Here is a 57,671-nt window from a genome sequence, read left to right as displayed (position 1 = left end):
CCAAAACCCAAATAACTTTGAAGGCGCTGTACCTCCAGCACCTGAAGGTACATTATTCACACCTGCTACAGATAATGGTGTACCCAATCCAACCACCCAAAGTACTGATCCAAATAACAACAACACAGGTACAGGACCTGGTGGAGAAGTCAACATTTTCCCAATTGTTCCAGCAGGTGGCATTCTGAATGGACCAAACAATGTTCCAGGTGCGATCGGACCAAGTACTACTAACCAAGATGACTTTACAAACCGTTCCACTGGACTGACAGCACCCCAGTCAGTCCCTGCACAAGTCTTGCCATATGATCCACCACCGATTATTTTTAACAACACGTTCCAAAATCCGCCCAGCAATACAACTAACCTAGATACAGTCCGTCTGTTGCCATTGCCTCCAAATAATCCCTCTGTGCCAGGTGTTTCACAACAGCCAGCCGCAGATATTCCCGATGGCTCTAGAGTAACGATTACTTTTGGAACCCAGATCGCGGTTTATGACTATACAGCAGCAGGTGGCTATGTCTTCAATGCAGGATTAAGCTCTGGATTGCCTGTTGGCTCGACAAGTATTTTGGTCAATGCTCTAGCGCCAAATGTACTGAATAACTATACTGTCTCCCTTGATTTACCTCCTGGACCTCAGAATACACTTCTATCAGTTGATCGTTTTATCGCAAATGGTGCCGATCGCGCAGGATTTAACGTGCCGATTGTTGCTTTTGTGGATAACGATAATAATGGCGGCTTTTTAGCTGCCAACGATCCGATATTTAATATCACAATTGATCGCGGTTATACGGGTTATGTAAGGTTGCGGAAGCAGTCTCAAGTTTTGCAAGGCACTAACCCACGCCCTGTCACCGCTGCCAATGGCACACTTGACGAAACTGCTAAGACCGCAGAGCCAGGCAATATAGTTCGCTATGTAGTTGAGTATGTTAACTTCTCAACGCCTCTAGCTGCTGCTGGCGCAGGTAGCGTAGTTCTAGATGCTGCGAATTTAGTGATTACAGAAAATGGCACAACTGCACCGAACAACTGGGCAGGGGTATCGTTACATTTCAACAATCCCGCAGTCGCTCCAGCGGTTGGCGGATTTGCTCAAAACACCTTTGCTTCGCAAGGAACTGTTACCTATGATGGTGCAGCCATTCCCGACCCAGCAACAGGAACTGCCATCACGACTTATGTAAATAATGTCGGCACGATTCAACCCGCAACTAATCCAGCTATCTTCCAAGGCGTTTTACGCTTCCATCGCCAGTTGCAATAGCATCTGAGTCTATCGCCATTTTCAAATGAGCAGATGCTCATTTGAAAATGGGAAATTAAGATCATTAAAGTTTTGAGATTTTCAATTTGTCTATGACAAATTGAAAATCCCTATACAGCTCAAGAGAGCAAGAAAAGAGAATCGATTCTTTTTTTAGATATAGACAAACAGACAAGAATTTATCGAAGTTTTGGAGCCTATAATGAAAAAATTTGTTAAACCCTTGTATCTAGCTGTCGGGGCTGTGATACTACCTATGTTGCTATTGTCTACTGCGATCGCAAGTAACAATAGTTCTACTAACGTTTCTGAATCGGATTCGCGGGTAGCTCAACAGCAGCAACCTGTGGAATTATTATTAGCAGCTGAAAAACGCCAAATCAGCCGTGATGAATCAGGCAAAGAAAAAATTTCTTGGAATGCCCTACCTTCTAATTCCCAAGTAATTCCTGGCAGTGTTTTGCGCTACACAGTGACAGCGAAGAATAACACTAGTCGTAATATGCGTAATCTTATGGTGATTCAGCCGATTCCAAACGGAATGGTCTACATCATCCCATCCGCAACTGCATTAAATACCCCAGGCGCTAAATTGGAATTTAGCATTGATGGAAGTAAAACTTTTACAACTCAACCAATTGTTCGCGTGCGTACCCGTGGCGGCATCATCGAGGAGCGTCCTGCTCCAGCCGATGCCTATACCCATGTACGCTGGGATTTTGGAGAAGCATTACCAGCAAATTCTAAGGTAATGGTGGCTTATCAGGTTCGTGTCAAGTAGTTAAGATGATGCACCGTGCCTTTTACGGTGCATCATCACCCATGATTAAAACTAATTTATCCCGATTGAATATCTAGAGTGATAGAACTTTGATGAATATGCGATCGCTCAAAAAAATAATCAAGCGATATGCTTTCTTTTTCTGGTTATGGCTAGGAAGTTTAGCGTTATGTCTTTGCTTAGCGAATGGCGCTGCTTTCGGTCAAGCGCGAACCTTTGGAATTCAAAATCGCGCAAGCGGTAGCTATGGCACTCCAGGTGTAGCGACTCCAGTTCAAGCATCTTCGCCCTTAAACGTTATAAATGGCGATCGCCTCATCGATCCTCTAGGACAGATACTCGATTGTGGTGGCAAGGAGTTTGCTGACTATACTGGTTTTACTGTGGGCTTATATCAAGCAATTGGGAGTGGTGGCGAAATCGGCGCACCTATTGCTTTAACCCCAACTAATCCGCCAAACACAGTCCTGCCAGAAGGACTTGCCCCTAACATCTTAAACGTCAATCCATATTCGATTACAAATACAGCCGTAAATGGTAGGCGCGGGATATATAACTTCTTGTTAAATGGAGTGCAAAGAGCTCCAGGCAGCACCTATATCCTAGTTGTGAATCCCCCTCCTAGCCTTAGACTCGGACAACGGCGAATTAGGATCGTAATTGGCACACAAAATGGATTGCTCTTGCCATATACAGCTACAGCAGTGGATGGCAGACCCATTGGAATTGACGGAGTTTTCTCGGTTACTGAAAACGTAGTTGTCAACAATGCTGCCCTGAATGCTTTGTCACTGATCGCATTGCAGCTTAACTCAGCTCTATCTGTGTGCGAGGCTCGCGAGATCCAAATCATCAAAACAGGTGATCGCGCTGCTGCTGAGCCAGGAGATATTGCATCCTATCGTCTGACGATCAAAAACCTCACAACTACGACTTTAATTAACCCAGTTATTACAGATTCTTTGCCTGTCGGCTTGCGATATGTACAAAATTCTGCAAGGGCAGCTCTTAATGGAAATCCTGTCCCAGTTGTAGTTCAGGAAAACGGCAATAATTTATCCTTTGCGCTCCAAGCACAGATACCTGCTGGGAACATAAGTGCTTTGGTTGCCTATGCCGTAACTGTTACTCCCGACGCTGTGAGGGGAACAGGCCGAAATTCCGCTGCGGTTTCGGCAATTAGAGCGGACAACAATTATACCGTTCGCGATGGGCCCGCCCTTTTTACGATGCGAATCCGTCCTGGCATCGTTACTGATTGTGCCACCTTAATTGGAAGAGTATTTGTGGATAAAAACTTTGATGGAGAACAACAGAATGGCGAACCAGGCATTCCTGATGCTGTCGTATTCATGGATGATGGCAACCGTATTGTTACCGATGCAAATGGACTATATTCAGTTGCTAATGTCATTCCAGGTGCGCGAACTTTGGTATTAGATATAAGTTCTTTGTCAGGGTATACCCTAGCTCCCAACTTATACTTTATTGAACGCAACAGTCAGTCTCGACTTGTGAGACTATCCCCAGGTGGTTTGGCTAGAGCTAATTTTGCTGTAACTCCAGCATTTAAAGGTGTGGGAGGGCAAAAATAATGAAGTCTGCATCTAAAGCTAAATTAAAAGCTCAATTGTGTTTGCAGGTGCTTGGTCTGTTCGGCTTGTGGCTAGGAATGACTGCATCTAATGCGATCGCTTCAAACGATTCCGTCGTCAACGACGCAAGATCGTTAGAAGCATCTCCTCCTGCGGATCAACTAGCGCTAGTAACTGACTCAAACACTAAACCAAACCCTAAACCAAATCTTACAAGTACCCAACCAGCTCTACAAATTGCAGTCCAAACTAATACTCAACCAGAGAACAGTTCGGCAGCTCCTGAACCATCCAAGACTCCTCCTACTGCGGTAAAGAAAGATCAAGTTGCACCACAAGTGACTATTCTCTCTCCTGCAAACCAATCCCTGATTGATGTCCCTGCGACTACGGTTATTTTACGGATTCCCACTGGGACAGAAGTGGAGCTATCAGTTAATGGGAAAAAGGTCGATGCGAATGCGATTGGTCGCTCTGAAGTTGATGCGAGTGCTGGAATCACAACTCAGACTTGGTATGGTGTGGCTCTGAATGAAGGTGAAAACAGGATTACCGCTAAGTTAGTTGGTAGTGAAGTTAGTCAAAGTGTTGTGGTGCGCTTGCGTGGCGCGGCAACAAAAATTCAGGTAAGCACACTAGAGTCGCGTATTCCTGCCGACGGCCGAACCACCGCTACAGTGCAGGGTCTGTTGTTAGACGAAAAAGGCGATCGCTCTAATCGTAGTGCCATTGTTACCCTCACCACCAGTGAAGGTGAATTTATAGGAAATGATGCTCGACCTAATCAACCAGGCTTTCAAGTAGAGGCAAGAGAAGGTCAATTTACTGCACTTCTGCGTTCTGGACTTACTTCTGGCAATTCTATCATTCGAGCTAGCTCCGTAATTAATAATCTCGAAGTTGAAGCCTTTACCCAACTGCAACTAGAAACTAACCTGCGCCCTTCTATCCTCACTGGGGTAGTTGATTTTCGTATAGGAGCAAGAGGCACTGATTTCTATCGAAGCTTTCGAGATTTCTTGCCTACTGACGGTAATAATTCCACCAATGTTGATTTTTATGCAGCAGCCTTTGGGACTGGTAAAGTTGGAGAATGGCTGATCACGGGAGCATTTAATACCCGTCGGACGCTTAACGAAGATTGTGAAGGTAGAAGCCGACTATTTCGAGATATTCAGTTTTGCAAACAAAATTATCCTGTCTATGGAGATAGCTCAACTTTAACCACTGAGACACCCTCTTTAACTAGTATCTTTTTGAGAGCGGAGCGAACTTCTCCTGTGCCTAATGCAGGTACTGATTTCTTAATGTGGGGAGACTTCCGTACCGAAGAATTTGCCAGTCGTTCTCAAGAATTTACAGCCTTTACTAGACAATTCAATGGACTAAAGTTCAACTATAACTTTGGCGATTTACAAGCTACAGGGCTTTATAGCAGCACTACACGAGGGTTTGAGCGTGATATTATTCCGCCTGATGGTACAAGTGGGTTCTTCTTTCTCTCTCGGCGGTTAGTCACCCCTGGCAGTGAAAATGTATTTATCGAATCAGAAGAACTACTGCGTCCCGGAAATATTGTGCGCCGAGTCAAGCTTAACCGCAGTCAAGACTATGAGATTGATTATGATCGCGGCTCTCTGCAATTTCGGCAGCCAATTCTCAAAACTGATATTGGTGCAAACGGTGAAACCCTAGTTAGACGAATTATTGTCTCCTACGAATATGACAATGAAGGTGGCACTAGCAACGGTAGTAATAACAATAGTGTCTATGCAGGTCAGTTGCGCTATCACTTCAATCGCGAGCTTGGCGCAGAGAGTTGGTTAGGCGTTAATTACTTTAAAGAGAATCAAGGAGCGCGAGACTTTCAGCTTTATGGAGCTAATGCTCTAGTTTCCTTTGGCAAAAATTCTTATGTGATTGCGGAATATGCGCGATCGCAAAATAACGCCAGTGACTTGCCTGCACCTGTCTCTGGGTCTGCTTTACGCTTTGAAGCAGTTAGCGAATTTGTGGAAGGAATTATAGCTAAAGCTTTTTATCGTCAGACCGATACTGGTTTTGTCAATAATGCCACGATTAGTTTTGTCCCAGGGCAGACAAGGTTAGGGCTAAGTATTGATGCGAAGGTTTCCGATGCTACGACGATTAGGGCTTCCTATGAGCGGGAAGAGAATCGGGGTGTCGCTCCTCAGCCATTTACACTTGATAGCTTCCTCAGCCTCACCCCTCAATCTACGCCAGGCACTCCCGTTGACAACCAGCTCAGCACGCTTAGTCTGGGAGTTCTACAAAAGCTAGGTTCGGCAACTGCTGAACTCGACTTTCTGTTGCGAGACCGTCAAGATAGATTAAACACGACCTTTTCTGGCGCTTCTAGCCAATTGCGATCGCGGTTAACTGTGCCAATTCTCGAAAATTTAAAATTTATTGCTCAGAATGAAATTAGTCTATCTAACTCGCCTGACACGATTCTGCCTGACCGTACAGCCCTAGTTCTGGATTGGCAGGTAATTGAAGGTATTAGTTTACGCGTAGGACAGCAGTGGTTTAGTAGTGGCGTACTTGCTGGAAGCAGTTTTACTACTGGCGAAGTTGCTGGCAACTATAAGGTATTCCCTGACACCACTCTTTCGGGTCGATACACTTTGGTGGGTGGCGCAAATACCACCACCACCCAAGGAGCGATCGGCTTAAATCAGCGTTTAGTAATTGCCCCAGGGTTAAGAGTCGAGTTCGGTTACGAACGGATTTTTGGAAATGACCAAGTTCGGAATTCGGCGGGAGTGACGCAGGTGTTACAGCCTCTAACCACTGGCTCTAATACTTCTTCCCTTGCTCTTCAAAGTGGTGATAACTACAGCATTGGCTTTGAATATACCGATAACCCTGATTTTAAGGCAAGTGCGCGTTACGAATATCGGATATCTTCAGCGGGCGCAAACTCAGTGATTAATGCTTCTGCCCTCGGTAAGATCAGCCCTTCGATCTCTGGGCTACTGCGTTATCAGCGATCGGGAATTGCTAACCAAACGATTAACAATTTTGGAGATACCTCTAGTTTACGTTTGGGGCTAGCCTATCGAGATCCTGCTAATGATGCCCTTAATGCTCTATTACGCTATGAATATCGCCAAAACCCTAGCAGTATTCCTGAAAGCTTTATTGGTGGTATTGGCTCAGGCTCAGAAGAGCATGTTCTCGCGCTCGAAGCAATCTATTCTCCAAACTGGCAATGGGAATTTTACGGCAAATATGCTTTGCGCAATAATACTTCCTACTTGGCTCAGGATTTAATTGGAACTTCGGCGATTAATTTAGCGCAGTTACGTGCTACCTATCGACTAGGCTATAACTTCGATGTGTCGGCTGAGGGCAGATTGATCAACCAACCGACCGCAGGATTTAATGAAGTTGGCTTTGTTACCGAACTCGGTTACTATGCTACACCCAACTTGCGATTTGCTCTGGGCTACAGTTCTGGTGCAGTCAATAATGACCGAGACTTCAGTGGTACACGTTCAGCAGGTGGAATTTATGCGGCGGTAACCTTCAAGCTCAATGAACTATTTGATGGATTTGGGCTACAGAAGATTGCGCCACCGCAGCAGAAAGAACCGCTTGATCCTAGCGTCGCCATTGAATTACCCGTTAATCCGAAGAAAGCTGGTACTACGACAGCATCGGTTCCTAGTAATCTATCTGAAGTAGTCAGAGTGTCGCTTGCTCAGCCCGTAGAATTTCCAAAATCTCAAGTTAATTTGTCCCCAATTAACCAATTGGTTTTGGATAACTTAGTAACAGTGTTACGCGAATATCCTGCCCTTAATATTGATGTACAGGGTCGTTTAGCTTCCCTCACTGAGGTAAGTGCGAATAGTCCTGATGCTCAGCGACTGAGTAAAGTGCGTTCCTATTTAATGCGCCAAGGCATTGATGGCAGCCGGATTACAATGCGATCGCTGGGTGCTCCAGAAATTGACGACAAGCCTCAAGTGCTTCTTGCTCTTGGTGGCACAAGAGAGACCTTTACGCAAATATCTGATCGTATTAAGCAAGGCAATGGCAGTAGTGTTCTTCAGAATGTCCTACCTAGTGACTTGTCAAGTGTATCTTCTAATTCACCAGTTGCTTCTAGCCCTCTGCGAGTTCAAGCTATCTCACAACGGATTGAGTTTGCCCCAGTTGGCAAAATGACCGATCCTAGCAATGCCAATCTTGATTTGTTGATTAGTCGAATTGTCAATGTGCCAGAGGTAGCGGTAGAGCTGCAAGGTAATCTTGATGGCTCAGAGCTTGAAGTCAATCGCTTGATGGGACTACGCAGCTATCTAATTCAAAAGGGCATCGCGAGCGATCGCATTTTGATTAGTCCTGCAAATAACGATACTGCAAATAGCAATACCGCAAATAGTATTACGCTCACTCTTGCAAATTTGGAAGGAGTACCTATCGCCCAATTGCCTAATGGCTCTACACCTGCGAGAACGATCGCGCAACAAAATAATGATAATCGTCTCAGTCTCAATCTGTCAGGGCTAAATCAGTCTGGACTCAATCTGGGTGAACTAACTATTTCCTCATCCTCCTTGCTCAGTCAACTTCTCGATCCTGAGAACTATCGTCGTCAGCTCATCGGATTATTACCTAATCCACAACTGCTCACTATGCTTTTAGAACCGCAAGCTCAACCAACTTTGCTATCGACTAACTTCTCTACCTTCCTATCTGGTTTCCCCTTACCTGAAACTGCACCGCGTTGGTCATCTATTCCTTCAGCTCAAATTTTATCTCTCTTATTGCCTGATCCAAATGCAGCGCCTGAGAGACAACCTGATTTGATTGCTGAAGACACTAAGCGTGACTCAAATACCCGCCGTTTAGTGTCAGCCTTGAACTTCCTGCTCAGTCGCGATCGCGATGTGTTGACAGCTCTGCTGCGATCGCTAAACGAAAACCAACCTGAACTACGTGGCGAAATTATCCGACCTGAACTATTTGAAGAGGGCAAACCATGAAGAGAAGACTTACCCTCGTTATTTTGATGATGGCAGAGTTTCTAGCACTGTCGTTAAATGAGCAGTTGCTCACGATGGCGCAGACATTGCCACAGGCTTTACCAGACAACCCAGCGCCATCATCACTTCCATCATTTTTAACGATTAACGTTAATAGCAATCGAGATGACAACTTGCGCGATCGCGAATTGACTCTGCGTGAAGCAATTCTGATCGCCAATGGGACTCTCCGCACCGATCAACTCACTCCTGCTGAACTTGCTCAAGTCTTGCCCCGTAAAGGTCGCCACCAGATTCGATTTCAAAATCTTGAGATTCCTAAGATTCAGCTAACAAGTGCTTTGCCCCCGCTACTTGTGCCAATGGAGATTGATGGAACAACTCATCCCGCTTATAAAGAAGAAACAAGCTTTGCTCAAGAGATTCCGATCCCAGTCCCAGTAGTAACGATTACTCCTGCGGCTGGAGCAGAAATTTTTCGGGGTTTGACCATCACCAGCGATGATGTCTTGATTCGTGGTCTGAGTATCTACGGATTTAGCTCACGGCACTTTGAAACCGCTGTTACTCCTCCAGGCGATATCTTCATTTCCCATCGCTTACCACCACCAGACACGACCCAACAGCAGCAGCCTGCCAAAGACTTTTCCTTTTACGATCGCGATCACCCTGCGGCTCGTGTGACGATCGAAAATAATTGGCTAGGAGTTCCTCCTGATGGATCGATGCCATCTCAGCCTTCTGCTTTTGGGGTATATCTATTTCATGGTGTTGAAGCAAATATTCGCCGTAATCGGATTGCCAATCATGAAGGCAGTGGCATTATCACCGCCGTTGACACCCGCAACTCTGTCATTCAAGAGAATGTAATTGAGGGCAATGGTTTTGATGGAATGCCTGATGCAATTCGGCTTGAAGGAAGAATTGCAGGAATGCAGGTGCGCTCAAATATTATTTGTGGTAATGCAGGTTCGGCGGTATTTTTATTTAAGCCTGAAGGTGCAATTGAGGTTCAAGATAACACTGTGAGTTTTAACGCCCGTTTCTTTCGCCGCTCTGCTATTTACTTAATGGGACGCGGACATATCGTTAGCAATAATCGCATTAGTAATCAAGCGGGATCGGGTGTAACCGTGGCAGCTTTTCCTGCTAGCGATCGCAATTTGATTCGTCAAAATCAATTTCAATTCGTTGAAGGTTTAGATATTGATTTAATCTCTCGTCGCAATGTTAGTGAAAAAGATTTCCGCACTGGAGATGGGCGTAACCCTAAACGTGATTCCCATTTTCGGCGGGTAGACACGGCAAATGGAGCGATCGATGCTCCAGAATTTCGGGCTGATCGCTTTCATCTCATTGATGGCAAGGTTGGCATCGATGGGCTCGCTGACCCCAATACAGAAATTGATCTCTATCGATTGCGCGGTGGTGGTTTATATGAGTTGCTCGCCACACTCAAAACTGACGCTAAAGGCAACTTCAGCACTAGCTTAGATAACCTGAAAGCTGGTGATACCCTCAGCGCGATCGCTACCGATCTTGAGTTTGGTACATCAGAGCCTGCTCGCCCCGTTCGCATTAGCGATCTCAATACCACAATTCCAACTGCATCACCCGAAACTCGCTCTCAACCGCAATGTACGACTCCGCCACCCGTCATTGTTGAGACTCCACCAGAGCCACCCGCAGCTTTGCAACTGCCTCGCCAAGTTCACTTTGCCCTCGATGAAGATATCATCAGTCCTGTCTCCGCTAAGATCATCGACAAATTCGTAGTAGTCCTCAAGCAATATCCCACAATCTCTGTTGAGTTAGTCGGACATACTGACCCTAGAGCCGACGATGCCTATAACTTAGATTTAGGGCTCAGACGTAGTCGCTCTGTTAGTAACTATTTACGCCGTCAAGGAATTAGCCCAGAAAGGATCACCATTCGCACCCGTGGAGAGCGCCAAAGGCTAACCAATCAAAATAACATCACTAACTATGCTCGCGATCGGCGGGTAGAATTTTTCCTCCAAAATATGCAAGGGGTGGAAATTCAGCTACTAGATCAACAGGAAGATATTCAAATCGAAGGAAAAGGAAACTAATAGATCATGAGGAGAACATTTACCCCAATCCCTGCTGTCAATCGGCTTCTACGAAACCTTAGTCTATTTCTTCTGAGCTTTGTCTTTGTAATCACACAGCACCTGTGGCTGCTGCCTCCACCATCATTTGCCCAAGCATCCTCCCAGATCGCCATTCTAAATAGTTTTACTCCCAATAACAATGTTATTCCCGGTTCTGACTCAGTCTATCGCGTGACTTTGCGAAACTCCACAGGTGCAGCAATCACGATCACATCGCTGAACCATACCTTAGTTGGTGCTCCTGGTCCAATCACCATAACGAGTGCTACACCTACTGCAAATACCTGTGGTGGTGCTGGGACTGTGAATCTTATCGCTGGTACTGAACCTAACTCTGGCGGTGGGGGTGGTGCATCAGGTTCTTATAGCATCTCTGGATTTACAATCCCTGCGGGTGCACCTGGACAATGTATTATCGAGTTTCCTGTGCGCGGCTTTGTTTCTGGTAACCATACCGACACGATTAATGCTGGTGATTTAGTCACTAGTGTTGGTACGAACGCTGATCCTACAAGTGCCACTCTTCAGGTTCGCACTTTTGCTGCGGCAACTCTCAATAAAGCTTTTGCTCCCAATACTATCCCTGGGGACGGACGATCGCTAGTCACGATTACAGTGGATAACCCCAACGACTTCCCACTGACTGGTACAACCGTTCCACCCACTTTAGTTGATGCCTTACCAGCCTTACCTTCGCAACTGTCTGTTGATACTCGCGTGGGTGCTCCACTACCAACTACGACTTGCGCAGGCGGGACTGCTACCAGCATACTGGGCAACACCTCAATCCAGCTCACGGGCGGCACAATTCCTGCTAATGGCTCTTGTACAATTACCTTCCCTGTCACCTCTGCCGTCGGTGGAAGTTACACAAATACTATTCCCGTTAATACCCTAAACACCCAGAATCGGATCAGCAATAGCAACGCTCCGAGCGCTGATCTTACCGTGCAGACCGCAGTTACGATCGCTAAAGCAGGGCTAGCGAATAATCTGCCTGAAGGGGCTGTTAGGACAATTACGATTACAGTTTCCAATGGTGGTTCCCAACTTACAGGTCTGGTCGTTACCGATCCTTTACCCGCATTACTGGAAATCGCTCCAACACCAAATGCTCGGACTACCTGTATTGCAGGTGGAGTAAATACGCCTTGGGCAACTCAACCCACTGCTGGTTCTACTACCTTTACTCTTAACACTGCTAATTTGGGGGCTGCTGCGATCGTCCCTGCATCTGATCCTGTTACTAACGCTCTCGGAACTTGCACGATCCAAGTAGATGTTCGTACTATAACTGGGGCGATCGGAAATCTTCCTCTCCCTGAAGCAGAGAATACGGGAACTAACATAATTGATCGCATTACCAACTTTAGTAACGATCAAGTACGTGTACCACCTGCTAATGCGACTAATCCCTTTAGTGTCATTGCGGGACTTAATGTTGCTAAATCCTATAGCCCTAACTTAATTGCGCCTGGAAGCACTACTCGCGTTACGATCACAGTACAAAATAGATCTCCTATTCCAGCGACAGGCGTTAACTATACTGACAATCTACCAACGGGCGGTGGGCAGCAACTAGTGGTTGCTACTTCGCCAAATCCCACTTCCACTGGCTGTGGTGCGCCAACACTTACAGCAACCGCAGGTAGTACTTCGGTTATCTTATCAGGTGGAACGATCGCAGCAGGAGCCACTTGTTCATTCTCTTTTGATGTCTTTGCTCCATCAGTTACTCCTGTAGGTACTACCTTTGACAACATTATTGCCAATAACTCTATTGCTAACAATGACGGTTTAGATAGCAATGGTGTCACTAATACTGAAGGTAGATTGACAGCCGCTTCGCGGGTTAACGTTGCCAAGGTCTTTGCTCCCACTCCAGTTGGTCGTGGTAGACCTTCTCAAGTAACCATTACGATCACCAATAACCGCCGCAGTCTGGCGGGTGTCGCAGAACCTCTCACGAATGTAGCAATCACTGATCCTCTACCTGCCAATTTACAGGTTGCCACTCCTCCTAACTCATCCAATACTTGCGGTGGAACGTTTACACCAATTGCGGGTAGTACGAGTGTTTCCCTCACTGGAGGTGGTATTGCTGCTAGTGCTAGCTGCCTACTGCGATTTGATGTAATTGAGATAGTTCAAACCTTTGCCGCCTTCCCCACTCCCCAAACCTATAGCAATACTCCAACCGCGTTTAGCAATAATGAAGGTGAGCCAGCCACTCTGCCCACAGCTAACTTAGTAGTGATTTCGCCTCTCAGTGGTACGAAAACCTTTCAATCTCCTTCTGTAAGTGCCAATGGTACATCCAGAGCCACAATTCAATTCAATAACACAGAAGACATTGCTCTCACTAATCTGACTTTTACGGATAGCTGGGTGCAGACGAATACGATTATTGCTACTGTTCCTAACTTTCAGACTACTTGTGCAGGTGGTGCTTTTAGCGCGATCGGTGCTAGGACTTTTACCTTCTCAGGTGGCACGTTACCCGCAGCAGTGGGTGGTGTTGATGGGATTTGTACAGTATCCTTTGATGTCACGATTGATGGTACAGGTGGTAATACTTTTACAAACACACTGCCAGTAAACTCTGTTACAACTGCACAAAGCTTCTCTAATCCTGCAGTAATTAGTGGAACCCTCAATCGTGTTATCAATGACTTGACGATCAATAAATCATTTGCCCCAAATGCATTAAACTCTGTCGGAGATCCCTCGGTCTTAACAATCACGATCGCTAATCCTGGAGTGGGTGGTATTACCGCGACAAATTTGGCGTTTGTAGACACGATGGCTACGGAAATTTTAGTATTTCCTACTCCTACTGCCACAACTACTTGTGGTGGGACGGTATTATTGCCAGGAGGGGCTAGACCAGCAGGTTTTGTAGGTGCTGCAACCTTGGGAGTCAACGAATTTGGCTTAGTCGGCGGTACTCTCAATGCTGGCGCAACCTGTACGATCACTATCCGTACTACTCGGAATACGGCAGGTAACCGTACCAATACATTGCCAGCCAATAGCATTGTTACTCGTGAGGGTACTACTAACTCAGCCGCTGCATCAGCGACCCTTAACGCATTGCCTGCTCTTAACGTTTCCAAGGATTTTCTCCCAAACTCGGTTGCAGGTGGTCAGATTAGCCGTCTGACTGTAACCATCCAAAACCGTCAAACTACAGGCGAGCTGGGTGGTCCTTTGAACAATATTCGGTTTACAGATGACTTACCAGCAAACGTGCGGGTAGCAGGTACGCCAAATGCCACTACCACTTGTACCAATGGCGTGTTTAACCCAGCATTGGGCGGAGGAGAAACAACCTTTACCTTGCAAGGCTTTGAGCTGCCTTTCAATACGACCTGCACTGCGGCGATAGATGTGGTTTCCAATATTGCAAATACCTATACCAACACTATCCCTACTGCAAATGTGCAAGCAACCATACAAACCACTATTGGCGGTGGTACGACAACTTCCAATGGTCCCGCAACTGCGGACTTAGTCATTACATCTACCGTCCTACCTCCCGAAGTAATTTTGGTCAAGCGGATTACGCGAATTAACAACATTGACATTACTGGTTTTGACGATGGTCCTGGTACAGATGACAATGATGCTAGATGGCCAAGTCCAACTTCCGATTCTTTGCGTGGAGTGATCAGTCAACCTAATGTACGACCTCAGGATGATGTGGAGTACACAATCTATTACCTAAATCGCGGTCAAAGCAATGCAGGCAATTTAAGGATTTGCGATCCAGTTCCTGCTAATACTAGCTTTATAGCCAATGCTTTTAATGGTTCTACTCCCACTGACGGCGGATCATCTGTGGATCTAGGTATTGTCTTACAGACAGGTACGACATTAGGCGATCGCCGATTTCTAACAGGTGCTAACGATTTACCCGATCGCGGTCGATACTACGATCCTGCTTTAGGCGAAGTACCTGCGGCAGCAGGACTAGAGAGATGCCCTGATCCTAATAATCCTGCCGCTTCAATTACCAGCAATGCCAACGGTATTGTGGCTGTTAATGTCACCCGCACCACAGGAGCGCCCACATTCCCTGTTGTCCCCAATGCTACAGCCGCTGGAACACCTCCAACCTCCTATGGATTTGTGAGATTTAGAGTAAGAGTTCGTTAGACAACAAAAAGCGGCGCGATCGCGCCGCTTTTTGTTTTTGATAAATAACATAAAATCGTTGATTATCTTTAATTGAAGATTATCAAATCACGACTACTGGTACAGGTGTGCTAGGGCTTAATCTAGTGAAAAGGATTATAGCGATTAACAACATTCAGATCAATGGATTTGTGGATGGAGCAGATACAGCTATATCTAATGATAATGTTCCAAATTGGCTCATAGCTAATACCCAATATTTAAGAAGTGCGATCGCCTGTACTATAGTATCCCCTTAGCATGAGGCACTCCAACTAAGTTCCTAAGAGTTCATCCGTTTTCAGGTAAGAGTGAGATAAGAAGCCTACCCAAAAGATAGTGCTGCGGGCTTTGCCCGCAGCACTATCTTTTGGGCTTTATGCCTGTCCTAAGCAAAATTTGCACTACTATTGTTCGTATAATTTGTGGTAAAGGACAAGCAAATAGATAAAGTACCATTCAAGATTTTAAAGAATTAGTGGGGTGGCTTCGCCACCCCACTAATTATGGTTTTATATTTGGATCTTTATTAAATCGCACAGCCCTAACAATAAATTATTTAGTCTATCAATGCAGGTAACTCATAAGATGAGCCGTACTAATTTTTCTGATTTAGTAGATTGTCTCCAATTGCGATCCCAAAATCAGTCCAGTCAAAATGCGTTTACATTTTTAGTGGACGGAGAGTTAGATGTATTTCCTATGAGTTATCAAGATCTGGATTTACAAGCAAGAGCAGTTGCTGCGCAACTGCAAGATCTAGTACCAGCAGGTTCACGAGTATTATTGTGCTATCCATCAGGACTTGAATTTATTAGTGCTTTTTTTGGTTGCCTTTATGCAGGCGCGATCGCGGTTCCTGTTCCACCTCCTAAACGGGCTCAAATGCAGTCGCGCCTAAGGGCAATTGTTAACGATGCTCAACCTGCTGTGGTACTGACGACATCAGCACTATTAGATAGTTTGCAGCAGTCATGGTTGAGTTTTCCAGATTTGCCAGTTGTGCAATGGATGGCTAGCGATCGCCTGTCACCCGATTTGGCAATGCAGTGGCAACGCCCAGAGCTAAAGCCAGACAGTCTTGCCTTTTTGCAATATACCTCTGGCTCGACGGGGCATCCTAAGGGCGTGATGGTCAGTCATCAAAATCTCATACATAATTCTGCTTATATTCAGACAGCTTTTGAGCTAGACCAAAGTAGTGTTTCGGTGAGTTGGTTGCCAAACTTTCATGACATGGGGCTAATAGATAGCATTATTCAGCCCATATATACGGGCTTTGGGGGGGTATTAATGTCGCCAGGGGCTTTTTTGCAAAAGCCAATGCGCTGGCTAGAGGCAATTTCGCACTATCGAGCAACTCATTGTGGGGGACCAAATCAAGGCTATGAGTTGTGTGTCCGCAAAATTAGTCCAGAACAAATTAATCAAACGCAAATCGATCTAAGTTGTTGGCAAAGTGCTTATACAGGGGCAGAACCAATTAGGCGATCAACATTAGAGCAATTTGCTAGCAAATTTCAGCCATTAGGATTCCAGTCAAAATTTTTCTATCCCTGCTACGGCATGGCAGAATCAACGCTGATGATTTCGGGAGGTGTAGTTAATGCTGAGCCAGTTTATTGCGCGATCGCATCCCCAGCGCTTGAACAAAAACAAGTTGTAACCGTGGCTGATACTGATCCAAATGCAAAACATTTTGTCGGGGTCGGCAAAGCTTGGCTGAATACTAAAATTGCGATCGCTAATCCAGAAACACATATAAAATGCCCACCCGATCAAGTTGGTGAAATTTGGTTGTCAGGCAGTAGTGTGGCTCTAGGATATTGGCAGCAACCAGAAGTGACTAGAGCCACATTTCAAGCTCAACTTGTAGATAGTCAATCCAACGACCAAGTGAATTGGCTTCGTACTGGCGATTTAGGCTTCATGCGCGATGGAGAACTTTTTGTGACAGGACGGCTCAAAGATTTGCTGATCCTTTGGGGTCGCAATCACTATCCGCAAGATATTGAATTGACTGTTCAAAACAGTCATCCTGCATTGCGGATTGATGCTGGTGCAGCTTTTGCGATCGATGTTGATTGTCAAGAGTGCTTGGTGATTATGCAAGAAGTAGAAAGAACTGCATTACGGGAACTCGATGTTGAGGGAATCATCACAGCAATCAGACAAGCGGTATCGGAACAACATGAAATTTCGGTATATGCGATCGCGCTGATCAAACCCGCAAGTATTCCCAAAACCTCAAGCGGCAAGATTCAGCGTCAGGCTTGCCGACAACAGTTTTTAGCAAATAGCCTTGATATAGTTGGTCAATGGAAACTACCAAAGGCAGAAAATTTAGAATCTTCTGTCCCGATTACACTTAAAGCTGAATTGACGGAAGAATCCATCGCTGAATGGATCGTGAATCGTCTTAGTCAACTCGCCAATCTTGATCCAGATGAGATTGATATCGATGAAGCGATTTCTCGCTTCGGACTTGATTCATCAGTTTTGCTCAATCTCACCGCCGACTTATCTGATTGGCTTGAGCAAAAACTAATGCCAACTTTATTTTGGGAATATCCCACAATCACGGAGTTAGCAGCATATTTAATTGAGTTGAATTGACAAACCCAAATTTGCAAGATCGCACCCCGCAGGGGCAAAACCTTATAAATTTGGATAATTAATTTTGTACGGGTACTTACATGACAACAAACAAATTCAGGTTCGATCCATTTTCTCCAGATTTTCATGCTAATCCCTATCCCATTTATGAATGGTTACGTGATAACGATCCAATTCATTGGAGTTTTATGCAAGCTTGGGTAGTCACCCGCCATCACGATGTTGATGCATTACTCAAAGCCCCAGAACTGCACGTTGACGATCTACCAATGCGGTTAAGACAAAAAAGCCAATACCTTAAGCAGGGCAATTTTACAGCCTTGGCGCAAACGATCGAAAACTGGCTGTTTTTTCTAGAACCACCGCACCATACCAAACTTAAAAGTTTAGTTGCCAAATCTTTTTCCCCAAGCATGATCGAAACCAGACGACCTGCGATCGCAGAATTAGTAGATCGCATACTCGTGCAAGCAGAGCAGAAAGCTCGTCAAAATAATGGCGAAATCGACATTATGATTGATTTTGCCGAACCTCTCCCTGCAATGAGCGTCACGCAAATTCTTGGTTTGCCATTGGAAGATCATGACAAGCTAATGCGTTGGTCTTACGATTTGTTTTTTGTATTCGATCAACCGATGTCCCTAAGTGGCTATCAGAAACAAAACGAAATTGCGATCGAGGCGCGAGAATATCTGATTAACCTGATGGCTACGAAACCATCAGGACTATTGGGACAACTCCTAGAGGCTAGGGAGCAAGGCACACAACTGAATGAAGATGAAATTTTAGGCTTTTGTATCATGCTGTTGATTGTGGGACAAGAAACCACTAAAAGCCTGATCGGTAATAGCGTTCTCGCCCTTTTACAGCATCCTCAAGCTTTAGCCGAATTACAGCAAAACCCGAATTTGATCCCCGCTGCGATCGAAGAGTTAATGCGATTTGATAGCCCTGTGCAGGTGATTGCCCGCCTTGCTACTGAAGATTTTGAGTATGGAGGTAAAACTATTCATACTGGCGATAAAGTGATTTTGTGTCTCGGTGCGGCAAATCGCGATCGCGAAATTTTCCCCGATCCCGATCAAATTAATTTTCATCGTCGTAATTATAATTTGCCATTTGGCGGTGGGCTACATTACTGCTTAGGCGCAGCTTCAGCAAGGGTTCAGGGTCAGATTGCGATCGGGAGTTTGATCCAGCGCTATCCTCATTTAAGATTAAAAAATGAGAGCAATCCTGAACTTCAGTGGCGGGAAAGCATCACTTTGAGGGGTTTGAAAACTTTACCTGTAAAATTTTTAGCATCATGAGAGAACCGATCGCAATTATTGGTATTGGCTGCCGTTTTCCACAGGCTAGAGGAGTTGCAGCATTCTGGCAATTACTGCGCGATGGCGTAGATGCGATCGCACCCATGCCTAGAGATCGCCGTCAACTGTATCCTTTTAGCAGCTTTGATGACGCTGCGCTTGAAGCCATAAATGGACGATGGTGCGGATTTTTGGATGGAGTCGATCAATTTGATGCAGATTTTTTTGGGTTTTCTGCAAGTGAGGTAGTGGCGATGGACCCGCAGCAGCGACTATTGTTAGAAGTGAGTTGGGAAGCCCTAGAAGATGCCGCCATAAATCCAGAGCAAATTAGAGGTAGTCAAACTGGTGCGTTTATTGGCATTTCAGCAAATAATTATGAAGCACTTTTGCAAACAGGCGGCGACCAAATCGCTTGTATATCTACTGGCACAAGTGATGCGATCGCCATTAACCGCATTTCTCATTACTTCGATTTGCAAGGTGCAAGTATCCCAATTAATACTACTTGTTCATCCGCATTAGTTGCTGTCGATCTAGCTTGCCAAAGTATTTGGTCTGGTCAAAGTTCTCTTGCTTTGGCAGGTGGTATAAATATCTTTGCTAATTTAGGAATATCTCTAGGCTCCTCAGAATTACTGTCAAAAAACCACCGATGTCAATCTTTTGCAGCAAAAGCCGATGGTTATGTGCGTTCTGAAGGTGTGGGAATTGTCGTTCTTAAACCCTTGTCTGAAGCTATCAAGGATAGCGATCGCATTTATGCAATGATTCGTGGCAGTGCAGTTAACCATAATGGTCGAGGCAATGGACTCACTGCTCCCAATCTTCAAGCACAGGAATCACTATTGCGTCGCGCTTATCATCAAGCTGAGATCGATCCTCTTACTATTCACTATCTCGAAGCTCACGCCACTGGCACGCTGATAGGCGACGCATTGGAAATGAAAGCGATCGAACGAGTATTTAACTCTAGTTCCTTAGAAAATTCTGCCAATAAAAAATGTCAAATTGGCACGGTGAAAACAAATATTGGTCATACAGAAACTGCTTCAGGAATTGCAGGGCTGATCAAGATCGCATTAACCCTGCACCATCGCCAAATCCCAGCCCATTTACATTTCGAGATGCCAAATCCATACATTGAATTTGATAAACTATCTCTCCAAGTACCAACCGTTCTTACTCCTTTACCTCCAGAGGGAGCTCTATATGCAGGTATAAGTGCTTTTGGCATGGGTGGAACGAATGCTCACGTTGTTTTAGAATCTGCACCTTCAGTTTCTATTCTCAATCCAAATTCATCGATTAATTGTGCTTACCATGTTTTGCTTCTGAGCGCTAAGACCGAACAGGCTTTACGGCAAATGGCAATTAATTATCATGATTTTTTGCAAGAAAATCCAGAAGTCGCGATCGCCCAAATTTGTGTCACGGCTATGCGGCGATCGCAGCTTAACTATCGCCTTGCGATCATTGCAAATGAGATCGGTGACCTACAGCAAAAACTGAGTGCATTTATTAGCGATAGTCAGTCAAGCCAAGTATTTAGTGGCAAAGCAAACCAGAAAAAATACAAAAAACAGTCTCTCAAGTCAATTCTCTCGGCTCAAGAAATTTCGATCAGCGTCCTTAAACAAAATTATCCTGAATCTACCCTAGAACAAATTACTTTTGGATTCTCTTCATTACCAGAAATAGAACCAAATACACATCAATTTTTACGCGATCAAATTGTTCAACTTTGGGTACATGGTGTCCAAGTCGATTGGAGCAGTTTATATGCTAGCTCTCATTTAGTCCCAATCTCATTACCATCTTATCCATTTGAGCGGCAATCTTTTTGGGTGCAGCCTTCTTCTCAATTAGATAGTTCAGAAGCACCCCCAGTTGCTGAAACACCCATAACGAATCCAACCAAGACAAAATCAGCAAAAGATTTAGAAAGCAATTTTGTTGCCCCCCGAGATCGCATTGAGCAAAAATTAGCAACTATTTGGGAAAAAGTTTTCAACATGAAACCCATCGGCATCTATGACAACTTTTTCGATATCGGTGGAACTTCGAGCATTGCGGTTGACTTATTTGCCAAAGTCGAACAGGCTTTTAAATCTCATCTTAGTCTTGTTGTTTTATTTCAATGTCCAACTATTGCTCAACTTGCCCAGACATTAAGCCAACTAAATCAACAAGAGCAATCGGAGCAAAGTGTAGATTGGTCAACCCTTATACCAATTAGGACAGAAGGTAGACACCCTCCTTTATTTTGTGTTTCTGGTATTCGTGGCAGTGTACTCGTATACGCTGATCTTGCTAAATATTTGGGTGCAGATCAGCCTTTTTATGGGCTGCAACCAAGAGCCCTAGATGGTATACATCCTCCCCTCACTAGCATCGAAGAAATAGCATCTGACTACATTCAAGTTGTGCGAACAGTGCAGCCCAAAGGTCCTTATTTCTTTGGTGGCTATTCTTTTGGGAGTCATATCGTGTGGGAGATGTCTCAACAACTATATCAGCAAGGTGAGAAAGTCGCCTTACTTGCTTTATTTGATGGCAAAATTAGATCCACAAATACAGTTAGGCAACCTTTTCACAAGAGAATTTTTTTGCATTATCAAGAATTCAAAAAAATGGGCTTTATATATTTTTTCCAAAAATTTCCAGCATGGCAAGAATGGCTAATCGGTAAGTATAACTATTGGACAAAGGCAATTACTCGACGTTTTTATCAACGGATGCAATGGCAATTACCGATTTATCTCCGTCAATCTGCGATCGAGGAGTCATTAGAAAAAGCTGGTGTAGAGGCAATGAACAAATATATAATTCAAGCTTATCCAGACAAGGTAACCTTGTTTCGGGCTGACACACAGGATTCACCAGTTCAAGGCGTAGGTTTTGTGCCACTAGAACTAGAATGGGATCTGGGATGGGGTAAGTTAGCGGCAGGTGGATTGGATATCCAAACTATCTCTGGCGATCACATGTCAATGTTTCATGAGCCACAGGTGCAAATATTGGCGCAGAAATTACAGAAATGCTTGCATAGAGCGCGACAAGCTCCAAGATGACAGCACAAAGTACTATCTCTCACCTTTATCAAAAAGGAAAAGCCCGTCATATGACGGGCTTTTCCTTTTTGATAAATAACGCAAAATCGTTGATTATCCTTGACGAGCTTTGAACTTTGGGTTTGACTTACAAATGACATAAATTCTGCCGCGACGACGCACAACTTTGCAGTCCTTATGGCGAGTTTTTGCCGATCTGAGGGAGCTAACAACTTTCATGAACTAATGCCTAACGTTTACTGATGATCAAAATTTTTGACACGGCTTTTAATCCTAGCATGATTTTTGACCAGACATTAAAGCCAATTTAAAGAGGGTGCTAAACACCCTCTTTAAATTGGCTTTAATATAGTTGCGTTTCGCCAATCCAGTGCTATGCTTGCAAGCATAAATTTGCTCAATCCCAACACTTAATTTTATTCTTGTAATGCTGCATCCAACTGCCATCCCTTACTTGGTCGCCTTTGCAGTATCTGCGATCGTGGTGTGGCTAAGTACGCCGATTATTCGTCATTTTGGTCTTAAAGCAGGATTAGTAGACAAACCTAACCATCGTAAAATGCATACAACTCCAGTTGTGCGTGTAGGTGGGGTAGCAATTTTTTTGGGCAGTGTCAGCGCCTTATTGCTAGTTTGGGTAGGAGGATACTTTGGGATATTGCCGCAAACTAGAGAATATGAAGTCTGGGGTGTAACCATCGGTGGCGCAGCCTTTTTCCTAATTGGGTTTGCTGATGACCTGTTTAACTTACCACCATTGCCCAGATTAATTGCGCAGTTAGCAGTATCCGCTGCCGCATGGCGCGTGGGCGTGAGAATAGATTTTATCTCAGTGCCATTTATTGGCATTATCAAATTTGGTTGGTTTAGTTTGCCAATTACGATGGTTTGGCTATCGGGTATGGCAAATGCAATCAATTGGTTGGATGGACTTGATGGACTTGCCGCAGGAGTAACCACGATCGCAGCCGCTGTAATTTTAATAACTAGTTTATTTATGCAGCAACCTGCGGCAGCCTTGATTGCTGCGGCACTAGCTGGGGGATGTCTGGGTTTCTTGCGCTACAACTTCAAGCCTAAAGGTTCTGCGGAAATCTTTATGGGCGATGGTGGTGCTTATTTCTTGGGGTTTACCCTTGCAGGTGTGAGTGTCATTGGTCTAGTCAAGGCAGTGGCGACGGTGGCACTGATTATGCCCTACATGATTCTTGCAGTGCCGATTGTGGATGCGACTGCGGTAATTTTGCAGCGAATTAGGCGAGGTGAGTCGCCAATGTCCGCAGGTAAGAATCATTTGCACCATCGCTTAGTGCAGGCAGGTGTATCAAAAAGGCTCACAGTTTTATTTATCTATGCGCTCACCCTCTGGGTCGGAAGCATCGCGATGGCGGTTTCAGGGATGCCTGCTGGGGGAACCTATGCGGCGATTAGTACTTTATTGATGGCGTATGCTTGCTTTAAGGTCTGGCAAAGGATTAGGGCGCAAGAACTGCGATCACAAAAAGAACAGTCGATTAGCGATCGATAAAACAAAAAAATGAGGTGAAACACCTCATTTTTTTGTTTTAACAGCCTGTTTGAGATTCTTCATTGTCCAATCTACTAAGACTTTTATAAATATTAGTAGATTGATTCTAGGAACTGTATAAGGTTTGTGTCTCCACTTTCTTTTACATAGAAAGAAGTTTTAGCGTAGTCCAAAACTGACATTCCTTTGTTATCCCTTAGATTTACATTTGCACCTTTCTCAATTAGTAGTTTAACAATTTGAATATCTCCACTTCTTGCCGCAAACATCAGAGATGTGCATCCATCTTGGGTTGTTTGATTTAAATTTGCCCCTGAACTAATCAAAAAATCACATAAATCGTAGCCAACTTTAAAAGCTTTAATCCTAAATCCTGTATTGTAATGGCTCGCTATCATAAGTGGACATACACCATCATGATAAGCAGTATTCACGTTAGCACCACTATGTACAAGAGTTTTTGTAACATCCAATACGTAATACTTGTTGTAACTAAAAGCTCTAAATATAGGTTGTCCTAAATTGGGATCTGCTCCAGCTTTGAGTAATACCTGAATAATATCAGCAGAACACCTGTCACATGCTCTCATTAATATAGTGCAGTCTGAATCATCATAAGCATTCACGTTAGCGCCTTTGGAAATTGCTTTCACAATTTTTATTTTTGATACATCGCTCCTACGAAGAAGTTCAAAAAGCTCAAGAGTGTCTTTATTCAAAGGTTCTCTTGAGCTTTTTTCTTTTATAGAATCCATAATTCTTTTTGCTGATTTATGGAAATCTTGATGCGTAAGAGGTAAAAGGAATTCAAATATATCATCCCTTCCAGCTTGAGCCGCACATTCAAGAGCAAATGTACCCTCTCTTACAATATTCGGATCAGAGCCATAATCAATTAAAAGTCTAACTATCTCTATACTTTGACCTCCTGCTGCATCCATTAAAGGAGTAACAACTCTTTCAACCTTTCTAAAATTTACGTCATCTACCAAGCCTAGCATCAGCGAAACTAGCTCTTGATCTCCAGCCTCTGCAACCTTCCCTAGAAGCGTAATCTCATCTACCCATGCATTGGCATCTACTTCCTTCTCGACAATCATTTCTCGCAACTTCTGCAATGGTTCTAGGCTCTCCGTCTCAATTGCTAGAAAAGCTAGGTTAAAGGCTAAATCGAAAGAATTTCTAAATAATTTAGTCATGTTTTTCCATAACATAGAAAAAAAAGAGGCGCTTTGCGCCTCTTTTTTTAGATTTCAAAGCCTGTGGCAGCTTCTTCTATCGCCATTTTATGCATCACCTTCGCCAATTCCGCCGCCACTTCAGGGCGAGAGAATTCAGGCGGCGGACATTCGCCACGACGGAGCATTTCGCGGACTTTTGTACCAGAGAGATGTACGCGCTCTTCGGGAAGACTGGCACTGGTTTTAGTGGTTGCCATGCCCTGAACTCGTTTGCAATAGAAAGCATGTTCAAACATCAAAGGCGTAATTCCGAGTTCGCCATCTTCAAATTCATAGAAAATATGTTGTGCGTCATAGGTTCCGTAGTAGTCACCAACACCCGCATGATCGCGCCCGACAATGAAATGCGTACAACCATAGTTTTTGCGAATCAAGGCATGGAAAATCGCTTCACGGGGCCCCGCATAGCGCATCGCCGCAGGATTAATCGCCAAGGTCACCCGATCTAAGGGGAAATAATGCTCCAGCATGATTTCATAGCAACGCATCCGTACATCGGCGGGCACGTCGTCGCTCTTAGTTGCGCCGACTAGAGGATGCAGGAATAAACCATCGACGATTTCCAATGCACATTTTTGGATATATTCATGGGCGCGGTGAATCGGGTTACGGGTTTGGAAACCGACAATTGTACGCCAGCCTTTTTCGATGAATAGTTCACGAGAGTCAACAGGATCGATCTGATAGGTGGGAAATAGAGGATGAGGACGACGCTCTAACAGCCACACATCGCCAGCCAGATACACATCACCTTGGGCATAGACCACTTTGACTCCAGGATGCCGATCTTCATTGGTGCGATAGACATGGATCGCTTCCTTGAGTTTGTCGTATTTGTATTTTTCGCTTAGTTCTAATACGCCAATAAATATACCGTCAGGATCATTTAGACGCACAAGGCTGCCAACGCCCAGAGTATCTGCAACTTCAGTAGTGACGGGCAAGGTAATCGGAATCGACCAAGGTAAGCCATTGGCGAGACGCATATTTAAAACTACGGACTCATAGTCAGCTTTACCTAAAAAGCCAGTCAATGGGCTAAATCCACCGATCGCAATAAGCTCTAGATCCGACAGCGATCGCTCTGTTAGTTGCACGCTTGGCAAGTGGTCAGCTTTGCTATAAAACACTTCTTTTTGTGCTTCTGTTGCCATGCGGTTGATCAGTTGACCGCCGTGCGGTGCGATATTTTTTAGTTGTCGAGCCATGAGTTAAAACTACTAGGAAATTGTTAAATTAATGTTAACTTTTTTTGTCTCCAAAAACTAAATTTAAGCATTAAATTCAGAGATAAAAAATTGCTTTTCCTTTATGTAGTGCTGATTCCTAAAACAGCAAAATAGAAGACAAAGCTTTATGCTGTCTTCTATCCATTAAACCTTGTAGTGAAGTATAAGCGATCCCCGCAAAGAGAATCTTAAAAGAGATGTGCACAACACCATGAGTAATAAATTCTTCATGTAGAGTTGAGAAGTAAGAAGTCAAAGAACTTATTAGCGACAGGAATTAATCGTAATTTTATGGTATCAACTCCTCTCAAAATGGCTGACACAGACTCCTTAAACACAGCAATTAGTTGCTATGGCAATGCCCGCTCCACAGTGGCAGGAAGCCCTCTCAGCGCCGAAGAATTACAGAAAACCGATGCCTACTGGCGGGCTTGTAATTATCTCGCGATCGGGATGATCTATCTTCGTGAAAATCCTCTTTTGCGTGAACCTCTCAAGCCAGAACATGTCAAAAATCGCCTACTCGGACATTGGGGGTCGAGTCCTGGCATGAGTTTCGTCTATACACATCTGAATCGCTTAATAAAGAAGTATGACCTGAACGCCATCTTTTTGGCAGGGCCCGGACATGGCGCTCCAGGTATTTTAGGCCCTGTATATCTCGAAGGAACCTACTCTGAGGTTTATCACGATATCAGTGAAGATGAAGAGGGAATGAAGCTCTTCTTTAAACAATTTTCTTTCCCTGGTGGGATTGGTAGCCACTGTACTCCCGAAACTCCAGGCTCGATCCATGAGGGCGGTGAACTTGGCTATAGCGTCTCCCATGCCTATGGTACTGTTTTTGACAATCCTGATTTAATCTCTGTCGTGATGGTCGGTGATGGCGAATCGGAAACTGGCCCCCTTGCAACAGCTTGGCATTCCAACAAGTTTATCAATCCGATTCGTGATGGCGCTGTATTACCGATTTTGCATCTGAATGGCTACAAGATTAACAATCCGACGGTACTATCACGCATTAGCCATGAAGAGCTAGAAAGTCTATTTATTGGCTATGGTTACCAACCCTATTTTGTGGAAGGTTCCGATCCTGAGTCAATGCATCAAGCGATCGCAGCGACCCTTGAGCATTGCATTAACGAGATTAGGCGTATTCAACAAGAATCTCGCAGTACAGGTATTCCCAAAAGAGCCAAATTTCCGATGATTGTATTGCGGACTCCTAAGGGCTGGACTGGACCCAAAGAAGTAGATGGACATAAGGTGGAAGGCTTTTGGCGAGCACACCAAGTCCCTCTTTCGGGAATGCACAACAATCCTGAGCATTTAAAAATGCTATCGGATTGGATGAAGAGCTATAAACCTGAAGAATTGTTTGATGCGTCTGGCAAGCTGATTCCTGAGTTAAAAGATCTTGCACCTATCGGCGAGCGCCGTATGAGTGCAAATCCAATTGCCAATGGCGGTTTATTGCGTCGCGGTTTGAGAATGCCAGATTTTCGCGACTATGGCGTGAAAATCGATAAAGCAGGTCAAAGCGAAGCGGAAAACACTAAGCCTTTGGGTGTATTTCTGCGCGATGTGATGCGTCAAAACATGGATAATTTCCGTGTATTTGGTCCAGACGAGAATACCTCCAATAAACTCCAAGCAATTTACGAAGTCAGTAAAAAGTTCTGGATTGCCGAATATCTGCCTGAAGATGCCGATGGTGGTGAACTAGCTACTGATGGGCGGGTGATGGAAATCCTCAGCGAGCATACCTTAGAAGGTTGGTTAGAGGGCTATTTGCTGACGGGAAGGCATGGATTCTTTTCTACATATGAATCCTTTGTGCATGTGATCGACTCGATGATTAACCAGCATTGTAAATGGCTGGAAATCAGTAGAGAGATTCCTTGGCGATCGCCGATCGCTTCTCTGAATCTCTTGATCACCTCCACAGTATGGCGACAAGACCACAATGGCTTTACCCATCAAGATCCAGGATTCTTGGACGTAGTAGTAAACAAGAGTGCAGAAGTAACACGCATTTATTTACCACCTGATGTGAATACGCTGTTATCGGTGTCCGATCACTGTTTGCGGAGTACCGACTATGTGAATGTGATCGTCTGTGACAAGCAATCCCATTTGCAATACTTGAGTATGGATGATGCGGTTAAGCACTGCACCAAAGGACTAGGCATTTGGGATTGGGCAAGTAACGATCAAGGTGCGGAACCAGATGTGGTAATGGTGGGCTGTGGTGATATTCTCACTCAAGAAGCTTTAGCTGCCACAATTCTGCTATGGGAGCATTTCCCAGAGTTGAAGATTCGCTTTATCAATGTTGTGGATCTGTTCAAGCTACAGCCTGATACCGAACATCCTCACGGTTTAAGCGATCGCGATTTTGATTCGCTCTTTACCACTGACAAGCCGATCATTTTCAATTTTCACGGTTATCCTTGGTTGATTCATCGTCTCGCCTATCGCCGCACCAATCACAAAAACCTGCATGTGCGTGGTTACAAGGAAAAGGGTAATATCAATACGCCTTTGGAACTTGCCATCAACAACCAAGTTGATCGCTTTAGTCTGGCGATCGATGTAATTGATCGCGTGCCAAAGCTAAAAAATATTGGCGCTCATGCGAAGGAATCTCTGCTCAATCAGCAAATCGAATGTCGTCAATATGCTTACGAGCATGGCATCGATAAACCTGAAATCGTGAACTGGCGTTATCCACATTAAACTAATATGGCTTACGCCAATAAGCCAAGAACTCAAGTTCTTGGCTCAAAGCTCAAGTCCACTGAAGTGGACTACAGAAGACTTCTAATCAGCCTTTTGATACCAAATCAAGAAATGGCGTAGCCATTTCTTGATTTAAAAAACCTTACTGGGTTTCAATTCACAAAAGTGTTGTCACACTTTTGTGAATTGGTATGAAAGGGTTTGCTAGCAATCTCCGCACAAAAGCTATAGTGAGGATTATGAACTTAAAACTATATCTGCTCCGTCATGGTGAAACTGCCTATAGTCGTACTGGTGGCTATTGTGGCGAACTTGATCCAGATTTAACTGATAATGGTGAAAAAATGGCAGCAGCCTTTGCTGATGCACATAAAGCGATCGCATGGGAGGCGATCATCGTTAGCCCAATGAAACGGACGATCGCCACAGCTACACCTTTATGTGAAGCTGTGAGCATAAAAATGCAATTGCACGATGGATTAAAAGAATTGCGTTATGGCAAATGGGAAGGACAAACCAATGAGTTTGTCAAAGAGAACTACAGCGAGGACTATCTGCGTTGGCTAACGGAACCCGCATGGAATCCTCCTACAGGAGGGGAAACAGCGGTGCAGCTTGCAAGCCGAGCTTCATTAGTAATAGCCGAAATCCAAGAAAAATATACATCGGGTAATGTGTTAGTAGTTTCACATAAGGCAACGATTCGGGTGATTCTCTGTAGTCTATTGGGAATCGATATGGGTCGATATCGCGATCGCATTGATGTTCCTGCTGCCTCGTTGAGTATTGTCCAGTTTGGTTCGCTTGGTCCTAAGCTCACAGTTTTAGGCGATCGCAGTTTTATGGACGATGAATTGCGATCTCTGTCAGGCACTTAGAAAATCGAGATAAAACTATGAAGATACTAGTTCTGAATGCGGGATCGAGTAGCCAAAAAAGTTGTCTGTATGATTTAGAAAATGCATTGCCTGATACGCCACCTGCACCAATTTGGGAAGCAAGCATCGACTGGACACACCATGATGGGTTTGCGGAAATAAAGGTTAAGCCACAACATGGGAAAGTTCTAGAAGAAGAGATATCCTCAACGTCTCGTCCTGAGATCATCACTCATATGCTCGAAACTCTGTGGAGTGGCGAATCTCCAGTTCTCCAAAGTCCATCAGAAATAGATATCATCGGTCATCGTGTCGTACATGGTGGTGCAGAATATCGCCAAAGTACGATCATTAATACCGAAGTAAAAGAGACGATCGCCAAATTAGCCATATTCGCACCAGTGCATAATCCTGCCAATTTGGAAGGAATTGAGGCTGCCGAACAACTATTTGGGAATACCCCCCAAGTTGCTGTATTTGACACCGCTTTTCACGCTCAACTCTCACCAGATGCTTATACCTACGCAATCCCTACAAAATACGCCGAGCAAGGAATTCGTCGCTATGGATTTCATGGCATTAGTCATCAATATTGTCGCGATCGCGCCGCAAGTATTCTTAATCGCAATATCAAAGATTTACGTCTGATTACCTGTCATTTGGGAAATGGATGTTCGCTCGCCGCAATTCGTAACGGTCAAAGTATTGACACGACAATGGGCTTTACTCCACTTGAAGGTTTAGTAATGGGCAGTCGCTCTGGTTCCATTGATGCAGGAATTCTTATTCATTTATTACGTCAACCTGATATGGATGTGGAGAAACTCGATCGCATACTAAATCGCGAATCAGGTTTGTTAGGAGTTTCAGGAATTTCGGCGGATCTGCGTCCAATTCTCAAGGCGATCACTGAAGGTAACACACAAGCGCAATTAGCCTTTGATGTGTATGTGCATAGCTTGCGATCGCATATTGGCGCAATGATAGCGAGTCTCAGCGGATTAGATGCTCTCGTATTCACCGCAGGTGTGGGCGAAAATGCTCCCACAGTTAGAGCGGCGGCTTGTGCAGGATTTGAGTTTTTAGGATTGAAACTGGATTTAGATAAGAACAATCAGAGATTGTTTGATGTAGATATTGCTGCACCTGATTCAGCGGTGCGAGTTTTAGTAATTCATACACAAGAAGACTGGGAAATTGCCCGTGAATGTTGGAATTTAAAGTAAATAAGCCAAGAACTCAAGTTCTTGGCTAAAAGCTAAAGTCTACTGAAGTAGACTGAACAAAACTAACCCGTTTCAACGGGTTTTTGCTCTTAGCCCGCACTTGAGTGCAGGGCTTTCCAGATGTGATAAAGTTTAGATTGTTAGTCTTGAGATAAGTGGCTTATGGTTTTAGCAGCCCTTCATCCAGTCACCTTAGATGAGTTTTCTCAACTTCCCAATATTGAAGAATCTCCAGCATGGGAATTTCTTAACGGTCAAGTATTGCAAAAGCCAATGCCTACTTTTTACCATAGCCTTTTGCAAAAGTATTTAGTTAGAGCGATCGACAATACTAATAGCACCTACGAAGCTTTTCCAGAACTGCGCTGTATTTTGAGCAAAAACTCTGTTGTTCCAGACATAACTATTATTCACAAAAGCCGCATACCTTTGGGTAATTCTGCAATTCAGGGCGCTCCAGATTGGCTAATTGAGATCCTCTCGACTGATCAAAGCACGACAAAACTAATCACAAAAATTCAAGCTTGTCTGGCTGAAGGTTCAAAACTCGGTTGGTTAATTGACAGCCAAGAAGAAGTAATCATGCTTTTTCTCCCAGATCAGCCACTCCAACTTGTTAGCGGTGACGATCCTCTAATCTTTTTAGATGGGATGTCATTACAACTAACTGCAAATCAGATTTTTGGTTGCTTAAAGCGGTAAATAATAAAGAGGACGCTTTGCGTCCTCTTTATTATTTACCGCTTATTTTGGCTTTATAGCCTAAACCTAGCAAGATCTGCAAAATTTTCTGACTGCAATCGCCTTGAATCTCGATCGCTTGCCCCTTACAGGTACCACCCGTTCCGCAATGATTTTTTAACTGCTTAGTCAGCTTTGCCAAATTCTCGGTCGTCGTCTGAAAACCTGTGACTTCAGTTACCGTCTTTCCACCCTTACCTCGGCGCGTTACTTGAATACGCGGATTTTGTTGCTGTGGAGGTAAATCGATCTCTTTTTGCTCAGAATCGTCTTCTTCAGGTGTGCCGAACTCGCGGTAAACTACACGATTTTTGGTCATAGCTGTAAGTAATCGTTAAATAAAATCCAATATTTTTTGTTGAAACTTTTGCTTCGCAAAAGTTTCAACAAAAAATATTATTCTGTCCATGCCGATCGCCATGCTAATTCTGCTTCGGCGATCGTCTTTTGTTGATATTTCTTTTCTAGCTCATTGTGCAAATGCGCTAGCCTTGCCGATAAAACGCGCAACTCGCCGCGATGAGACATGACTTTGCGATCGGTAAACTCAATTTCAGCAAGACGAATACTCATCTGTGGAGATTTATCATCTTTAGTCTTATTTTCTTCAAGATTTAAAACTTTATGCTCGACTAAAAGCTGGTTTAGTTTCTCCATGCTATCGTTAAGCAGCTTACTCAGCAAGTTATCAAGATTTTCTTGGTTAGTGCGACTTTCGCGATCGCATTCTTTGAGAGTTTTTTGCATCTGCTCACAGAGCGATTTGATCCTCTGCCGCAATGCTTCTTGCAAATTTTGACGTGCTGATAAAGATAGCGCTAGAAATGCATCAGGACATTTTTGGGTGCAAAACTTAAATACTGTTAGCAAGATTTGCTGCTGGACTGCCTCAGCAATCGCTTGTGAATACTCAATATGAATAGTATCGATACGAGTGATCGCCTCAGCGATCGCCTGTTGGATATTTTGAATATCTTTATCAATACGCACCAGCATGGGAGTTCACACTATTTTTTCTTTCGTTTTTTGTGGTCTTGCCAAAGAGGTAAGGATAGACGACGCTTTGCGTCGTCTATCCTTACCTCTTTATATTTGCATCGCCTACGGCTCTGCAAATATAGATTTTTGATTATTCGCCAACAACAAACCGCACAAAGCGACGAACTTTAACATTTTCGCTAAGTTTGGTAGCAGTTAGTTTAACCAATTCATCAACGGTGATGCTTTGATCTTTGATATAAGGCTGATCTAGTAAGCACAATTCTTTCAAGCGCTTTTCGATGCGACCAAGCACAATCTTCTCGCGAATAGCAGCAGGCTTGCTAGCTAAATCTTCTTTACCAGATTCAATTTGCTTTTCATTTTCGACAAATTCAGCAGGAATATCGCTAACACTGACATATTCAACGTTAGGGCAAGCAGCTATTTGCTTAGCTACGCTATCAGCTAGTTCTTTGAGTTCTTCACGACGCGCTACGAAATCAGTTTCGCAGTTAACTTCGACTAGTACACCAATACGGCTACCAAAGTGAATATAACTATGGACGATTCCTTCGGATGCTTCGCGGCTTGCTTTTTTAACAGCAGAGGCTAGCCCCTTTTGTCTTAGGTATTCAGTTGCCTTGGTAAAATCACCACTGGAGTCAACGAGCGCTGCTTTACAGTCTTTGATACCTGCGCCAGTTCTCGCACGTAGCTCTTGAATTTGTTGGGTTGTAATGTCTGCCATATTAAGTAAGCTTGTTTTGGATTTCTAGGGCAACATTTCGAGGAGCGAGGAGTTTTTGCTCGTTGCCGAAAATATCTCTCGAAAATATTTCTAAAATGTTTACAGTACTCTAAGTTATCACAATTCTATGTACACAGGGTTTTGAAAATTTTGGGCGATCTCCGAACTTGCCCAATAGATTAGAGGTAGTGATTCGCGATACCTCTAATCTATTGGGCAATGACATTTTGAGAATTCCAAAACCTGAAAACCAAAAGAGAGTTGCGGCGCAAAGCGCCGCAACTCTCTTTTGGTTTTTGATGTAGTTACAGTTTGTCAAATTGGCTTTAACCTAATATTTTTTGATGAATTAAAGCTTGTTGTTTGAGTTGCTGTACCCGATCGCTTAAAAATTGATCTCGATTTTCGAGTTGATCAACCCAAGCGTCCGTAAACGACTGTACGTTGTCTGGTAAATCCTCTAACTCCCAGCCAGAAATCCCTAAGTCTTCCATGAGATAAGAAACTTTAGGATCGTAACTAATTGCTGAACAGTTACTACCTTCAGCCGCCGCCATAATTAATCCATGCAACCGCATTGCGATCGTTAGATCGACACTTTTGAATATCCCCTTAAGGCGACGTGGATCTTTTTGAATGACGATTTGGCTACAACTTGGCATCTTTTCATTAAGCGAATCACAAATTGCTTGGGCGATCGCCTTATCTTGAGCTGGCTGAAATGGGATCAACATAATTTCAGCATTGGTTTGTAATTGCAACTTTTGCAAAGCCTCAGTAATTGTGGCAATGCGACAGGTAGTTAGCGCAGGATGCGATCGCAAAACCACAGCAACAAGAGGTTTTAATGCATCACGATCTATATTGATTGGATTTGCATCCAAAGCCCAAACAGGATCGGGAGCAACCACACTCTCAATTTGCCAGTCTGCTAATAGTTGTGCCGATTGGCGATCGCGCACGGACACCGATGAACATCCCTGAAAAGCACGTCTAGCGATCCATTTACTCAACTTACGCTTGAGTGGTCCCACCCCTTGCGCCCAAGCGATCGTTTGTAATCCCATCCCCTGCGCTAGTCCCATCAGTCCGCCATAGTAGATCGGATTTCTGGCACTAGTTGCATCTTGCATCAAGCTACCACCGCCCCAAATAAATAGATCCGATCGCTTAAGTTCATTGATTAAGGCAAATACTGAATAGCGATCGCTAGCTTCGACTTGATGTAAATTTTCGGTAGCTCTGGGACTGGCCGACAAAACAAGCGGTTGGATATCTTTGGGTAGCATTTGCAGCAATGTGGCAAGTAGCGCCTCATCCCCACCATTTCCCATTCCGTAATATCCACATAAAACCGCACGTCGCATATTTAATGTCCCAAATATTTTTTAGCTTTGCCGCAATTATCACGGGATCTTATTCTCGCGCATTTGCAACAAGTATTAGATTTTTCATCGCCGCAGGCACTGAAAAATCTAATACCAAATCACAAAAGTGCTTTGGTATTACGCTATGCAATTTCGATAAATGTGGCACTGATGACTAGGGTTAAACCAATTAACAACCAGACAATTGGCATGTATTCAGGGCTAATAAAGCTATTACCTAACTGCATGAGGGCGATCGCCATGCCTGTCATGCTAGCAATCATAATTGCCCATAACCAGTGCAAACGAACTCGACTAGAACGCCTCTTTGGTTTTTGTAAAAGTTTTGGGGATGAAGTTGTTATATAGACCTGAGTCTTTGGCGATCGCTTGTTGGCAACTGCCAGATTACCCATTGATCGATTGGTGATAACGTGGGTCGAGCCAAATGACTTGTAAGGCTTTGGCAGTATTTTTTGTGAGGTTTTTGGCGTGCTAGTTTGATGAAATCTCGGCTTTAGCTGTCTTCTTCTCTGGTATATACGTTTTTCAATTTTCTTAAGTCGCAACCAAAATAGCAGTAATAACGTAATGGCAATTGAGCCTAACGCGATCGCTAACTTGACTAAAAGCAATAGCAAGTCTATGTTTTCTTGAAGGGATAAGACAATTGCCATATATGCTGTAATCAAGTCAAATTATGGATTTATTACACAATATTTTTTCACCTCACCCAAAAATCCACGAACTAGAAATCATCAGCAAAAGTGCCAGTAAAAACATGAAAATCAAACCCAAGATAAAAAATGTCGGCACTTCGTGCCGACATTTTTATCTTGGGTTTGATTTTTGTTCAGGCATAAACTATAGCAAAGGCACTGTAAAAATCCAGCCAAAGACATTTGGTGGATTTTTCAAGGTTGACTACTGAGATAGGTTAATTCCACGTTTGGGGCAAGCGTAATCACATCACCGTTACATAGATCATGGGAAGAGGCAATCTTCATATGATGGTTAATTATTACCCCATTGACACTCGGCTTACCAGACAAATCCCCATCAATAATTCGGTACAAATAACGGCCACCCTCGCCAGGCACACGCAGCAATACAGCGTGTTGTCGAGAGACAAATCGCGAATAAAGTTGAATATTATTATTCACATCCCGCCCGATCGTATACTTTAAGCCATCAAGTGCGAGTTTTCTACTACCTCTCGCATCAGTGATTAATAGTGTGTGACTAACGTGTGTTTCGCTCATTAGCTCACCAAAAAAAGAAGTAGATGTGGCTTACCAGCGAAAAGTATATGCTACTGGTAGGCATTTAGTTTAATCTCGCTCTACTTTACTCTACAAATGGGTTGAATTATAGAGTTTTTATCAAGAGTTAGCGAATCTCTGTAGCTTATTTATTCTTTGCACATTTAGAGAACATAGTTAAACTTAAATCTTCAAGTTAATTTTTAAATTAACTTCGGTGCAAGATACAGAATATGTACTTCAGGCGCGAACGTGACAATATCACCATCTTGCAGATCATGGGAAGAAACTTTTTGGGTCGCATTTAAAACAATCCCATTTTTGCTGGGTTTACCTGAGGCGCTACCATCGATAATCCGATAAGTATCAAGGCGATCGCGATGACGAACTTTCCTTATGGTTGCGTGATACCGCGAGACAAAATCAGAGTTGAGATGAACGGTGTTATCGGATTCTCGACCGATTGTATATTGATTTTCTACTAGCTGCATCTTGCGAGTTCCGCTGTTGTCGGTTACTACCAACGTATGTTCGCTGGAAAAATTAATACTAATTTCAGATTCTTCATGGGTTGTGCTTGTCATATTTTTACAATTAATCCTATTTTATTCGTTTAACTTAATCTGGAGCTAACGATGAAAGCAAGCACCTTTGGGATGAGGGGAAAATGCCTACCTTGATTGGCTTTCTAAGCAGCTAGGCACAATTAAATATAAAAACCCCAAGATCTGTATCGCCCGCTGCACGGGAGGTACAGATCTTGGCTTTGTTTTTTAATTATGACGAGGTACTTATACAATATTCAATTGAAACTCGATATATCTCGGAGAAATACTTTAGTGGACATTACGGAGATAGCACGCCAGACCCAGATTTTATCCCAGCGCCTGAGCATTGCTCAGGAATATCTTTGACGTACCTGCGATCGCAGCAAAAATTACTGATCTGGAACAAACAGCTGCCCAACCAGAATTTTGGGAGAATAGTGACCAAGCCCAAAAAACAATGCGCGAACTAGATGCGCTGAAATCTTACCTCGAAAAGTTTGAGCGCTGGCAGAAAACCATCGAAAATCTGGAAGCGATCGCTGAGTTACTCGCCCTTGAGAACGATCCAGCTTTAGCAAATGAAGCTAAACAGAGCCTGAGTCAAATACTGCAAGAGATGGATCGTTGGGATTTAGAGCAACTACTGTCAGGAACCTATGACAAATATGATGCAATTTTAACAATCAATGCTGGCGCTGGGGGCACTGACTCCCAAGACTGGACAGAAATGCTGCTACGGATGTATACGCGCTTTTGTGAATCACAAGGATACAAAGTGGAGATTTCTGAAATTTCTGAAGGGGAAGAGGCAGGCATCAAATCAGTAACTTTGCTCGTACATGGGCGTTATGCCTATGGCTACCTTGCTCCTGAAAAAGGCACACATCGTCTTGTCCGAATTTCCCCGTTTAATGCCAATGATAAGCGTCAAACCAGTTTTGCTGGCGTAGAAGTCATGCCATTACTCGAAGAGGATGTCGATCTCGAAATTGATCCGAAAGAATTAGAAATTACGACCACTAGAGCAGGTGGCAAAGGCGGTCAAAACGTCAACAAAGTAGAAACGGCTGTAAGAATTACTCATTTACCCACAGGGATTTCGGTACGCTGTACACAAGAGCGATCGCAATTACAAAACAAAGAAAATGCCATGCGATTGCTGAAAGCAAAATTATTAATTATTGCCCAAGAACAACGCGCTCAGAAAATAGCGGATATTCGTGGCGATATGGTGGAAGCGGCTTGGGGCAACCAAATTCGCAACTATGTGTTTCATCCTTACCAGTTAGTAAAAGATTTACGGACAGGGGAAGAAACCACAAATATTCAAAATGTAATGGATGGAGACCTTGATCCTTTCATTCAGTCATATTTGCGGCAACAAAATCAGCCTGTTTGAGTCAATACTTTTAGAATGAGTACCTCAGGCTTATATTAAGACTCAGTTTTAAGGATTGTGAGGTTTGCTATGCAAGCCTCACAGATTGTGAGTTTTTAATTTTTTGCCCATTACTTAACAGATACAGATTACGTCCTTAGAGTTTTTGGCGATTAATGGCAATTGATTATGAATAGTTGGCATCAGAGAAATTCGGTTTATTTTAAGCAATTTGTAAGCAAGCAATTTGCTAACAAGCAACTTGTTAATGGGCAAACCCAAAATCTAGGTCTAACATCAGATCTACTAGATGTTAAGAATAATTTCAAAAAACACTTAGATCAGGGATTAGTCACAATTAGCTTACTTGGTCTATGTGTAGTTATAGTCGCCATTGTTGAGCCAATGATTAGTGGTAGTCGCTTATCTGCGGCGGCTGAAACCTGCGTCAAACCATCAAACTTACAAAACTTTCTCACCAAAGTGTCTCTTGGTGAAGACAATCTTACTCGTTATGCAGCTGCTGCTAATGCGATCGAAAACAAACGTCTAGAGATTTTTAGAGAGGCGAAAAGTAACCCTGATTGGAGTAATGTTGCGAATCTCGCAGAATCGCAACAAACTAAAGTCTGCGATCTCACAAATCCACCAGAATTTTTGCGATCGCTTTGCAACCAGTTACGCACCTATAGCGAAGAAGAAATTTGCCGCAATGGATTTACCACGAAAGAGTTTAATCAAATCACGCTGGAGCAGAAGCAAAATCCGCGTCTTAGAAGCTTAATCCAAGGTAAGCAGATGCAATTACGCGGTAACAAGTAAAGAAAAATAACGCAATGTAGGGGTAATTCATGAATTACCCCTACATTGCGTTATTTTTTGTAAGCCCAAAACAAAAACGAGAAGCTTTGCTTCTCGTTTTTGTTTTTTGTAACGATCACACCAAAATTCAACTATTTTTTATTTTGTTTGCTAAAACGCCCAAAATCGTCTATAAGAAACAAGGCAAAATCAGACATCTACGACATTCGTGATGATTATTTTTTCTTCTCCTATTGACAATGGTCACTTACAGTCTATAATCCCTCCATTGTTTAGTATGCCCAGTGCTACACAAGCTACAAAACTCATAAAGACACGCTTATGTTCGGCTTAAAATTTGGCGGAAAGTCTAAGAAAGGCATCGGAATTGAAATCACTTCCGAGAAAGTTAACCTAGTTCAATTGCGCCGCAAGGGGCAATCTTCTTACAAGCTAGTGACGTATGGTAGCGTCGAGCTTCCCGAAGGTACTGTTGAAGAAGGACGTATTCTCGACCCTGTAGCGCTGGGAGAAGTTATTCGCAGTTTGCTAGCAGACAAAAAAATAAAAGTTAAGAAGGTTGCTACGGCTCTACCAGGTCGAGAGACTGTAAGCCGTCTGATTCGCCTTCCAGCGGAAATTCCTGACATCGAACTGCGCGAGATGGTTCTTAATCAAGAGGCTAGTCTGTACTTACCTTTTCCTCGCGAAGATGCTGATGTTGATTATCAAAAGTTGGGTACAGCGCTTGATGATGATGGCATCGAACGTATTGAGATTCTGATGGTGGCAACACCTAAAGAGGTCACAGACAGCTACATGCAGGCACTAGAAATAGCACAGCTACAGGTTGATGTTGTTGAGGTTAGTAGCTTTGCTCTCATTCGTGCTATGCACAATGAGTTATCAAGATTTAGCACCTTAGCGGAAGCAGTAGCGATCGTCGATATCGAGTACGAAGCCACCGAAATTACGGTAACAGTTGATGGAGTTCCACAATTTTCTCGGACTTTCCCGATCGGTACGGCGCAGATTCAAAATGCTCAATTGCGAGCCATTAACCTGCCTCCACGCAGGACAACAGACATGGAAATGTTGAGTTCAACTGTTGTTCCTGTTCAATCCATGGATACGGCAAGTCTTGCTGGTGGTGGTGGAACTCCAGGGGATGCCGCTATTATGCGGGTTGTTGGCGATCTTTCAGATGAGCTAAGACGCTCAATTGACTTCTACACTAGCCAATCTCCTGGTTCGGATGTTGTGCAGTTATTGATTGCAGGTCCTGGGGCTTGTATTGGTCAATTAAACGAGTTCTTCAGTCAACGCCTCGGTATTGCTGCTATTGCAGTTGACCCACTTACTGCCGTTGGCGTAACTGTTGATATGGACATTCCTATTCAGGAACGCAATGGCTATGTCTGTTGCTCTAGGTCTAGGTTTGAGGGAGGTTTAAAAGGGCGTTATGTATACACTTGATATTAATTTTTTAAGCGATCGCGCTGCTGAAGAATCTCAAGCATTGGAACGTCAACCGATTGCTGATTCACAGTTTTTAGTCTATGGAGGTGCGGCTGCTGTAGTTGCTCTCGCCATAGTTGGTGGTGCTTTTTTAGTCCTAAACTCGCAAAATGAGGGCATCAAACAAAAGCTCTCTGTTTTAACTGCTGAGGAGTCACAACTAAATAGCAAGCTTACAGCGCTGAAAAGTCAAGAAACTGAACTTCAAGCGATACAAGCTAGAACTGGAGAGCTTGTTAATCTGTTTGTGGGTAATTTGCCTGTCAGTGCGATCGCTGACGACATCAGAAAACGTACTCCCATTACTGTTCAAGTGGAAGCCATCACCCAAGCATCGGCTGCTGCAACAGCTCAAGCTCCTGCTGGTTCGACGATATCTATCAGTGGAAAAGCTACTAACTATAACGAGCTAAATGATTTTCTATTGTTGCTCAAAGCATCACCGCTTCTGGACGATAAACTAACGGAGTTAAAGACATCTACCTTGCAACCAGCGACTTCTGACAAGAATTTCACGCTGGTCAACTTTCAAATCCAGACCACTGTTACTAAAAAGAGTCCTGCGGATATCTTACCCGCACTCCAAAAGTCAGGAGCCGATGGGTTAGTTACGAGAGTCAATCTATTAAAGCAACAGGGAGTTATCAAATAAAATGACAAACGTTGGAGCTGCTTCAGGAATTGAAGATGGTGCAGGTGGTGTAACACTATTTGGACTCACCTTAACATCAAAGGTTTTAGGAATCTTACTCGGAGTTGGTGGGGTTGTTTTAGCTGGTTATGTAGCTGCAACCTATGTCATGCCAATCTGGGATTCAGTTCAGGCTGGACAAAAAAATATTGATGCTAAAACGACAAATGTTACAACTCTCAAAGGTCAAGTAGCAAGTAAAAGTAATATTGCTCAAAAGATTGAGGAAGCAAATCAACAGAATAAATTTGTTCTATCGCTTTTACCAAATGTAGACAATATTGATACGCTAATCCGCGATATTCAAGAGCAGATTCCTAAGACTATTGTGATTGCTTTGCCACCAGATTTCTCCTATGAACTAGCAGGAACCTTGAGGAATTTCCAGCCTTCTGTTCCAGTTGTAGGGGCACAGTATGATACTTATTCCTTCACGATTGGCTTTGATGGAAAGTTTGAGGATGTATTGAATACAATCCAAAAAATTGAGCGATTAAAGCCTCTACTAGTAGTCAAAGATTTAAAACTAACAAAAAAGGCTTTGCCAACTGCTACTTTTAAGTTTTCTCGCCCGATCGCAGCTGGGAAGGAAAAAGAAATTCTGGATATCTTGCCACCATTAATTGGAGCAGACTTCACGCTAGAAGCCTTTGTCCCTAAAACTGATGAGGAGCTGAAGAAGGCTGCTACTCCACCGAAAAAGTAAAAAAATATTTACTTCCTCCGTAGTGGAATTGAGCCGTGGAGGAAGTAAAAAAGGGCACAAAACCTAATAATTGAGGTTGACTAGTCAAACCTATTATTTTTTTGATTTGAAATTGACAAAGTGTGGTATAATCTCGCACCATAATCGCGTCAATTCTGTCTTGGTTATGTCGTTCTTTTAGTTAGGACATGTTCCAGTTTCTACAGATTTACTACTAAAGATTAAGTGTATTGAGTTCCGTTATGGAACAAGAGGAGTGTAATTATGAATGCTAAGTTGAATGATAGGTTGAATGGGAATTGGAATGGTAAGTCTCTGGCTTGCTGGTTTCTAATTGCGGCGAGTTGCCCACAGGTTTTAGCGATCGCACCGCTACAAGCTCAGAATGCAACTCAAAGCCCAATCTCTGCAAATCAGACTGATGTGGTTTCCGTGGCGAGTCGGATTACTGACATCAATACTGCTGTAGCAGGCGATCGCTTGAATCTGACTTTGAATTTTGCTAGTAGCGATCGACCTCAAGTTACCTATACCAAGCAAGGAAAGGCATGGGTAGCGGTATTGAATGGCGCACAGTTGCAACTAGTCAATGGGAATGCTAGCTATGCCAAAGCTAATCCTGCACCAGGTATCACTGCGATCGAGGCGACTCAATACGCAGCGAATAAAGTTCGTATTCGAGTAACTGCTACCGATCCAGAGATGTTGAAGGATTTAATCAAGCGCCAAGATACTGGTGACAGTCTAGTATTTAGCCTAGAGATGCAACCTTCCACCACTCAAGCTAGTAGTCTCTCTACATCTAATGCACCTGAAGCTGGAGTTGTAAATAGTCAAACTTCGGCTGATCCTAAGCAGGTTTTAGTAGCTCAAAATACTACTAGCTCTTCTATTGGCAAACCATTGTTTGAGCCAAAGGTAACGATTACTAATCCTGACGGGAAAACTCGCGTAGCGCAAAACACAACCCCAAATACTGTGATGCCACCTGTTGCGAATCCAGTCACCCCACAGTTGCCAGGTCGTGTTCCTGGTGTCGTCCCTCCGTTCCGCCAAATTAAAACTCCTCCTGTTGGCGATATTGCCACAACTTCTTCCAAGCTTCGTCCTGACATTATCGAGCTTGGTACTGCTGAACGTGTACCAAGAATCACTTTGCGTGATGCACCTGCGATCGAGGTTTTGACTCTGATCGGTCGTGTGGCTGGTTTGAGTGTTGTCTCCGCCGAAGCTCCATCTACTACTGGTACTGCTGCTGCTGCTCCGACAACAACAACTGCTGCTGCTACGGGATTAAAGCAGCCAGTCAGTCTCTCGATTGAGAATGAAACTGCTCAGGATGTCTTCAATAATGTTTTGAGAATTTCTGGATTAGAAGCAAATCGTATTGGTCAGACTATCTTTGTGGCAACGAAGTTGCCAGTAACTCTGAAAAATATGATCTCTAAGAGTTACCGTCTCAATCAAATTACTGTCGGTGAAGCTTCTTCATATTTAATTGGTTTAGGCGCTTCTCGTGTGGTTAACCGTCAGCGTCCAATTCCAGGTGTACAGACTGCCCAGATTGGAACTGCTTCTCAGGCGATCATAAACGTCGCAACTGAAGCTGTACCAACTTTAGAAACTGTAACTATCACCCCTGAGTCTGGTGCAACTCCATTGCTAAAAGGTTTACAGGTAATTGCAGAAGAGCGTTCTAATTCAATTACTTTGGTTGGATCGCCTAGACAAGTAGAGTATGCTGAAGCGCAACTTGCAAGACTCGATCTGCGTAAACGTCAAGTTATGGTTAACGTGAGAGTTCTAGAAGTTGCTATCAGCAATGGTCAAACTCTTTCAGGTGGATTTACGACAACTGGTGGAAACCCAACTATTACGCAAGGTCTTAGCGTTGACAGTACTAATACCTTGGGGATTTCTCTCACCAGTAATAATCCAATAACACTACCAACATCATTCATTGCTTCGCTTACAGCATCAATTAGAAACGGAAGTGCTAAGGTAATCACCGATCCTAATCTAACAGTTCAAGAAGGTGAGACAGCGACTATCGCCTTGACAGATCAGGTTATTAACAACATTACTTCTACGATTACTGCTGCTACTACACCTGGAACTGCCGCAACTACGACAACTACTGCAACTTTTGCTCAGGTTGGCTTAACTCTTGCTATTCAAATCGAGAGAATTGATGACAATGGATTTATCAATCTGTCGGTGTCACCAAGAATATCCACCCCTTTAAATGCTGTGCCGCTGACTTCCTCTGCTGGAACCAATTTTGTTGTACCAATATCTGAGAGAGTCTTGAATTCTGGCAGAATTCGCTTACGTGATGCTCAAACACTAGTTCTGTCAGGGGTTATTCGCGATTCTGATTCTGAATCAGTACAGAAAGTTCCTCTTCTTGGCGATATCCCAATTATTGGAGCTTTATTTAGAAGAACCGTCACAACCAATAGTCGTAGTGAAGTGATTATTGTTGTCACTCCCCGCATTATTGATGACAGTCAGGATGCTAATTGGGGTTACACCTATCAGCCAGGGCCCGAAGTCCAGAAAGTTCTCGATAGCAACCAACGCAAGACTCAGTAAGATTTGAGTTTTCCTTCTTCATTTACACTCCCTTTTTTACAGCCTTGGAAATATTTCTAAGGCTGTTTTTTATGGTGTGGCGATCGCCGCCTAAAAATATTTTTTCTGAGCTTGAAACAAATGTGCGTCACTGTGTCATAATTACAAAGCGTTAAAAAACGCCCTCATGGCTCAGGGGTAGAGCATTCCCTTGGTAAGGGAAAGGTCACGGGTTCAAATCCCGTTGAGGGCTTTATCAAAGATCATCTAGTAACTAAAATGGTCGCATCATTAAGGATCTCAACAGATGGCTGAAAGATGGACAGATGAACGATTAGACAGATTTGCGGACAAAGTAGATCGGATCGCTGACAAGATTGATCAGCAAGGCGAACAGATTAGCAGACTCATAGAGCCTCTATATCTTGAATTGCCAAACATCAAAGCCGAGATAAACAGCATTGGTGAAGAGGCAAGAGAGCAACGAGAAACACTTCATAGTGAACTGGTAGAACTTAAAGAATTGGCAAAACAGCAAGCGATCGCCGCGCAAATTCAAGCAGAGGCAGCCAAAGCTCAAGCTGATACAGCCAAAGTTCAAGCCGAAAATATTCGATTAATGATTGAAATGGTTAACAGAAAACAGGCTTAATTTCTGGGTCTTTGATCGCTTTCAAGATCAAAGATAACTTTCTGCCAATACCAAACTTCGGGCATATTCGGATGATCTTGTTTCGCAATATCGATCAGGCGCTGGGCGATCGCCATATTGCCACCGACTAAAGCAAGCAATCGTTGTTGCAATTCTAAACTGGGCATCTGCATCAAATCTACTGTAGCTGCTGCATTGGCTTGCTGCCGCTTTTTTTCTTTAGATTGTTTTTCGAGTTCTGATTGCCAGAGATTAACCCGATCTAGAGCATAGCGATACCGATCCATGTTCGACTGATTAAACCAAATATTCGCTGCTTGTTGGTAATCATCGATCGCACCTTTGAGGTCGCCAAATTCATACCTTGCCTCAGCGCGATCGCAATATAGTTGAGGACTTTTGTTATTAAGAGATAGCGAGCGAGAAAAGTCTTCGATTGCTGTGCGATAGTCCTTGAGCTTTAGATGAGCTTTAGCGCGATCACTGTAAATTTCCGCCATGCTGGGATATTCGCGCAGTAATTCATTAAAATCCGTGATCGCTCCTTGAGCATCACCGATTTCAAGACGGATGCGACCACGACTGATGCGCACTTCAATATTTTGCGGCTCAAGAAAAGTTGCTTGGTTGAGATCTTTGATTGCGGCTTCAGGATCGCCGAGTTTACCTAGCGTTAAACCTCGCAGACAAAAAGCTTTCACATTTTTCGGATCGATTTGCAGCATCCAATTGAGATCGATCAAGGCATTGGTATAGTCGCCTTTATCGATTCTTTGCTGCACATTAGCAAAAATATCTGCCGTAGATGGGGGCAGCATTGCCTCCATAGGTTTATAGCTTTCGATGCAACGGCGGCAATTATCTTCATCTTTTAGTTCTAAAAATAGGCTTGCTGCTTTTTTATAGGTAGCGATCGCCTTTTCGATTTGATTTTGTTGTTTATAGGTCAAGCCTAATAATTGGTGAGCGATCGCGGATTTGGGATTAATTACTAGCGCTTGAGCAATGTCAGCTTGTGCGCTTTCGATATTGGCAAGCGCAATGCGCGTGATGCTTCGAGAAATATAAACATCGATCGCATCAGGTTTCAGGCTAAGAGCTTGGTCATAGTCGGCGATCGCTCCTTGGCTATCGCTCAAATCAAATAGGACTAAGCCACGCTGATAATAGGCTTCAGCCAGTTGATCATTGGCTGCGATCGCACAACTAAATGCTTGTACAGCACCATAGCGATCGCCAGCCTTTGACTTTGCTAAACCCTGCTGATAGAAATCTTCTTTAAAATCTTGTATCATGGCTCTACTTGCTATCCCAGCTATAGCGATTATGATAAATGAAACTCATACTTTTGCAGTGCATTACTAAGGAGTTATCGCGATGTCCAAAAAGTCGAAAGATATCAAGCATCAGATCGAAAAAACGCTGCATACTGTTGCTGACGTAGCTCAACAGCAGTACGAAAAAAATTTAAAAAAAGCCCATAAAAACGTCGATAAGCAGGTTGGCACAGTGCGCGATCGCCTTGAAGAATTTGATAGCTGGGCAGTTGAGTCGGTTAACGAGGCTTTAGAAAATGTCGAGAAAAAGCTAGAAAAAAAAGTCTCCAAAACCTTAAATCGCGTCCAAAAAGCAGCGCGATCGGCATGGGAAAAATTAACTGATTAATAAGCCAAGAACTCAAGTTCTTGGCTAAAAGCTCAAGTCCACTGAAGTGGACTAAAAAGCATTTCTCCGCAACCCGTTTCAACGGGTTTGAGCTTTTAGACCGCACTTGAGTGCAGGGTCTGCATCTGGCTCATCAACTTACCAAATCGATCGCTATGTAGGCGATAACTTAGCGGATGTCCAATGAATCGGGCTGTGCTTTGATATAAAACTTCAATTTCAATTAACCCATTATCTTTAAGGGTCTTGCCTGTGGAAACTAAGTCCACGATCGCTTCTGCCATGCCTGTAATGGGCCCAAGCTCAACTGAACCATAGAGAGGAATAATCTCGACGGGTAGATCGATGCTGTCAAAGTAGGCTTGGGCGCAACCGACATATTTTGAGGCGACACGGCTATGGGGCGGCAGGTCGAGTGGCGATCGGTAGCGACTCTCTCCTGAAACTGCGATCGACATCCGACAGCCACCAAAGCCCAAATCAAGCAACTTTGCTACTTTAGGAGTCTTTTCACGCAATACATCTTCTCCGACAATGCCAGCTTGAGCCTGTCCATATTCCACATATACAGGCACATCTTGTGCTCTTACTAGCAGAGCCTTGGCAGTTCCTGTGGGATCGGTGATTTGGAGTTGGCGGTTCGATGCATCGAGAAATGCGCTAAAGTCGAGTCCGACTCCTTGAAGCAAGCGGATCGAGTCTTTTAACAGTGAGCCCTTGGGCAGTGCGAAGGTGAACATGGAATGGTTAGAGCGTTTGTCATAGTCCATTCTATAGCTATAACCCCCAAATAGAGTTGAGACGCTTCGCGTCGCAACTCTATTTGTTTTTTTGCGATGCTGAGTCTGCTATAACACTCAATAATCTTTGCTTATTCTAAGAGTCTAGTTGGCAAGCCATCAATGCTTTGCTGATTGTTTTTTTCCCAATATTCATAGACACCCTCTTCGCCTTTTTTCTCAGCCCATTCTTTTAATATTTGACGATCGCCTGAAAATTCATAAAAGGGAACTGCAAAGCCGCAGGATGTTTGTACAGATTCGACTTTGACCCGCACGATTTGGCGAGTACCTGCGATCGCAGGAAATAGCGATAGATATTCTTGCCATGCCGCATCTCTAGGGCGGATTGGTTCGCCTTGACCATAGAGACGCAGGATTAAAGGCTTCTCTGTGAAGCTACAGAGCATGATCGTGACTCTACCATTTTCCAGTAAATGAGCAGCAGTTTCATTGCCACTCCCTGTGAGATCGAGATAGGCAATTTCGGATTCGTTGACTACTCGCAAAGCATCCATTCCTTTTGGCGACAAGTTCACACGTCCATCATTAGGAGCGCTTGCCACGAAGAAAATATGCTGAGCTTCAATGAAGTTCTGTAATTCGGTCGTCAGGAGATCGTAAAATTTAGCCATCCGTTTAACTGTCCAATCTTCGTGACGTAATATTTCTAACTAGATAAACCCATAGGGTTGCGCCCCTGTGGGGCGCAACCCTATGGGTTTACTTATTCGTGAGTATTTTCAATAACTCATCGTTAAGCATAGTATAGCCTTGGCTATTGAGATGCAGAATATCGCGGCTATAGATTTGGCGAACTTTGCCGCGCTCATCTGCCAAAAGTGTTGCTGCGTCTAGAATAATAACCCGATCGCTCTTGAGTGATTTGATAAATTGATTAATCTCAATAATTGCGCGATCGGCTTCTTCTGGCCAATAAGCTCGTATTGATGGAGATAACTCACTAGTCGGGAAAATCGTCGTGAGAATAACCGTTGCTTTTAGTTCTTGGGTTAATCGATCAACAATTTTTTGAATATTTTGTTTGCACTTATTGACTATATTCTGCGATTGATTGGGAAATGCGGCAAAATCTCTCAGATCGTTTACTCCGACTTGGACAACGACGATTTGGGGTGATAGCGACGCAACATGAGCAGATAGTCTTCCTAATACTTGATCAGTAGTTTGTCCATTGATGCCACGATTGATAAATTCAAAGGGAATATTAGCGATCGCGGGCCAAGCCACGGCGCGGGAATCCCCAAAAAATACAACTAAAGGTTTGTTTAAATCACGTTTTGATAGATCAGGATTGGTAGGATAAGTGCTCAATTCGTATGGATCTAAACCTAGGGATTCAGTCATGCTATTTTTTGGGGAGCGATTCTCCAGTAGCCAAAAATTTAGCCCCAAATATCCACAGATCAAAATAACAATAGCTGCTGCTATAGCAAAGTAGATTTTGTTCATAATTAAGGAAACCAATAGAAAAGGCGGCGCAATGCGCCGCCTTTTCTGTTCATTTAAGAAATTAGAAATGTTTCTCGACAAATTGACGAATGCGATCGCACCCTTCGCGAATCGTTCCTAAATCCGTAGCATAGGAAAGACGAATACAATTATCTAGACCAAAAGCAATCCCTGGAATTACAGCAACTTTCTGCTCCTCTAGTAATTTGTCGCAAAATTCTAGAGAAGGAAGACCAAAAGCTTTGATGCTAGGGAAGAGATAGAAGGCTCCATCAGGCTTAGGACAGGTAAGTCCAGAAATAGAAGTTAATAAGTCATACATAACATCGCGACGTTCTGCAAAAGCTTTGCGCATCACTTCGACGCAGTCTTGAGAATCATTAAGCGCTGTAACCGCACCATACTGAGCAAAGGTACAAATATTTGAGGTGCTATGTCCTTGGATCATTGTAGTCGCTTTGATAATCTCAGCTGCTCCAGCCAAATAGCCAACTCGCCAACCAGTCATCGAATAAGCCTTAGCAAAACCGCTACTGATTAAAGTGCGATCATACATCGACTGACTCACCGCCGCGATACTGAGATGAGTTGCCCCATCGTAAAGAATCTTTTCGTAAATCTCGTCGGAGACGATGTAAACATGGGGATGTCGATCTAGTACTTCAGCCAGAGCTTTGATTTCCGTAGGTGAGTACACCATGCCTGTGGGATTAGAAGGCGAATTGAGAACAAATAGCTTGGTTTTGGGTGTGATGGCAGCTTCTAATTGCTCAGGAGTGATTTTGTAGCAAGTTTCTTCAGTTGTAATCACAAATACTGGTGTCGCCTCAGCAAGCTTTGCCATTTCAGGGTAGCTCACCCAAAACGGCGCAGGAATAATTACTTCATCCCCCTCGTCAAGGATCGCCATCATCAGGTTATACAGCGAGTGCTTACCACCATTAGTGACGATGATTTGTTCGGGCTTGTAGGTTACGTTATTGTCACGCAGGAGCTTAGCAGCGATTGCTTGTTTCAGCTCAGGGATACCTGCGGCGGCAGTATAGCGAGTCTTACCTAGATCGAGGGCGAGTTTGGCAGCAGCTTTGATATGGTCGGGTGTATCAAAGTCTGGTTCGCCAGCACTAAAGCTACAAATATCAATTCCACTAGCCTTCATCGCCTTAGCTTTTGCGTCGATCGCTAGAGTTAAGGAAGGCTGAATATTACGAAGTCTTTTTGCCAGTTGCATTTTTTCTGGAGGAGCGGAGGCATCTTTATGGGATTAGCATCGCATTGTATCAAAGCATACTTGCTAGAGTTTGATAGATTTTTAACAATTTACGATTTAAACCCAAAAATCCCATCAGTCTGAATCACGGATTACGAGGATTAAAGGATGACACAGATTTTTTCTTGGCACAGCATCATCAAAATCCGCGAAATCTTATAATCCGTCAAATCCGTGATTCAGACTGATTATTGATAAGCACGGATCATCGCCTGCGTGCCTTGTTCTGCCCCTTGCCCGTCATCGAGTTGACTCACTTTTTGGAAATTTTGCATAGCTAGGGCGATCGCAGGTAGATCTACAGGAAAATCTAAATCTTGGCGATCGCTAATTTCTTGTACAAGCCTTAAGTCCTTGAGCATATGTTTAATTGCAAATCCTGGCTGATAATCCCCAGTCGCAACTTTCATACCAAGATTTGTTAAAGCCCAAGACCCTGCTGCCCCACTGCCACAAACATCGACGATTAATCGCGGATCAATGCCCATTTTTTCAGCAAATTGCATGGTTTCGCAAAGAGCCAGCATATAGACTGACACTAGAGTTTGATTGCAGAGCTTGACCGCTTGACCGCTACCGATCGCGCCGCAATGTTTAATATTGCTACCCATCGCCTCAAACAGGTATAAACACTCCTGTAAATCTTCGGGATTGCCACCAACCATAAATGTTAATGTGCCATTACGTGCACCCACATCGCCACCCGAAACTGGCGCATCCAAGAATCGTAACCCGTCATGCATTAACGCATTCCCAAGGTTCTTAGCAGCATCACTGCCGATGGTGCTGGTATCAATAAATAGGGAATTGGCTCTGGCAAAGTGCATAGCCCCATGATCTCCGATGAGTACTTCCGTGACATCTGGGACATCACCTAGACAGGAGAACACTACATCTGCTTCTTTGACTGCATCTTCTAAGGAGTCAGCTAATGTGCCGCCTACACTCGTAAATGTAGCGATCGTGGGGCGATCTTTAGTGCGATTCCAACCTAGTACTGAATATCCACGTTTGACTAAGTTGGCAGCCATTGCCCCACCCATTACGCCCAAACCAAGAAATGCAATCTTTTGAGTCATATTTGCAATTTATCAAAACTTTATCAGCTTAATAAATTTACTATAGCGATCGCCCTGATTCTGGTTCGCAAGACAAAAGGTAGTGCAATGCACTACCTTTTGTCTTGTGGCGATTCAAAACCCAAATAAGTGAAGGCGGCACTTCGTGCCGCCTTCACTTATTTGGGTTTTATGTCCTAAGCAAACCTTATATTGGTATATATCCAGATGGACATTCTGGTTCAGGTTGAATGATAAATTTGGGAGGCATCTGAGGAGTAGGCTTCAGGCTCTCACAGATTAGGGTGAGTGTGTATGGTTCCTGAGAGTCAGGCATTTTGGCAAGATATACCAATCCTGTATATGACTTCAATTCTTCACCCTTAGCGATCGCAATATTCTGAACAGCCTTAGTACTATCTAAAACCATCACTTGATACTTGTAGTTTTCAGTTTCAGATGGGATGCCAATTGCTAGTACTGCAAGGTTACCTGCAAAGTAATTTTTTTCCAGAAAGAAAGCTTGCTGCGCACGATTCATAGAACCAATATAAGTTTTCGCTTCGCTCTGTCTAGCTGGAATTGCGCCAGATTGAGGAGTAGTAACCTCAACGTCTTTTGGCAAATTAGTATCGTTAGAAATGCGATTGAGAAATAGAGCATTAGTTAAAAGAAAGCCTCCAAGAAGATTGCCAGAAGACTGGAACGCGGCTGGGATGACTAACTGCTGCAAAATTAGCTGACCTTTTTGACTAAAACCAACGGTTGTTCTGGAAGCAAAACCACCCTGCAAAACATCTAAGTATGTCTGTCCATCAGCCGTATTAACTTGATATTCCAATGCATATGCTGTCTTTTGGCTTGGGATGACTATATATAGTTTGCCATCAGCAGAGAAGATAAAGGTAAATATATCATTGGTGTTGAAAGGGGATGCTATTTGCCATTGACCAGTTAAGCGATCAATCAACTGTTTTGTTTCCGCAGAAACAGGAGGATTTTCGGCGGCGATCGCATCAGATCTGAGATGGTTAGAAATTGGAGCATATGCAACATTCATTGCGATCGCGATCGCAATGGAAGCAAAAACTTTAGTAATGGAACTTAGTTGAGTTAGTTTAAACATCATCTTGTTAACCGTTAATCAATATCTGGCGGCAAAAAAAACAATATCATAGCGCCTTGCACTCATACACGCTCTAATTTTTGTAGAAGTGTTAAAAAGCAACACTTCTACAAAAATTATTCTAAGAACTGTTGAATGACAGCTTCGAGTTGCTTTAGCTTAATCGGTTTACTCAAATAATCATTAGCTCCTGCTGCCAAACATTTTTCGCGATCGCCTGTCATTGCCAAAGCCGTAAGAGCAATTATCGGTAAATCGGTAGAATGATTGTTGCGAATCCATTCTATTGCTTCTAGTCCATCCATCTTCGGCATTTGGATATCCATTAGTACTAAGTCTGGATTTTTCGATCGCACCAGTGCGATCGCTTCCTGTCCATCGTTAGCGACGGCAATCCGAAAGCCCTTCACCTCAAGATAACTGACAATGGTCATGATATTAGCTTCGTTGTCTTCGGCTAACAGGATCAGGGGTGATTCGCTAGTACTGCCAACATGTTCAATGGAAGCTGAAGAGGATGGGGTGGGCACTTCCTGCGGGATTTGAGATGTTATTTCTATGCAGGGAAGTGCGATCTCAAAGCGACTGCCTACACCCACTTCACTAGTGACGCTAACTCGTCCATTATGGAGTTCGACAATGCGTTTGACTAAGGCTAAACCTAAGCCTGTACCATCGTATTGACGATTGAGGGCGCTATCTATTTGGATAAAGGGTTGAAATAGTTTCTTTAGGTCTTGGCGGTCGATGCCGATGCCTGTATCGATGACAGCAAACTTTACCCATTGTGTAGATATGCTGTCTTTGAGAACATCAATCATGCTCTCTAGTGTTACTTCTAGGGTAATGCTGCCGCCCTCTGGCGTAAATTTCACAGCATTATTGAGCAGATTAATTAGGACTTGACGAATGCGACGCTCATCTACTTCTATATAGGGTATATCTGAAGGCACATGCATTTCCAGTTTGATCTGCTTTTTCATGGCTTGATTTCTGACAAACATGACGCTAGCCTGACAAATTTGATTAACGCTAGCAACTGCGCAGTCTAAGGTTAATTGACCAGCTTCAATTTTGGCGAGATTGAGAATGTCATTAATTAGCTCCAGCAAATGATTGCCACTCTTTTCGACTATCTGCAAGCTATTCTTCTGTTGTTGATTGAGAACTCCAAAGACTTCTTCCATTAAGCCTTCGGTCATACCGAGAATGGCATTGAGTGGAGTGCGGAGTTCATGGCTCATGTTGGCAAGGAATTCATCTTTGAGACGAGTTGCTTGCAACAGTTCTTGATTAGCGATTAGCAATTGTGCTTCACTGAGTTTGCGATCGCTAATATTTTGCGAGACACCTAAAAATCCCACAATTTGCTGATTGAAATCCTTTAGGGCTGTAACAGATACCCACACAGGAAATCGAGAGCCATCTTTGCGGATATAAGTCCATTCATCTTCATAGGTGAGTCCCAGACGCGCCTTGGCGAAGCAGACCTCAGAGGCAGAAATATCAAAACCCAGTTCAACTGAGAGTGATACTGCCTTATCAATTGACTCCTGAGGTTCATGCAGAATTGCTGGTGTGACTTTACCAATTACTTCAGCAGCGCTATAGCCCAACATTTTTTCAGCACCAGCATTAAAAGTCTGAATGATGCCATTTAAATCAGTCGAAATAATTGCGTAATCAGTAGCATTAAGGATGGCTCGTTGTAAATAAGTGACTTGCCAAAGCTCTTGGTTTCTTTCTTCGACTTTAGCTTCTAGGAATTGAGTGAGTTGTTTTAGTTCTTGTTCAACTCGCTTGCGATCGCTTATATCGCGAATAATCCAACAAAGTTGAATCCCATTTGTCTCAGGATCAATATTTTTAGTTACGGTAAGTTCAGCAGGAAAAGGGGTTCCCTCACGGGGGGTCAGCGTCATCTCCCAAGAGGTGCTAGCCGAATTCGCATTGTTGTGGAGGCACACATGATTGAATTTATTATAGAAAAGCTCTCTTTGATCTGGGGCAACAAAGACAATGAATGGCTTCCCTACAATAAAATCACAACTAATCGCCAGCAAATCTACGACAAATTGATTTGCCTCTAGTATCTTTCCCGATGCATCTGTCACAAGATAACCATCAGGAGCAATCTGAAATAAATTTTGGTAGCGAAACCGTTCATATCTGAGTTGTTGATACTGACTAACCAATTCTTCCGAAGTACCACTTAGCTCCTCCACCGTACAGAGCAATTCTTCATTGGTAGCCTCTAATAGAGAATTGCGTTTTTTTAGCTCTATTTGCTGACTTGAGATCAAAGCTTTTGCTTCTTCTATCTCTGCCAAATTAGACATTTCTAGCAGACTTAAGGCTTTGAAAAAACTAGTTTGGGTGACAATTCCCAATAATTCATCCTGATTGCCAAGTACTACTAACTCATGAATCGATCGCTGATTTAAAATCTCTTGCACGTTGCTGATCAATGTCTCTAGATTGATCTCAACAATTTCGGGATTCATCACCTCTTGCATCACTAAGAGATCAAGGTCTTGTTGCAGAGCGCTCAGGCGTACCACATCCCGCTCAGTCAATATCCCGATCACCTGATCATCCTCAACCACTAAGACACAGCTCGACCTTACCTCTTGCTGAAATGCTTGCTGATTGTCACTATTATGGTCAGTATCTAGTTGCGATCGCCCAATAGCCATTAGTGCGATCGCGTCAATAACATTTGTATGAGGATTAACTACTAAAGGGTAGCGAACAATCGCTGACTCAAGTTCAGATAGTTTGGGTTTAGTTGTGTTCAAGAGTATTCATGAGAATTGCTTCTCCTCCAACCAAGAATTTGAAATTCAAATACAAACTAAACTATCTTAGAGTTATTCACATCAAGGAAATTTGATTGTTATAAACATTTTATAACGATTCACATGATCATAGCTACACTTTCATAAATTGTTATAGCTATAGCTGTCGCCATTCGTGTTAGGACATAAAACCCAAATAGTGAGAGGCGGCGCTTCGCGCCGCCTCTCACTATTTGGGTTTTGATTTGTCTTGATAAAAGTGTCTAAGGCTATATAACCAATCTATTTAAGAAACCATTTAAGAATTGTCTAGATTCCCCTCAATCCCACTTTTATTACTCTACCTTGTACACACAAGTAATAAAACCCAGATCAGTCAAGAATTAATCGCCCCCTAGCCCCCAATTCTGGGGGAACAAGAAAATAAAATTCTTTCAAAGCCCCCCAAGAATTGGGGGATTTAGGGGGCTTCGATACATCGAAACGTAGACAGTTAGCCTTGTGCATACAAGGTAGTTTTATTGGATTAGCGGTCTAAATCCATGTTTGATCGAGACTTCACCAATCTTGTCCATATTCTCCATACTGATTTGATTGCGTCCCCAAGAGAAACTAGTATGCCAACCCTCAAACTCTAAAAGCATCGCCTCCGCAAAACAAGCAAAAAGCTGACGCGCAGGAGCAGTCATATTCACGATCTTCATAATCTTCCAGTCAATATCAAGACTATGCTCAACGATACCGCCATCAATCACATGAATTCCATCTTCTTGAACAAGAGTAGACATATTCTTCGGATAGCCACCATCGATGAGAATGCAAGGACGCTTAAGAGTGGCTGGGTCGATCGCCATGCCCTTCGCCATACTCGCCACCCACACGATAATGTCCGATTGCGGCAGAGCAGCCTCCATATCCATTACCTTACCGCGTCCAAGTTGGGCTTGCAATTCTTGTAAGCGTTCCTGATTCCGCGCAACTAGCAATAATTCTTTGATGTTGGTACGTGTATCTAGCCAACGACATACAGCGCTACCAATGTCACCAGTTGCACCGCAAACAGTCACCGTGGCTTTAGCCAGATCAATACCAAACTTACGACTTGCCTCTTCGATCTGACGACAAATGATGTAAGCGGTGTGGGTGTTGCCCGTGGTAAAGCGATCAAATTCTAGTTGAATATTTCGCACGCTCGACATCTGACTGAGATTAAAATTCTCAAAAATAATCGAAGAAAATCCACCTAAAGCCGTAATATCCACATCATTTTTTTGCGCAAGCGCCATCGCGTTGAGGATCTTGCGAATGGCGGTTTTAATTTTACTCCCCGCTAACATTTCAGGTAAAAAACAAGATTCTACATATAGCCCTTCGATCTGCTGACCTGTGGCACTCGTAACTTTGATGCGATCGACGATTTGGGGCGGGGCGCTACACCAAAATTCCAAACCTTGATCGGCGTATTCGGGATAGCCTAATTCCCTTGCTACAGACTGAGCGTGTTCAAGACTTGTCAAATGCCCTATAAGACCAAACATCGATTGCAGTTACCAGTTTTTTATTAGCAATTAGCTATTAGCGGTTAGCTATTAGCTTTTTTATTTAGAATTTTTAGAAATAATTATTTCTTTTTTGAGGATTGTAAAGATGATTAGCTGTTGGCAATTAGCTAAACGCTAACAGCTAACAGCTAATTGCTACTAAGCAGCTACCAAACCCATTGCCGACATTCTCATGATGTCGCGAGTATTAAAGCCGATTTTGCCTAGACTTTCGCCATATTGAATCATGAAGTCTTCAACCAAAGCTTCTTTTTCCATGCCAAGAACTTTGGCATCGGCTTCGACTTGGTTGAGCATTTTCCAGACGATAGGCAAGTTTTGACGATTTGCTTGCTCTAGGGTTGCCTTGGAGTCGTCAAAATGATTATGCAACCATTCTTCACCAAAGTTAAGATGCAAGTATTCGTCTTTAACCACGCCTTCAGTGATCTTGCGTGCAAAAGGATCAGCAACGGGAATGTAGATGTTGTAAGCAGCGATCGCAAAGCACTCAATAATGAGTGATTGAATCAACAGACAAGTGACAATATCCCCTGTTGCAAATGCTTTTTGAAAATTGCCATGCAGTTCAGCAAAGAATTTCTCGGCAAAATCCATGTCAGGTGTGACCTTAAGGTTCTTACCACAGGCAATAAAGCCTTTTTTGTGGCGATCCTCCATCTTCGCAAGTCTGGTAAAATCTTCAGTAGATTCGGGCAGTAGCTCCGCTAGTTGGAGATAGTTGCTGTACGCCTCAGCTTCACCTTCAATGACGATCGCATTGATTCGACTGTAGGCATCGCGATAGTTTTCTGTGTAATAGTCAATCGCTACAGCTTCGAGTGTTTGCCCCATGTTTTGCCTCTTTAAATATCCCTGCTCAATAAAAGTTAATCTCTTGCTATTTTATGCTAAGTGGACTATGCAATAAAATTAAAACCCAGAAAGCTATGGTGAAGCTTCGCTCAGACATACGTTATCTAAGTTTTAAAGGACTTACATAAAATAATCGATCTCAAAAAAAATAGAGGCGAGCTGCGCCCGCCTCTATTTTTTTTGGTTTTATATGGATCATTTTTTCCTTTGAGTTCCCTAAGGGACTTACACAAAATATAAAACCCCAGAATATAGCGGCGGGCTTCCCCCCCCCCCATTATTTTGGGGTTTTT

42 protein-coding genes, 1 tRNA gene and 1 pseudogene (1 of these 44 running past the window's edge) are annotated in these 57,671 nt (G+C 43.5%); 23 read left to right on the top strand and 21 right to left on the bottom strand.

The annotated features are described in order from the left end of the window. From PseudUWO311_RS07825 to PseudUWO311_RS07785, 9 genes are all read left to right on the top strand, one after another. Window positions 1-1,276, top strand: partial view of a hypothetical protein gene (locus PseudUWO311_RS07825; protein WP_142654643.1) — the 3' portion only. The gene continues 1,301 nt to the left of window position 1, outside the view; only the last 1,276 of its 2,577 coding nucleotides appear in the window; its start codon lies off the left edge, out of view; it ends in the stop codon at window positions 1,274-1,276. 256 nt (window positions 1,277-1,532) lie between these two features. Next, window positions 1,533-2,057 carry a DUF11 domain-containing protein gene (locus PseudUWO311_RS07820; protein WP_190303433.1) on the top strand — a complete coding sequence of 175 codons (525 nt, stop codon included), beginning with the start codon at window positions 1,533-1,535 and terminating at the stop codon, window positions 2,055-2,057. Between the two features lie 92 nt (window positions 2,058-2,149). Then, entirely contained in the window at window positions 2,150-3,652 is a 1,503-nt protein-coding gene (locus PseudUWO311_RS07815) for a DUF11 domain-containing protein (RefSeq protein WP_142654641.1), read from the top strand. Continuing rightward, on the top strand, window positions 3,652-8,670 hold the full coding sequence (locus PseudUWO311_RS07810) for an OmpA family protein (RefSeq protein ID WP_142654640.1): 5,019 nt from the start codon (window positions 3,652-3,654) through the stop codon (window positions 8,668-8,670). Before PseudUWO311_RS07815 ends, PseudUWO311_RS07810 begins: the two co-directional genes overlap by 1 nt. Next, window positions 8,667-10,763 (top strand): OmpA family protein, encoded by a 2,097-nt coding sequence (locus PseudUWO311_RS07805; RefSeq protein ID WP_142654639.1) that lies wholly within the window; start codon window positions 8,667-8,669, stop codon window positions 10,761-10,763. Before PseudUWO311_RS07810 ends, PseudUWO311_RS07805 begins: the two co-directional genes overlap by 4 nt. A gap of 6 nt (window positions 10,764-10,769) precedes the next feature. After that, window positions 10,770-14,963, top strand: a complete 4,194-nt coding sequence (locus tag PseudUWO311_RS07800; protein WP_142654638.1) for a beta strand repeat-containing protein — start codon at window positions 10,770-10,772, stop codon at window positions 14,961-14,963. Window positions 14,964-15,569: 606 nt separating this feature from the next. After that, the gene (locus PseudUWO311_RS07795; RefSeq protein WP_142654637.1) at window positions 15,570-17,597 is read left to right on the top strand and encodes an AMP-binding protein; all 2,028 of its coding nucleotides are present in this window, start codon (window positions 15,570-15,572) and stop codon (window positions 17,595-17,597) included. A gap of 80 nt (window positions 17,598-17,677) precedes the next feature. Beyond that, on the top strand, window positions 17,678-18,907 hold the full coding sequence (locus PseudUWO311_RS07790; protein WP_142654636.1) for a cytochrome P450: 1,230 nt from the start codon (window positions 17,678-17,680) through the stop codon (window positions 18,905-18,907). Further along, the gene (locus tag PseudUWO311_RS07785) at window positions 18,904-21,981 is read left to right on the top strand and encodes a type I polyketide synthase (RefSeq protein ID WP_142654635.1); all 3,078 of its coding nucleotides are present in this window, start codon (window positions 18,904-18,906) and stop codon (window positions 21,979-21,981) included. Before PseudUWO311_RS07790 ends, PseudUWO311_RS07785 begins: the two co-directional genes overlap by 4 nt. A gap of 93 nt (window positions 21,982-22,074) precedes the next feature. Here PseudUWO311_RS07785 and ykgO read toward each other — a convergent pair whose 3' ends face one another. Continuing rightward, window positions 22,075-22,200, bottom strand: coding sequence for a type B 50S ribosomal protein L36 (ykgO, locus tag PseudUWO311_RS07780; RefSeq protein WP_094534052.1), 126 nt, complete (start codon window positions 22,198-22,200; stop codon window positions 22,075-22,077). 208 nt (window positions 22,201-22,408) lie between these two features. On the opposite strand from ykgO, the gene PseudUWO311_RS07775 reads away from it, so the two are divergent. Then, window positions 22,409-23,509 (top strand): glycosyltransferase family 4 protein, encoded by a 1,101-nt coding sequence (locus tag PseudUWO311_RS07775; RefSeq protein ID WP_142654634.1) that lies wholly within the window; start codon window positions 22,409-22,411, stop codon window positions 23,507-23,509. Between the two features lie 92 nt (window positions 23,510-23,601). Here the strand turns inward: PseudUWO311_RS07775 and PseudUWO311_RS07770 are convergent, their stop codons facing one another. Both PseudUWO311_RS07770 and sat read right to left on the bottom strand, forming a co-directional pair. Then, window positions 23,602-24,708: an ankyrin repeat domain-containing protein gene (locus PseudUWO311_RS07770; RefSeq protein ID WP_190303432.1), complete on the bottom strand. Its 1,107-nt coding sequence runs from the start codon at window positions 24,706-24,708 to the stop codon at window positions 23,602-23,604. Between the two features lie 47 nt (window positions 24,709-24,755). Further along, the gene (gene sat / locus PseudUWO311_RS07765) at window positions 24,756-25,958 is read right to left on the bottom strand and encodes a sulfate adenylyltransferase (protein ID WP_142654632.1); all 1,203 of its coding nucleotides are present in this window, start codon (window positions 25,956-25,958) and stop codon (window positions 24,756-24,758) included. A 312-nt stretch (window positions 25,959-26,270) separates the two neighbouring features. Here sat and PseudUWO311_RS07760 point away from each other — a divergent pair, with 312 nt between their 5' ends. The 4 genes from PseudUWO311_RS07760 to PseudUWO311_RS07745 all read left to right on the top strand — a co-directional run bounded on the left by PseudUWO311_RS07760 (window position 26,271) and on the right by PseudUWO311_RS07745 (window position 31,527). Beyond that, on the top strand, window positions 26,271-28,718 hold the full coding sequence (locus tag PseudUWO311_RS07760; RefSeq protein WP_142654631.1) for a phosphoketolase: 2,448 nt from the start codon (window positions 26,271-26,273) through the stop codon (window positions 28,716-28,718). 242 nt (window positions 28,719-28,960) lie between these two features. Then, window positions 28,961-29,599 (top strand): histidine phosphatase family protein, encoded by a 639-nt coding sequence (locus tag PseudUWO311_RS07755; RefSeq protein WP_142654630.1) that lies wholly within the window; start codon window positions 28,961-28,963, stop codon window positions 29,597-29,599. A gap of 17 nt (window positions 29,600-29,616) precedes the next feature. Continuing rightward, complete coding sequence (locus PseudUWO311_RS07750) at window positions 29,617-30,825, top strand: acetate kinase (RefSeq protein ID WP_142654629.1); 1,209 nt, start codon at window positions 29,617-29,619, stop codon at window positions 30,823-30,825. A 162-nt stretch (window positions 30,826-30,987) separates the two neighbouring features. Then, window positions 30,988-31,527: a Uma2 family endonuclease gene (locus PseudUWO311_RS07745; protein WP_142654628.1), complete on the top strand. Its 540-nt coding sequence runs from the start codon at window positions 30,988-30,990 to the stop codon at window positions 31,525-31,527. 31 nt (window positions 31,528-31,558) lie between these two features. Here PseudUWO311_RS07745 and PseudUWO311_RS07740 read toward each other — a convergent pair whose 3' ends face one another. The 7 genes from PseudUWO311_RS07740 to PseudUWO311_RS07710 form a co-directional block, all read right to left on the bottom strand. Further along, on the bottom strand, window positions 31,559-31,885 hold the full coding sequence (locus PseudUWO311_RS07740) for a translation initiation factor (protein ID WP_142654627.1): 327 nt from the start codon (window positions 31,883-31,885) through the stop codon (window positions 31,559-31,561). 77 nt (window positions 31,886-31,962) lie between these two features. Continuing rightward, window positions 31,963-32,562 (bottom strand): hypothetical protein, encoded by a 600-nt coding sequence (locus PseudUWO311_RS07735; RefSeq protein ID WP_142654626.1) that lies wholly within the window; start codon window positions 32,560-32,562, stop codon window positions 31,963-31,965. Between the two features lie 133 nt (window positions 32,563-32,695). Then, the gene (gene tsf / locus PseudUWO311_RS07730; protein WP_142654625.1) at window positions 32,696-33,295 is read right to left on the bottom strand and encodes a translation elongation factor Ts; all 600 of its coding nucleotides are present in this window, start codon (window positions 33,293-33,295) and stop codon (window positions 32,696-32,698) included. Between the two features lie 326 nt (window positions 33,296-33,621). Next, on the bottom strand, window positions 33,622-34,662 hold the full coding sequence (gene csaB, locus PseudUWO311_RS07725; protein ID WP_142654624.1) for a polysaccharide pyruvyl transferase CsaB: 1,041 nt from the start codon (window positions 34,660-34,662) through the stop codon (window positions 33,622-33,624). 143 nt (window positions 34,663-34,805) lie between these two features. Then, the gene (locus PseudUWO311_RS07720; protein WP_142654623.1) at window positions 34,806-35,339 is read right to left on the bottom strand and encodes a hypothetical protein; all 534 of its coding nucleotides are present in this window, start codon (window positions 35,337-35,339) and stop codon (window positions 34,806-34,808) included. Between the two features lie 237 nt (window positions 35,340-35,576). Beyond that, window positions 35,577-35,924: an FHA domain-containing protein gene (locus tag PseudUWO311_RS07715; protein WP_142654622.1), complete on the bottom strand. Its 348-nt coding sequence runs from the start codon at window positions 35,922-35,924 to the stop codon at window positions 35,577-35,579. Window positions 35,925-36,127: 203 nt separating this feature from the next. Beyond that, window positions 36,128-36,508: an FHA domain-containing protein gene (locus PseudUWO311_RS07710; RefSeq protein WP_142654621.1), complete on the bottom strand. Its 381-nt coding sequence runs from the start codon at window positions 36,506-36,508 to the stop codon at window positions 36,128-36,130. 255 nt (window positions 36,509-36,763) lie between these two features. On the opposite strand from PseudUWO311_RS07710, the gene prfB reads away from it, so the two are divergent. From prfB to PseudUWO311_RS07670, 8 genes and pseudogenes are all read left to right on the top strand, one after another. After that, a protein-coding gene (gene prfB, locus PseudUWO311_RS07705) for a peptide chain release factor 2 (RefSeq protein WP_142654725.1) occupies window positions 36,764-37,871 on the top strand; the annotation gives its coding sequence in 2 pieces (ribosomal slippage) (window positions 36,764-36,835 and window positions 36,837-37,871; 1,107 coding nt in all). Window positions 37,872-38,039: 168 nt separating this feature from the next. Continuing rightward, window positions 38,040-38,672 carry a DUF4168 domain-containing protein gene (locus PseudUWO311_RS07700; RefSeq protein WP_142654620.1) on the top strand — a complete coding sequence of 211 codons (633 nt, stop codon included), beginning with the start codon at window positions 38,040-38,042 and terminating at the stop codon, window positions 38,670-38,672. Window positions 38,673-38,993: 321 nt separating this feature from the next. Further along, window positions 38,994-40,104 (top strand): annotated as a pseudogene (gene pilM, locus PseudUWO311_RS07695) (type IV pilus biogenesis protein PilM). 9 nt (window positions 40,105-40,113) lie between these two features. Further along, on the top strand, window positions 40,114-40,821 hold the full coding sequence (locus tag PseudUWO311_RS07690; protein WP_142654619.1) for a PilN domain-containing protein: 708 nt from the start codon (window positions 40,114-40,116) through the stop codon (window positions 40,819-40,821). Between the two features lies 1 nt (window position 40,822). After that, on the top strand, window positions 40,823-41,566 hold the full coding sequence (locus PseudUWO311_RS07685; protein WP_142654618.1) for a hypothetical protein: 744 nt from the start codon (window positions 40,823-40,825) through the stop codon (window positions 41,564-41,566). 264 nt (window positions 41,567-41,830) lie between these two features. Continuing rightward, window positions 41,831-44,161 carry a secretin N-terminal domain-containing protein gene (locus tag PseudUWO311_RS07680; RefSeq protein ID WP_142654617.1) on the top strand — a complete coding sequence of 777 codons (2,331 nt, stop codon included), beginning with the start codon at window positions 41,831-41,833 and terminating at the stop codon, window positions 44,159-44,161. A gap of 160 nt (window positions 44,162-44,321) precedes the next feature. Continuing rightward, window positions 44,322-44,393: transfer RNA gene (locus tag PseudUWO311_RS07675), tRNA-Thr, on the top strand. A gap of 54 nt (window positions 44,394-44,447) precedes the next feature. Beyond that, window positions 44,448-44,792, top strand: a complete 345-nt coding sequence (locus PseudUWO311_RS07670) for a hypothetical protein (RefSeq protein WP_142654616.1) — start codon at window positions 44,448-44,450, stop codon at window positions 44,790-44,792. On the opposite strand, the gene PseudUWO311_RS07665 is transcribed toward PseudUWO311_RS07670, so the two are convergent. Then, entirely contained in the window at window positions 44,789-46,087 is a 1,299-nt protein-coding gene (locus PseudUWO311_RS07665; RefSeq protein WP_142654615.1) for a tetratricopeptide repeat protein, read from the bottom strand. The genes PseudUWO311_RS07670 and PseudUWO311_RS07665 overlap by 4 nt on opposite strands. Before the next feature lie 82 nt (window positions 46,088-46,169). Here PseudUWO311_RS07665 and PseudUWO311_RS07660 point away from each other — a divergent pair, with 82 nt between their 5' ends. After that, window positions 46,170-46,457, top strand: coding sequence for a phasin family protein (locus PseudUWO311_RS07660; protein WP_142654614.1), 288 nt, complete (start codon window positions 46,170-46,172; stop codon window positions 46,455-46,457). A 95-nt stretch (window positions 46,458-46,552) separates the two neighbouring features. Here the strand turns inward: PseudUWO311_RS07660 and hisG are convergent, their stop codons facing one another. The 10 genes from hisG to PseudUWO311_RS24345 form a co-directional block, all read right to left on the bottom strand. Further along, on the bottom strand, window positions 46,553-47,197 hold the full coding sequence (hisG, locus tag PseudUWO311_RS07655) for an ATP phosphoribosyltransferase (RefSeq protein WP_142654724.1): 645 nt from the start codon (window positions 47,195-47,197) through the stop codon (window positions 46,553-46,555). 131 nt (window positions 47,198-47,328) lie between these two features. Then, on the bottom strand, window positions 47,329-47,871 hold the full coding sequence (locus PseudUWO311_RS07650) for a pyridoxamine 5'-phosphate oxidase family protein (RefSeq protein WP_142654613.1): 543 nt from the start codon (window positions 47,869-47,871) through the stop codon (window positions 47,329-47,331). 88 nt (window positions 47,872-47,959) lie between these two features. Further along, window positions 47,960-48,604: an SGNH/GDSL hydrolase family protein gene (locus tag PseudUWO311_RS07645; protein ID WP_190303431.1), complete on the bottom strand. Its 645-nt coding sequence runs from the start codon at window positions 48,602-48,604 to the stop codon at window positions 47,960-47,962. A gap of 166 nt (window positions 48,605-48,770) precedes the next feature. After that, window positions 48,771-49,940 carry a pyridoxal phosphate-dependent aminotransferase gene (locus PseudUWO311_RS07640; RefSeq protein ID WP_142654611.1) on the bottom strand — a complete coding sequence of 390 codons (1,170 nt, stop codon included), beginning with the start codon at window positions 49,938-49,940 and terminating at the stop codon, window positions 48,771-48,773. Between the two features lie 227 nt (window positions 49,941-50,167). Next, window positions 50,168-51,058: an NAD(P)-dependent oxidoreductase gene (locus PseudUWO311_RS07635; protein ID WP_142654610.1), complete on the bottom strand. Its 891-nt coding sequence runs from the start codon at window positions 51,056-51,058 to the stop codon at window positions 50,168-50,170. 187 nt (window positions 51,059-51,245) lie between these two features. Beyond that, window positions 51,246-52,166, bottom strand: a complete 921-nt coding sequence (locus PseudUWO311_RS07630) for a type IV pilin-like G/H family protein (protein ID WP_142654609.1) — start codon at window positions 52,164-52,166, stop codon at window positions 51,246-51,248. A 113-nt stretch (window positions 52,167-52,279) separates the two neighbouring features. Continuing rightward, on the bottom strand, window positions 52,280-54,961 hold the full coding sequence (locus tag PseudUWO311_RS07625; RefSeq protein ID WP_142654608.1) for a PAS domain S-box protein: 2,682 nt from the start codon (window positions 54,959-54,961) through the stop codon (window positions 52,280-52,282). A gap of 518 nt (window positions 54,962-55,479) precedes the next feature. Next, the gene (locus PseudUWO311_RS07620; protein WP_142654607.1) at window positions 55,480-56,499 is read right to left on the bottom strand and encodes a long-chain acyl-[acyl-carrier-protein] reductase; all 1,020 of its coding nucleotides are present in this window, start codon (window positions 56,497-56,499) and stop codon (window positions 55,480-55,482) included. 162 nt (window positions 56,500-56,661) lie between these two features. Continuing rightward, window positions 56,662-57,357, bottom strand: a complete 696-nt coding sequence (locus PseudUWO311_RS07615; RefSeq protein WP_142654606.1) for an aldehyde oxygenase (deformylating) — start codon at window positions 57,355-57,357, stop codon at window positions 56,662-56,664. A 125-nt stretch (window positions 57,358-57,482) separates the two neighbouring features. Beyond that, the coding region (locus tag PseudUWO311_RS24345; protein ID WP_223807494.1) for a hypothetical protein at window positions 57,483-57,671 on the bottom strand (189 nt) is incomplete at its 5' end.

The organism is Pseudanabaena sp. UWO311, from assembly GCF_006937785.1.
In the GTDB taxonomy this organism is placed as follows: domain Bacteria; phylum Cyanobacteriota; class Cyanobacteriia; order Pseudanabaenales; family Pseudanabaenaceae; genus Pseudanabaena.
The sequence above is the reverse complement of the archived record's forward strand: the minus strand, read 5'-3'. Positions and strand labels throughout refer to the sequence as shown.

Excerpts from the sequence above, each read along its gene's own strand:
- PseudUWO311_RS07820 (WP_190303433.1), top strand. The coding sequence starts at position 1,533 with ATGTTGCTATTGTCTACTGCGATCGCAAGTAACAATAGTTCTACTAAC.
- PseudUWO311_RS07815 (WP_142654641.1), top strand. The coding sequence starts at position 2,150 with ATGAATATGCGATCGCTCAAAAAAATAATCAAGCGATATGCTTTCTTT.
- PseudUWO311_RS07810 (WP_142654640.1), top strand. The coding sequence starts at position 3,652 with ATGAAGTCTGCATCTAAAGCTAAATTAAAAGCTCAATTGTGTTTGCAG.
- PseudUWO311_RS07805 (WP_142654639.1), top strand. The coding sequence starts at position 8,667 with ATGAAGAGAAGACTTACCCTCGTTATTTTGATGATGGCAGAGTTTCTA.
- PseudUWO311_RS07800 (WP_142654638.1), top strand. The coding sequence starts at position 10,770 with ATGAGGAGAACATTTACCCCAATCCCTGCTGTCAATCGGCTTCTACGA.
- PseudUWO311_RS07795 (WP_142654637.1), top strand. The coding sequence starts at position 15,570 with ATGAGCCGTACTAATTTTTCTGATTTAGTAGATTGTCTCCAATTGCGA.
- PseudUWO311_RS07790 (WP_142654636.1), top strand. The coding sequence starts at position 17,678 with ATGACAACAAACAAATTCAGGTTCGATCCATTTTCTCCAGATTTTCAT.
- PseudUWO311_RS07785 (WP_142654635.1), top strand. The coding sequence starts at position 18,904 with ATGAGAGAACCGATCGCAATTATTGGTATTGGCTGCCGTTTTCCACAG.
- ykgO (WP_094534052.1), bottom strand. The coding sequence starts at position 22,200 with ATGAAAGTTGTTAGCTCCCTCAGATCGGCAAAAACTCGCCATAAGGAC.
- PseudUWO311_RS07775 (WP_142654634.1), top strand. The coding sequence starts at position 22,409 with ATGCTGCATCCAACTGCCATCCCTTACTTGGTCGCCTTTGCAGTATCT.
- PseudUWO311_RS07770 (WP_190303432.1), bottom strand. The coding sequence starts at position 24,708 with ATGACTAAATTATTTAGAAATTCTTTCGATTTAGCCTTTAACCTAGCT.
- sat (WP_142654632.1), bottom strand. The coding sequence starts at position 25,958 with ATGGCTCGACAACTAAAAAATATCGCACCGCACGGCGGTCAACTGATC.
- PseudUWO311_RS07760 (WP_142654631.1), top strand. The coding sequence starts at position 26,271 with ATGGTATCAACTCCTCTCAAAATGGCTGACACAGACTCCTTAAACACA.
- PseudUWO311_RS07755 (WP_142654630.1), top strand. The coding sequence starts at position 28,961 with ATGAACTTAAAACTATATCTGCTCCGTCATGGTGAAACTGCCTATAGT.
- PseudUWO311_RS07750 (WP_142654629.1), top strand. The coding sequence starts at position 29,617 with ATGAAGATACTAGTTCTGAATGCGGGATCGAGTAGCCAAAAAAGTTGT.
- PseudUWO311_RS07745 (WP_142654628.1), top strand. The coding sequence starts at position 30,988 with ATGGTTTTAGCAGCCCTTCATCCAGTCACCTTAGATGAGTTTTCTCAA.
- PseudUWO311_RS07740 (WP_142654627.1), bottom strand. The coding sequence starts at position 31,885 with ATGACCAAAAATCGTGTAGTTTACCGCGAGTTCGGCACACCTGAAGAA.
- PseudUWO311_RS07735 (WP_142654626.1), bottom strand. The coding sequence starts at position 32,562 with ATGCTGGTGCGTATTGATAAAGATATTCAAAATATCCAACAGGCGATC.
- tsf (WP_142654625.1), bottom strand. The coding sequence starts at position 33,295 with ATGGCAGACATTACAACCCAACAAATTCAAGAGCTACGTGCGAGAACT.
- csaB (WP_142654624.1), bottom strand. The coding sequence starts at position 34,662 with ATGCGACGTGCGGTTTTATGTGGATATTACGGAATGGGAAATGGTGGG.
- PseudUWO311_RS07720 (WP_142654623.1), bottom strand. The coding sequence starts at position 35,339 with ATGGCAATTGTCTTATCCCTTCAAGAAAACATAGACTTGCTATTGCTT.
- PseudUWO311_RS07715 (WP_142654622.1), bottom strand. The coding sequence starts at position 35,924 with ATGAGCGAAACACACGTTAGTCACACACTATTAATCACTGATGCGAGA.
- PseudUWO311_RS07710 (WP_142654621.1), bottom strand. The coding sequence starts at position 36,508 with ATGACAAGCACAACCCATGAAGAATCTGAAATTAGTATTAATTTTTCC.
- PseudUWO311_RS07700 (WP_142654620.1), top strand. The coding sequence starts at position 38,040 with ATGAATAGTTGGCATCAGAGAAATTCGGTTTATTTTAAGCAATTTGTA.
- PseudUWO311_RS07690 (WP_142654619.1), top strand. The coding sequence starts at position 40,114 with ATGTATACACTTGATATTAATTTTTTAAGCGATCGCGCTGCTGAAGAA.
- PseudUWO311_RS07685 (WP_142654618.1), top strand. The coding sequence starts at position 40,823 with ATGACAAACGTTGGAGCTGCTTCAGGAATTGAAGATGGTGCAGGTGGT.
- PseudUWO311_RS07680 (WP_142654617.1), top strand. The coding sequence starts at position 41,831 with ATGAATGCTAAGTTGAATGATAGGTTGAATGGGAATTGGAATGGTAAG.
- PseudUWO311_RS07670 (WP_142654616.1), top strand. The coding sequence starts at position 44,448 with ATGGCTGAAAGATGGACAGATGAACGATTAGACAGATTTGCGGACAAA.
- PseudUWO311_RS07665 (WP_142654615.1), bottom strand. The coding sequence starts at position 46,087 with ATGATACAAGATTTTAAAGAAGATTTCTATCAGCAGGGTTTAGCAAAG.
- PseudUWO311_RS07660 (WP_142654614.1), top strand. The coding sequence starts at position 46,170 with ATGTCCAAAAAGTCGAAAGATATCAAGCATCAGATCGAAAAAACGCTG.
- hisG (WP_142654724.1), bottom strand. The coding sequence starts at position 47,197 with ATGTTCACCTTCGCACTGCCCAAGGGCTCACTGTTAAAAGACTCGATC.
- PseudUWO311_RS07650 (WP_142654613.1), bottom strand. The coding sequence starts at position 47,871 with ATGGCTAAATTTTACGATCTCCTGACGACCGAATTACAGAACTTCATT.
- PseudUWO311_RS07645 (WP_190303431.1), bottom strand. The coding sequence starts at position 48,604 with ATGACTGAATCCCTAGGTTTAGATCCATACGAATTGAGCACTTATCCT.
- PseudUWO311_RS07640 (WP_142654611.1), bottom strand. The coding sequence starts at position 49,940 with ATGCAACTGGCAAAAAGACTTCGTAATATTCAGCCTTCCTTAACTCTA.
- PseudUWO311_RS07635 (WP_142654610.1), bottom strand. The coding sequence starts at position 51,058 with ATGACTCAAAAGATTGCATTTCTTGGTTTGGGCGTAATGGGTGGGGCA.
- PseudUWO311_RS07630 (WP_142654609.1), bottom strand. The coding sequence starts at position 52,166 with ATGATGTTTAAACTAACTCAACTAAGTTCCATTACTAAAGTTTTTGCT.
- PseudUWO311_RS07620 (WP_142654607.1), bottom strand. The coding sequence starts at position 56,499 with ATGTTTGGTCTTATAGGGCATTTGACAAGTCTTGAACACGCTCAGTCT.
- PseudUWO311_RS07615 (WP_142654606.1), bottom strand. The coding sequence starts at position 57,357 with ATGGGGCAAACACTCGAAGCTGTAGCGATTGACTATTACACAGAAAAC.